General features: G+C 71.5%; 53 protein-coding genes (2 of these 53 only partly in view). 17 read left to right on the plus strand and 36 right to left on the minus strand.

From position 1 onward, the window contains the following. The 8 genes from ACZ58N_RS31380 to ACZ58N_RS31415 form a co-directional block, all read right to left on the minus strand. Positions 1-927 carry the 5' portion of a hypothetical protein gene (locus tag ACZ58N_RS31380; protein ID WP_471166733.1) on the minus strand. 153 nt of this gene lie to the left of the window's left edge, so 927 of the gene's 1,080 nt are visible here — the first part of the coding sequence; it begins with the start codon at positions 925-927; the stop codon falls past the left edge of the window. Continuing rightward, on the minus strand, positions 885-1,532 hold the full coding sequence (locus ACZ58N_RS31385; RefSeq protein WP_471166736.1) for a pentapeptide repeat-containing protein: 648 nt from the start codon (positions 1,530-1,532) through the stop codon (positions 885-887). The genes ACZ58N_RS31380 and ACZ58N_RS31385 overlap by 43 nt, the downstream gene beginning before the upstream one ends. Continuing rightward, a complete protein-coding gene (locus ACZ58N_RS31390; protein WP_471166738.1) occupies positions 1,498-3,699 on the minus strand; it encodes a hypothetical protein in 2,202 nt (733 codons plus the stop codon). Before ACZ58N_RS31390 ends, ACZ58N_RS31385 begins: the two co-directional genes overlap by 35 nt. After that, on the minus strand, positions 3,696-4,076 hold the full coding sequence (locus ACZ58N_RS31395; RefSeq protein WP_471166741.1) for a DUF6507 family protein: 381 nt from the start codon (positions 4,074-4,076) through the stop codon (positions 3,696-3,698). The genes ACZ58N_RS31390 and ACZ58N_RS31395 overlap by 4 nt, the downstream gene beginning before the upstream one ends. Positions 4,077-4,297: 221 nt before the next feature. Beyond that, positions 4,298-4,609 (minus strand): pore-forming ESAT-6 family protein, encoded by a 312-nt coding sequence (locus ACZ58N_RS31400; protein WP_362878921.1) that lies wholly within the window; start codon positions 4,607-4,609, stop codon positions 4,298-4,300. A 19-nt stretch (positions 4,610-4,628) separates the two neighbouring features. Next, complete coding sequence (locus ACZ58N_RS31405; RefSeq protein WP_471166887.1) at positions 4,629-4,961, minus strand: hypothetical protein; 333 nt, start codon at positions 4,959-4,961, stop codon at positions 4,629-4,631. A 216-nt stretch (positions 4,962-5,177) separates the two neighbouring features. Continuing rightward, positions 5,178-6,521, minus strand: a complete 1,344-nt coding sequence (locus tag ACZ58N_RS31410) for a PH domain-containing protein (RefSeq protein ID WP_471166744.1) — start codon at positions 6,519-6,521, stop codon at positions 5,178-5,180. Next, positions 6,518-7,009: a PH domain-containing protein gene (locus ACZ58N_RS31415; protein ID WP_471166747.1), complete on the minus strand. Its 492-nt coding sequence runs from the start codon at positions 7,007-7,009 to the stop codon at positions 6,518-6,520. Before ACZ58N_RS31415 ends, ACZ58N_RS31410 begins: the two co-directional genes overlap by 4 nt. A 31-nt stretch (positions 7,010-7,040) precedes the next feature. On the opposite strand from ACZ58N_RS31415, the gene ACZ58N_RS31420 reads away from it, so the two are divergent. From ACZ58N_RS31420 to ACZ58N_RS31435, 4 genes are all read left to right on the plus strand, one after another. Continuing rightward, a complete protein-coding gene (locus ACZ58N_RS31420; protein ID WP_471166750.1) occupies positions 7,041-8,183 on the plus strand; it encodes an NADH-quinone oxidoreductase subunit D in 1,143 nt (380 codons plus the stop codon). Positions 8,184-8,275: 92 nt separating this feature from the next. Beyond that, entirely contained in the window at positions 8,276-9,127 is an 852-nt protein-coding gene (locus ACZ58N_RS31425) for an arylamine N-acetyltransferase family protein (protein ID WP_471166753.1), read from the plus strand. Between the two features lie 454 nt (positions 9,128-9,581). After that, positions 9,582-9,797, plus strand: coding sequence for a hypothetical protein (locus ACZ58N_RS31430; RefSeq protein WP_285343862.1), 216 nt, complete (start codon positions 9,582-9,584; stop codon positions 9,795-9,797). 371 nt (positions 9,798-10,168) lie between these two features. After that, positions 10,169-11,437, plus strand: coding sequence for an alpha/beta hydrolase family protein (locus tag ACZ58N_RS31435; RefSeq protein WP_471166756.1), 1,269 nt, complete (start codon positions 10,169-10,171; stop codon positions 11,435-11,437). A 46-nt stretch (positions 11,438-11,483) separates the two neighbouring features. Here ACZ58N_RS31435 and ACZ58N_RS31440 read toward each other — a convergent pair whose 3' ends face one another. From ACZ58N_RS31440 to ACZ58N_RS31455, 4 genes are all read right to left on the minus strand, one after another. After that, positions 11,484-12,548 carry a hypothetical protein gene (locus tag ACZ58N_RS31440; RefSeq protein ID WP_471166759.1) on the minus strand — a complete coding sequence of 355 codons (1,065 nt, stop codon included), beginning with the start codon at positions 12,546-12,548 and terminating at the stop codon, positions 11,484-11,486. 98 nt (positions 12,549-12,646) lie between these two features. Then, complete coding sequence (locus ACZ58N_RS31445; RefSeq protein ID WP_471166761.1) at positions 12,647-13,636, minus strand: ABC transporter substrate-binding protein; 990 nt, start codon at positions 13,634-13,636, stop codon at positions 12,647-12,649. 71 nt (positions 13,637-13,707) lie between these two features. Beyond that, on the minus strand, positions 13,708-14,379 hold the full coding sequence (locus ACZ58N_RS31450) for an ABC transporter permease (protein ID WP_471166764.1): 672 nt from the start codon (positions 14,377-14,379) through the stop codon (positions 13,708-13,710). A 4-nt stretch (positions 14,380-14,383) separates the two neighbouring features. Then, positions 14,384-15,121, minus strand: a complete 738-nt coding sequence (locus ACZ58N_RS31455) for an ABC transporter permease (RefSeq protein WP_471166767.1) — start codon at positions 15,119-15,121, stop codon at positions 14,384-14,386. Between the two features lie 167 nt (positions 15,122-15,288). Here ACZ58N_RS31455 and ACZ58N_RS31460 point away from each other — a divergent pair, with 167 nt between their 5' ends. Continuing rightward, entirely contained in the window at positions 15,289-16,254 is a 966-nt protein-coding gene (locus ACZ58N_RS31460) for an ABC transporter ATP-binding protein (protein WP_471166770.1), read from the plus strand. An 83-nt stretch (positions 16,255-16,337) separates the two neighbouring features. On the opposite strand, the gene ACZ58N_RS31465 is transcribed toward ACZ58N_RS31460, so the two are convergent. Beyond that, positions 16,338-17,447: an alpha/beta hydrolase gene (locus tag ACZ58N_RS31465; protein WP_471166773.1), complete on the minus strand. Its 1,110-nt coding sequence runs from the start codon at positions 17,445-17,447 to the stop codon at positions 16,338-16,340. A gap of 152 nt (positions 17,448-17,599) precedes the next feature. Between ACZ58N_RS31465 and ACZ58N_RS31470 the strand changes: the two genes are divergently transcribed. The 6 genes from ACZ58N_RS31470 to ACZ58N_RS31495 all read left to right on the plus strand — a co-directional run bounded on the left by ACZ58N_RS31470 (position 17,600) and on the right by ACZ58N_RS31495 (position 22,604). Beyond that, the gene (locus tag ACZ58N_RS31470) at positions 17,600-19,453 is read left to right on the plus strand and encodes a phosphatidylglycerol lysyltransferase domain-containing protein (RefSeq protein ID WP_471166775.1); all 1,854 of its coding nucleotides are present in this window, start codon (positions 17,600-17,602) and stop codon (positions 19,451-19,453) included. Between the two features lie 163 nt (positions 19,454-19,616). After that, positions 19,617-20,489: a dihydropteroate synthase gene (folP, locus tag ACZ58N_RS31475; protein WP_471166777.1), complete on the plus strand. Its 873-nt coding sequence runs from the start codon at positions 19,617-19,619 to the stop codon at positions 20,487-20,489. A gap of 43 nt (positions 20,490-20,532) precedes the next feature. Continuing rightward, a complete protein-coding gene (locus ACZ58N_RS31480; protein ID WP_389709952.1) occupies positions 20,533-20,976 on the plus strand; it encodes a nuclear transport factor 2 family protein in 444 nt (147 codons plus the stop codon). A 131-nt stretch (positions 20,977-21,107) separates the two neighbouring features. Next, a complete protein-coding gene (gene folB, locus ACZ58N_RS31485) occupies positions 21,108-21,467 on the plus strand; it encodes a dihydroneopterin aldolase (protein WP_030010912.1) in 360 nt (119 codons plus the stop codon). Beyond that, on the plus strand, positions 21,464-22,072 hold the full coding sequence (gene folK / locus ACZ58N_RS31490; RefSeq protein WP_385581880.1) for a 2-amino-4-hydroxy-6-hydroxymethyldihydropteridine diphosphokinase: 609 nt from the start codon (positions 21,464-21,466) through the stop codon (positions 22,070-22,072). The genes folB and folK overlap by 4 nt, the downstream gene beginning before the upstream one ends. 46 nt (positions 22,073-22,118) lie before the next feature. Then, positions 22,119-22,604, plus strand: a complete 486-nt coding sequence (locus ACZ58N_RS31495) for a DUF3180 domain-containing protein (RefSeq protein WP_471166781.1) — start codon at positions 22,119-22,121, stop codon at positions 22,602-22,604. 40 nt (positions 22,605-22,644) lie between these two features. Here the strand turns inward: ACZ58N_RS31495 and folE are convergent, their stop codons facing one another. The 6 genes from folE to dacB all read right to left on the minus strand — a co-directional run bounded on the left by folE (position 22,645) and on the right by dacB (position 30,209). After that, entirely contained in the window at positions 22,645-23,253 is a 609-nt protein-coding gene (gene folE / locus ACZ58N_RS31500) for a GTP cyclohydrolase I FolE (protein ID WP_471166783.1), read from the minus strand. Positions 23,254-23,347: 94 nt separating this feature from the next. After that, a complete protein-coding gene (ftsH, locus tag ACZ58N_RS31505; protein ID WP_471166786.1) occupies positions 23,348-25,378 on the minus strand; it encodes an ATP-dependent zinc metalloprotease FtsH in 2,031 nt (676 codons plus the stop codon). A gap of 265 nt (positions 25,379-25,643) precedes the next feature. Further along, the gene (gene hpt / locus ACZ58N_RS31510; RefSeq protein ID WP_030158549.1) at positions 25,644-26,204 is read right to left on the minus strand and encodes a hypoxanthine phosphoribosyltransferase; all 561 of its coding nucleotides are present in this window, start codon (positions 26,202-26,204) and stop codon (positions 25,644-25,646) included. 65 nt (positions 26,205-26,269) lie between these two features. Next, positions 26,270-27,304 carry a tRNA lysidine(34) synthetase TilS gene (gene tilS / locus ACZ58N_RS31515; protein ID WP_471166789.1) on the minus strand — a complete coding sequence of 345 codons (1,035 nt, stop codon included), beginning with the start codon at positions 27,302-27,304 and terminating at the stop codon, positions 26,270-26,272. Positions 27,305-27,570: 266 nt separating this feature from the next. Further along, on the minus strand, positions 27,571-28,728 hold the full coding sequence (locus ACZ58N_RS31520; RefSeq protein WP_389709941.1) for a zinc-dependent metalloprotease: 1,158 nt from the start codon (positions 28,726-28,728) through the stop codon (positions 27,571-27,573). Between the two features lie 38 nt (positions 28,729-28,766). After that, positions 28,767-30,209 carry a D-alanyl-D-alanine carboxypeptidase/D-alanyl-D-alanine endopeptidase gene (gene dacB / locus ACZ58N_RS31525; RefSeq protein ID WP_471166791.1) on the minus strand — a complete coding sequence of 481 codons (1,443 nt, stop codon included), beginning with the start codon at positions 30,207-30,209 and terminating at the stop codon, positions 28,767-28,769. Positions 30,210-30,373: 164 nt separating this feature from the next. Here dacB and ACZ58N_RS31530 point away from each other — a divergent pair, with 164 nt between their 5' ends. Then, entirely contained in the window at positions 30,374-30,868 is a 495-nt protein-coding gene (locus ACZ58N_RS31530; protein ID WP_008742522.1) for an inorganic diphosphatase, read from the plus strand. A gap of 357 nt (positions 30,869-31,225) precedes the next feature. Further along, positions 31,226-32,872, plus strand: coding sequence for a threonine/serine exporter family protein (locus tag ACZ58N_RS31535; protein WP_471166793.1), 1,647 nt, complete (start codon positions 31,226-31,228; stop codon positions 32,870-32,872). Positions 32,873-32,976: 104 nt separating this feature from the next. Here ACZ58N_RS31535 and ACZ58N_RS31540 read toward each other — a convergent pair whose 3' ends face one another. The 9 genes from ACZ58N_RS31540 to ACZ58N_RS31580 all read right to left on the minus strand — a co-directional run bounded on the left by ACZ58N_RS31540 (position 32,977) and on the right by ACZ58N_RS31580 (position 42,409). Next, positions 32,977-33,672, minus strand: coding sequence for a DedA family protein (locus tag ACZ58N_RS31540; protein WP_471166795.1), 696 nt, complete (start codon positions 33,670-33,672; stop codon positions 32,977-32,979). 163 nt (positions 33,673-33,835) lie between these two features. Continuing rightward, positions 33,836-34,594 carry a MerR family transcriptional regulator gene (locus ACZ58N_RS31545; RefSeq protein WP_471166797.1) on the minus strand — a complete coding sequence of 253 codons (759 nt, stop codon included), beginning with the start codon at positions 34,592-34,594 and terminating at the stop codon, positions 33,836-33,838. Between the two features lie 84 nt (positions 34,595-34,678). Continuing rightward, a complete protein-coding gene (locus ACZ58N_RS31550) occupies positions 34,679-35,467 on the minus strand; it encodes an ABC transporter permease (RefSeq protein ID WP_471166800.1) in 789 nt (262 codons plus the stop codon). Continuing rightward, positions 35,464-36,465 carry an ATP-binding cassette domain-containing protein gene (locus ACZ58N_RS31555; RefSeq protein ID WP_471166803.1) on the minus strand — a complete coding sequence of 334 codons (1,002 nt, stop codon included), beginning with the start codon at positions 36,463-36,465 and terminating at the stop codon, positions 35,464-35,466. The genes ACZ58N_RS31550 and ACZ58N_RS31555 overlap by 4 nt, the downstream gene beginning before the upstream one ends. Positions 36,466-36,541: 76 nt before the next feature. Then, complete coding sequence (locus ACZ58N_RS31560; protein ID WP_471166806.1) at positions 36,542-37,183, minus strand: PadR family transcriptional regulator; 642 nt, start codon at positions 37,181-37,183, stop codon at positions 36,542-36,544. A gap of 36 nt (positions 37,184-37,219) precedes the next feature. Next, the gene (locus ACZ58N_RS31565) at positions 37,220-37,732 is read right to left on the minus strand and encodes a DinB family protein (protein ID WP_471166809.1); all 513 of its coding nucleotides are present in this window, start codon (positions 37,730-37,732) and stop codon (positions 37,220-37,222) included. Positions 37,733-37,838: 106 nt separating this feature from the next. Further along, positions 37,839-39,920 carry a penicillin-binding protein 2 gene (gene mrdA, locus ACZ58N_RS31570; RefSeq protein ID WP_471166812.1) on the minus strand — a complete coding sequence of 694 codons (2,082 nt, stop codon included), beginning with the start codon at positions 39,918-39,920 and terminating at the stop codon, positions 37,839-37,841. A gap of 63 nt (positions 39,921-39,983) precedes the next feature. Continuing rightward, positions 39,984-41,441 carry an aldehyde dehydrogenase family protein gene (locus ACZ58N_RS31575; protein WP_471166815.1) on the minus strand — a complete coding sequence of 486 codons (1,458 nt, stop codon included), beginning with the start codon at positions 41,439-41,441 and terminating at the stop codon, positions 39,984-39,986. 89 nt (positions 41,442-41,530) lie between these two features. Next, positions 41,531-42,409 (minus strand): helix-turn-helix domain-containing protein, encoded by an 879-nt coding sequence (locus ACZ58N_RS31580; protein ID WP_389709924.1) that lies wholly within the window; start codon positions 42,407-42,409, stop codon positions 41,531-41,533. 362 nt (positions 42,410-42,771) lie between these two features. Between ACZ58N_RS31580 and ACZ58N_RS31585 the strand changes: the two genes are divergently transcribed. Beyond that, positions 42,772-43,257 (plus strand): ATP-binding protein, encoded by a 486-nt coding sequence (locus ACZ58N_RS31585; RefSeq protein ID WP_385581923.1) that lies wholly within the window; start codon positions 42,772-42,774, stop codon positions 43,255-43,257. Between the two features lie 134 nt (positions 43,258-43,391). Here ACZ58N_RS31585 and ACZ58N_RS31590 read toward each other — a convergent pair whose 3' ends face one another. Continuing rightward, on the minus strand, positions 43,392-43,637 hold the full coding sequence (locus ACZ58N_RS31590; protein WP_281210229.1) for a DUF397 domain-containing protein: 246 nt from the start codon (positions 43,635-43,637) through the stop codon (positions 43,392-43,394). Between the two features lie 107 nt (positions 43,638-43,744). Further along, the gene (locus ACZ58N_RS31595; RefSeq protein WP_471166821.1) at positions 43,745-45,790 is read right to left on the minus strand and encodes an FUSC family protein; all 2,046 of its coding nucleotides are present in this window, start codon (positions 45,788-45,790) and stop codon (positions 43,745-43,747) included. 145 nt (positions 45,791-45,935) lie between these two features. Here ACZ58N_RS31595 and tatA point away from each other — a divergent pair, with 145 nt between their 5' ends. Further along, a complete protein-coding gene (gene tatA / locus ACZ58N_RS31600) occupies positions 45,936-46,118 on the plus strand; it encodes a Sec-independent protein translocase subunit TatA (RefSeq protein WP_471166824.1) in 183 nt (60 codons plus the stop codon). Positions 46,119-46,129: 11 nt separating this feature from the next. Here the strand turns inward: tatA and ACZ58N_RS31605 are convergent, their stop codons facing one another. Continuing rightward, positions 46,130-47,371, minus strand: coding sequence for a DUF2786 domain-containing protein (locus ACZ58N_RS31605; RefSeq protein ID WP_471166827.1), 1,242 nt, complete (start codon positions 47,369-47,371; stop codon positions 46,130-46,132). Between the two features lie 122 nt (positions 47,372-47,493). On the opposite strand from ACZ58N_RS31605, the gene ACZ58N_RS31610 reads away from it, so the two are divergent. Continuing rightward, entirely contained in the window at positions 47,494-49,173 is a 1,680-nt protein-coding gene (locus ACZ58N_RS31610) for a bifunctional 3'-5' exonuclease/DNA polymerase (RefSeq protein WP_471166830.1), read from the plus strand. A 52-nt stretch (positions 49,174-49,225) separates the two neighbouring features. Here ACZ58N_RS31610 and ACZ58N_RS31615 read toward each other — a convergent pair whose 3' ends face one another. From ACZ58N_RS31615 to ACZ58N_RS31635, 5 genes are all read right to left on the minus strand, one after another. After that, positions 49,226-50,476: a hypothetical protein gene (locus tag ACZ58N_RS31615; RefSeq protein ID WP_471166833.1), complete on the minus strand. Its 1,251-nt coding sequence runs from the start codon at positions 50,474-50,476 to the stop codon at positions 49,226-49,228. 112 nt (positions 50,477-50,588) lie between these two features. Further along, positions 50,589-51,107 carry a SigE family RNA polymerase sigma factor gene (locus ACZ58N_RS31620; protein ID WP_471166836.1) on the minus strand — a complete coding sequence of 173 codons (519 nt, stop codon included), beginning with the start codon at positions 51,105-51,107 and terminating at the stop codon, positions 50,589-50,591. A 63-nt stretch (positions 51,108-51,170) separates the two neighbouring features. Then, positions 51,171-51,674: a GNAT family N-acetyltransferase gene (locus ACZ58N_RS31625; RefSeq protein ID WP_471166839.1), complete on the minus strand. Its 504-nt coding sequence runs from the start codon at positions 51,672-51,674 to the stop codon at positions 51,171-51,173. Between the two features lie 79 nt (positions 51,675-51,753). Next, positions 51,754-52,977: a serine hydrolase domain-containing protein gene (locus ACZ58N_RS31630; RefSeq protein WP_471166842.1), complete on the minus strand. Its 1,224-nt coding sequence runs from the start codon at positions 52,975-52,977 to the stop codon at positions 51,754-51,756. A 115-nt stretch (positions 52,978-53,092) separates the two neighbouring features. After that, positions 53,093-54,133 (minus strand): class I SAM-dependent methyltransferase, encoded by a 1,041-nt coding sequence (locus ACZ58N_RS31635; RefSeq protein WP_471166845.1) that lies wholly within the window; start codon positions 54,131-54,133, stop codon positions 53,093-53,095. A gap of 412 nt (positions 54,134-54,545) precedes the next feature. Between ACZ58N_RS31635 and ACZ58N_RS31640 the strand changes: the two genes are divergently transcribed. Beyond that, positions 54,546-56,621: the 5' portion of an HAD-IC family P-type ATPase gene (locus ACZ58N_RS31640; protein ID WP_471166848.1), read on the plus strand. 375 nt of this gene lie beyond the right edge of the window; only the first 2,076 of its 2,451 coding nucleotides appear in the window; its start codon is at positions 54,546-54,548; the stop codon falls past the right edge of the window.

Below are 56,621 nucleotides of genomic sequence, written 5' to 3' on the forward strand. Positions count from 1 at the left end.
CCGGTCGTAGGCCGCCTGCAGCCGGTCCAGCCAGACCAGCCCGGCCCGGTAGGCGTCCAGGTCCGCCGCGTCACGCGGCTCGAAGCTCGCGGCAGCCTCGGCATCCGAGGCCCACAGATACCCCAGCACCTGCTCGGACCCTGCGATCGGAACGTACCGAACGGCCCCGGACGCCTGCCGTCCGTAGCCGGCCGTGAACTTCGGGGTCTGACTGAAGATTCCGTTCCGGTAGGGGATCTCGAAGCTCCCCCACACATCGGAGGCGGAGCCGTCGTCTTCGTAGTGGTTCTCGACCCCCGATTCGGTCGGAACCGCGAACCAGGTGGCGTCGTCGGGGTCGATCTCGACATCGAGTGCCTCCGCGATCCCTGCGAGGGCGGACGCCAGGCGCGGCCGGTTCGCGGCGAACACCGCCTCCTGCGCGCGACCCCGCAGATCGAACGGCATCCACGCGTCGCAGAAGGTGGTCAGCGCCACGTGGAAGTAGCCCTCGGACACCTCCGCGCCGAGCGCGAAGAGGCCTTCGACCGCCTCGGCGCCGGTCCCGGTCTCCACGATGCCGTCGCACCGGGCGTACAGATCCACGCCCCCGATCTCACCGGGCGCGATGCCTTGCCGGATCCGCTCCACCAGCGCCTCGGCCGGCGGCGGGTCCTCCGCGGTATCCGCAGCCGCCTTGCGCAGAGGAAGATCCGCTCGGAACAGGATGCTCCGGCGGCCCATCTCGGGAACCTCCACGGTCACGCGCCCGCCGTGCGGCGTCGCGAGCCGGTGCCGGTCCAGGACTTCGAGCGTCAGGAGGAACCGGTGTACGGCCTCGCGGACCAGATCGGTGTCATGGCCGAATTCCCCCCACGACCACTGCGCGACGGGTGTGCCGGCGATCAGGGGAGCACCCTGACCTTCGCGCCCCGATGGTTGAGCCATGCCTCCAGTTCGCCGCCGGCCAACTGCCGCCGCTCATCGGCCTCCATGACGACCGCCGGCCCGAAGATCGTCCCCGAAAGGCCCCGGACCAGCGTCCGGTCGTCGAGAACCACCTGCAGGAACGTGTGCGAAACCGAGGCGTCGGACAGGTCGGCACCCCGCAGGTCCACGTCGTCCAACGATGCGGAATCGAGTACGGCCCGAACGAAGGAAGCGCCCCGGGCATCCACGGAGTACACGTCCGCACTCCCCAGATCCGCCCCGTCGAGCACCGCACCGCGCAACGAGGCCCCGTCCAGGACGGACTTCACCAAAGACGCCCCCGAGAGATCCGCACCGTCGAGAACCGCACCCTCAAGATGTGCCCGATAAAGATCCGCACCAGCCAGTCGGGCCCCCCGGAGAACTGCCTCCGTCAGGAGTCCGTCCGCCAGGTCCGCCCGCGACAGATCGACGAGCGACAGGTCCAACCCCGCGGCATCAAGCACCGCGACATCACCATCGACCCAACCTCTCAGTACAGTTGCGGCCTCTTCTTCGGCAGGCCATGCTGCCACGGCGCGGCGGGGATCACGGGTACCAGACAACTCGATCACTCCACCCATGTCGATCGACGATCGCCATCAGGTCGTCGATCGCCGCCTGATTGGCATTTCGCACATCAAGAATGACGATGCGATTCTGCGTCATTTGCTTTTCAATCTTCCTCACCCAGCCCTGATTGTTGGCCGGGTCATACGCACCCTTGAAAGGCATTGACTTGTCTCGGGTGTTGTTGAGAGGAGGCCAGTCGGAGTGTACTCCCTTGATGTCGTAGAACTCTCCCGTACCGGGCGAATAAAGGTCTCCCTGATTGTTACCCGGAGGGCGCTGAATATCAGCAGGAACCTTGCCCTGCTCCCGCAGGTCGAGAGCCACCCGCGCCTCGTCCATCTCGGACGGCGCCACCTTCCCCTTGTGGTCGGGGTCGTGCTTGAGCACATCGAAGTCGTCGATGTAACGCTGCTCCAGATCACCAAGGTGTTCGTCCAGTGCCGCCCGCTCATCCACGGAGAGCTCACGCGAGGGAACATTCGTGCCCTCTCCACCGTGGGACGGAACAGCGTCGCCCTGGTGCGGAATACCCGGCCCGTCGCCGTGGCCAGAGCCCGGAGACGGAGTGTCACCGTGACCGCCGCCCGTACCCGGGCCGTCGCCGTGCCCGGCGCCGCCCGTGGGGGTGGTGTCGGTGTGGGTGCCGGCGCCCGTCGGGTTCGTGGGGTCGGTGTGGCCGTTGTGGGCCGTGTTGTCCGCGACGCCGCCCGGGGTGTGCGTCGCCGCTCCCGCCGGGGTGTGGCTCGTGACTCCGCCCGGGGTGTGCGACACCGCTCCGCCCGGGGTGTGGGCACCCACGCCGACCGGGACCTCCTGGCGTACGGGAACCTCCGCCAGGGGGTGGTCGGGGCCCTTGGGGACCGAGGTGAGGTCCTGTTTCGGGACGCCGTTGTGGTCCAGGAGCTGGTGGGTGGCCTTGTCGTAGTACTGAGGGCGTCCCAGGGAATCGTCGAGGAGACGCACCGTGTCGTCCGGGTGCGGGAAGGTCACGCCCCCGGGCGCCTCCGCCTTGGGAAGGTCCTTCCACACCACGTCATCGACCTTCGGGAAGGCCCCGTCCATCTTGCCGAAGTTCGCGAACAGATCGCCGACCTTCAACTTCGCCAACGAGCCGGCCTTGCCGATGTACGTGATCGGGTCGATCAGCCGACCGGCCTTGCCCGCCGCGGAGATCACCTTCGCGACACTGCCCGTCTTCGCCACCGCACCCGCGCCGCCCGTGAACACCATCGTCAGCACGTTGAACGTGACCGCACCCGCCGCACGAGCCGGGTTCTTGCCCCACTCGTCCCACGCGACCAACGCCTTGCCGGTCTCCTTCATCGCCGTCCGCGAATCCCTGAGCCAACCCGGCAGATCCTTCTCATCGGCCGTCCAGAACTGAATGGCCGTGCCCGGATTGATGCTCAGGGCCAGACCCGTCGCGAGCTTCGCCAGCCCCGTCCAGGCCTGCCCCATCGCGTCCAGACCACCGAAACCGACGAGCGTTCCCAGGCCCTTGATCGTGCCCCACACACCGTCGACGATCAGGCCGTCCCACACGAACGACTTGACCCAGTACCCGATCTCCCACGCCCGGTGGGTCTCCTCCAACTGCGAACCCCACGGCAGGTCCTGCGCGTTGTTGAGGTCCTCCCCCTTGTACCCGTACATGTTCGCGCCATGACTACCGTCATCCGTCGTCAACGGCGGCGCACAGTACAACGCACGGATCTTGTTCGCACACGTCCGCTCCGCCGCCCAGAACGCCGACACCGCCGCGTTGACATCGTGGATCAGATCATTGTTCTCATCGATCTTGTCCCCGTCGTCCTTCCAGTGCTCATCCCCGGCGATCTTCCCCGTGAAGGTCGTCGCCTTCGCCTGGAGCTCCTTCAACCGCGCCACGATCGGCCGCGCCTCGGTGACGTACTCGCCCAACGCCTTCGCCGCCGACTCCAACTGATCGGCGAAGAAATCACTGTCCGTCTTCACCGGCTTCGTCGTCGCGAACAGCTGCGCCGCCTCCGGCGCCGTGTAGAACGCGGACAAACCCTGGAACTCGGCATCCACGTTCGACCCGGCATCACGGAACGTCCCCGCCGCCGAATCCAACTTCGCCCGGTCCGACTCCAACGCCGCCAGGTCACCCGTGAACTGCGGGATCGTGCACGGATTGATCGGTACGTGATCCGTCACTTCCGACCCGCCCCCGGCAGGTCGATCTTCGGTTCCTTCAGCGCCTCGCGCTGGGCGTTGGCCGCCTGCTCCAGGTTGCCCTGGACGTAAGCCGTCGTCGCCGCGATGGCCCCGTTGACGGAGGCCGACGTACGGGCTCCGATGAACTTGAGGCGCTGGTCGTGGGCGTCCATGAGGCCGCCCAGCGCGGCGGCGATCACACCCATGCCGCCGCCCTCGCCGGCCGTGGACCCGCCGCCCGAGATGGTCCCCGCGTGCTTCGCCGCGTCCGGCAGCGCCGTCTGCAGCGACTTGCCGGCCGTCTGGAAGCCGCCGGCGGCCGTGACCGTCTTGTTCACGACCCCTTGTACGCCGGACGGTTTGATGTCCCAGTCCATGGCCTACCCCCGTTCTCCCGAATTCCCCACGTCAGCCGCAACCGTCCGAGCGAGCGGCTAAGGGCTGTCCCGTAATCCCCGGTGGATCGGCGCACGGCGTCGGATGCGGTGCCTCGCAAGGCGGAGGAGCACCCTCATACCGGGCGTATTCGGGCGTTCCGACAACGCGGCGAGGTGCCGTAGCCGGCGTCGTGCGCCCGCCGGGAATTACGGGACAGCCCTTAGCCGATCCCGTCCACGGCCGCCTTGGCCTTCTGCAGCGTCGCCTGCGCCGTCGCGTCGTTCTGCTCCAGCGTGGTGCGCACGAGGCGGATGATGTTGCGCACCTCGTTCGCGGCCTTGTTCCAGCGGGCTTCCTTGCCGTGGTACTCGTCGGAGACACCGTCGGCCGTGAACTCGGCCATCGCCGCCTTCACCGCCGTCTCGCGGTCGCCGAGCACCCGCTCCAGTTGGCCGATGATCCCGGCCAGACCGCCCTGCACCTCCACGGAGGCGCCGGTGTCGTAGGAAGTGCGGTCCTGGTTCTGTCCCATGTGTCGAGTCCCCCGGGGCTCAGCGCGCGCCGAAGCGAGCGGCGTCGAAATTCGCGGTGCCCATGTTCTGGTGGGCGTTGTCCCCCTGCTCGGTGGCACCCGTGGTGAACGAGGTGTCCATGCCGGCCTGACCGCCGAGGATCGCGCGCAGCGAGGCGTTCAGCTCGGTCGTGATCGCGTCCGACCGCTGCTTGAAAGAGTCGAAGGCGATCCGGCCGGTGCCGTTGAACTTGCCCTCCAGCGGGTCCGCCGCGGCCACCAGCAGCTTGATCAGCGTGCCCAGGTCGTCACTGGATCCCGTCGTGGCCTTGCCCAGGTCGGACAGCGTGGTGCCACCCATGTCGAACTTCATCCAGCCACCCCTGACGTGTCGTTCCGTCACTTGCGTGGATCCCTGTCTACCGAAGGGACGTTGCGAACACAAACACGGTTTCATCCGGCCGGGCCCCCTGGCCGAAAATCATTCACGGCTGATTCACGCCCGCTCAACAGCCCGTGTGCGTAGGGCTACGCGCACGGCGGGCGTCCTCCCGGCGAGTCGGTCGGACACCACCCGAGCGACCCGGTGTCACGTCATCCAGCGGTCCGGGCGGGCCGACGCGCGGGAGGTGCGGGAGCGGACGGCCTGGGCGTCGAGCAGGGCGGAGGCTTCCGCCGACGCGCGCAGGCGGGCGGTGACGGTTTCGTTCGCGCCGGTGTCCACGTGCAGGTCGGCGACCCCGCGGGCCCGCGACCAGGGGCCTTGTGAGCGGCGTACGCTCTGGACCTTCGCATGCGGAACGATCTCCGTACGCCGGCACAGGCGCCCGCGGCGGGCCGCGAAGAGCTCCGTCGAGACGGCCAGCCCGTACCCCTTCCACCACACCGGCACCACCCACCGGGATCCCGTGCTCGGGGACGGGGTGAAGACGAGGGACCCCAGGTCCGCGCCCGGCAGCACCCGGGCGATCACGGCGTGGGCGGCCTCGCGGGTGGCCACCGGGACCAGGAGCCCGTTCTTGGAGCCCGCCACGGCCAGCTCCACCCGGACCCACCCGCGGCGCCGCCACAGCAGCGGTTCGATGATCCGCACGGTCTGCACACGGCCCGGCGGGACCGTCTCGTGGGCCCGGTCCAGCAGTCCGTGGTCGAGGCGCAGCCCGTCCGGGGACTCGGCGACGGTCCAGTCGTACTCGGTGAACAGCCGGCCGAGGCTGCCGGTCCAGACCGCGCCGACCATCGGGACCAGCGTGGCGACGGTCACCCAGAAGCTTTCGCTGAACCACCACACGAGTGCGGGGCCGACGAGCCCGCCGACGAGCGCGGCCCACACGCCGAGGCTGAGCAGCATGGACACCACCAGCTGGGCCACGGGCACCCGGAGCAGTTCCCGTTCGGGGGCCTGGCCGACCGAGACGGCCTCGGCGGGGGCGAATCCGGCGGCCCGGGCCAGCAGTTCGGCGCGCAGGGCGACGGCGTCCGCCTCGCCGAGGAAGGCCAGCTCGTCCTTCGCGTCGGTGCCGATCACATCGATCCGCAGCTTCGCGACCCCGGCGACACGGGCCAGGAGGGGGCGCGTGACGTCGATCGCCTGGATCCGGTCGAGCCGGATGTGGGCGGTGCGGCGGAAGACGAGGCCGGTGCGGATGCGCAGCTCGGTGTCGGTGACGGCGTAGTGGGTGAACCACCAGCTGAGGAACCCGTACACGCCGAAGACGAGGACCAGGCCGACGAGGAGCAGCACGCGCAGCCCCTGGGACAGGTCGGTCACCCACTCCCGGGCCTGTTCGCCCTGCTGGACGATGATGCCGACGGTCGCCGCGATCGGGACCCAGGCGCGGCGCAGCGGGGTCAGGACGTGCAGCCGCCGCTCGACGCCCCCGCCTCCGACGGCCTCCTGCGACGGGTCCGGCCCGTCCGCGGGCACGCTCACAGGCCCGCCGACCTTGCCTCGCCGAGCTCCGTCAACCGGTCCCGCAGCCGCTCGGCCTCGGCCGGCACCAGCCCCGGGATCTTGGCGTCCGTCGCCGCGGCGGCCGTGTGCAGTTGGACGGAGGACAGGCCGAAGCGCCGCTCCAGCGGGCCCGAGGTCACCTCGACGAGCTGCATCCGCCCGTAGGGGACCACGGTCTGCTCCCGCCACAGCACGCCCCGGCTGATCAGCAGGTCGTCCGCCCGCTCGGCGTACCGCCAGGACCGCCAGTTCCGCCCGAGCATCACCCACCCCCAGGCCAGGACCCCGAGCCAGAGCGCCCCGAGGAAGGCCCACGCGGGCCCTGCGAACAGACCCAGCAGGACGCCCGTCGCCACCGTCAGGAGCAGCGTCCAGATCACCAGCAGCAGCCGCCGCATGGAGAGGAGCCCGCCCGGCAGCCCCACCCATTCGGGCGGGGCCGTCTCACCCTGCGTCCCGGTTTCCATGCCCCCAGCGTAGGGCTGAGACAATGCCGCCATGACGGAGACCACGGTCGGCATCGGCGGAGCGGCGGAGAGCACCGACATGGTGCTCAACATCGGACCGCAGCACCCTTCCACCCACGGTGTGCTGCGCCTGCGGCTCGTCCTGGACGGCGAGCGGATCGTCAGTGCCGAACCGGTGGTCGGTTACATGCACCGCGGCGCCGAGAAGCTCTTCGAGGCCCGCGACTACCGCCAGATCGTGATGCTCGCGAACCGCCACGACTGGCTGTCCGCGTTCTCCAACGAGCTGGGCGTGGTCATGGCCGTCGAGCGGATGCTCGGCATGGAGGTCCCCGAGCGCGCGGTGTGGATGCGCACGCTCCTCGCCGAGCTGAACCGGGTCCTGAACCACCTGATGTTCCTCGGCTCGTACCCCCTCGAACTGGGCGGCATCACGCCGATCTTCCACGCGTTCCGCGAGCGCGAGGAGCTCCAGGCCGTGATGGAGGAGATCTCCGGCGGCCGCATGCACTACATGTTCAACCGCGTCGGCGGCCTCAAGGAGGACCTCCCGGCGGGCTGGCTGGGCCGGACCCGCGCGGCCATCGCCGACGTCCGGACCCGGATGGACGTCTACGACAAGCTCGTCCACGGCAACGAGATCTTCCGCGGCCGGACCCGGGGCGTCGGCCTGCTGTCCGCCGAGTCGGTGCACGCGTACGGGGTGTCCGGGCCGATCGCCCGTGCCTCCGGTGTCGACTTCGACCTGCGCCGTGACGAGCCGTACCTGGCGTACGGGCAGCTCCAGGACGTCCTGAAGGTGGTCACCCGTACCGAGGGCGACTGCCTGGCGCGCTTCGAGGTGCTGCTCGACCAGACGCACAACGCCCTCGACCTGGCGGTGGCCTGCCTGGACCGGATGGCCGACCTGCCGCCGGGACCGATCAACCAGCGGCTGCCCAAGGTGCTGAAGGCGCCCGAGGGGGCCACGTACGCGTGGACCGAGAACCCGCTCGGCATCAACGGCTACTACCTCGTCTCGAAGGGCGAGAAGACCCCGTACCGGCTGAAGCTGCGCAGCGCCTCCTTCAACAACATCCAGGCGCTGGCGGTGCTGCTGCCGGGGCAGTTGGTCGCGGACATGGTGTCGATCCTCGGTTCGCTGTTCTTCGTCGTCGGCGACATCGACAAGTGATCGCCGGGGATCACCGGGAATCCTCGGGTGATCGACGGGTGATCGACGAATATGGCGCGTGCGGGGACGGACCCACGTCCTATCGTGCGGACATGACCTCTGGCATACGCGCCGGCTACCTGCGGCGACTCGGCATCACCGATCCCGGTACCCCTTCCGCGGAAGGGCTGTTCGCGCTCCAGCGCGCCCACCTGGAACGCGTTCCGTACGAGAACCTCGACATCCAGCTCGGTCGGCCGCCCGGCATCGACCCCGAGCTGTCGGCCCGCCGCATCGCGGCCGGGCGGGGCGGCTACTGCTTCCACCTCAACGGCGCCTTCGCGCTGCTCCTGGAAACCCTCGGCTACGAGGTGACCCGCCATGTCGGGGGCGTCATGCAGCGGGCCGAGGCCCACCGGCGCGACGTCAGCGGCGACCACCTGGCCCTGACGGTACGGGTGGACGGGCAGGAGTACCTCGTCGAGACGGGCCTCGGCGACGGGCCGTACGAGCCGCTGCCGCTGCGCGTCGGAGCGCACGTGCTGGGCGGCACCACCTACCGGCTGGAGGAGTCGGCGCCGGACGCCGAACCGGGGTGGACGTACCTCAACGACGGCGCGTCCGCGCCGGTGATGAACTTCCTGCGGGCCCCGGCCTCGACGGCCGACTTCGAGGCCGAGCACGTCCGGCTGTCGACCTCGCAGGACTCCGGCTTCGTACGGACCTGCGCGCTGCTGCGACGCGACGAACACGGCGTCGACGCGCTGCGCGGCCGGATCCTGACCCGCGTCGAGCCGGGCAAGCCGGTGTCGGAGCGGGAACTGACCACGGCCGAGGAGTTCTTCGACGCGATCACCTCCGTCTTCGGCCGGGAACTCGACGACTTCACCCCGGCGGACCGGTCGGCGCTGTGGGCCCGCGTCACCCGGGCCCACGAAACCTGGCTGGCCGGCCGCACCGGCTGAGACCCCGGCACGGGGGCGCTTCGCAGCCGCGTCGGGGGTCCCGGGGGGCGGGTCCGGGCCGAAGCCGGAGCCGGAGGCGGGGCCAAGGCCGGGGACGGAGCCGGGGCCGGGGCCGGGGCCGGAGTGATACCCGCGCCGAACCAGGAGTTGGTACCGAAACCAAGGTCGGGGCCGACGCCGAAGCCCGGGCCGAAGCCGGGGCCGAAGCCAGAGTCCGGGCCGATGCCGAAGCCAGGGCCGCAGCCGGAGTTGATGCCCGGGCCGAAACCGAGCCAAGGACCAAAGCCGGAGTTGATGCCGAAGCCAAGGCCGGAGTCGGGAGGCCGGACCTCGCAGGGCGGGGCCGGGGCACAGAGCCGGCCCGGGGCCACCGGCCGACGCCGGAATCCGCGCCCCTGCCCGTGCCGGCCCGGCCGGCGGTTCCGGTGTCGGTGCGGCAGGGCAGACTGGGGGCATGTCCCACTCCCCCCGGCGGGCCTGCCCCGCCTGCGGCCGCGACTGCGCCGTGACGGCAGGCCGGATCGCCCGGCACGATCCTCCCGCCGGCCGGGACCGGGGCGGCATGGTGTCCTGCCCCGGTTCCCGCGCCCGTGTCGTGCTCGGCGCGTCGGCTCCGACGCTGGACGGCCTGGTCCTGGGCCCGCACCCGGGCCAACTACCCCTGTTCTGAAGACAGACCCACCCGCAGCCGGCCACACCCAACCCCGACCCCACCCCGCAGCCGACCAGCCCCGGCGAGGCGGCCCAGCCACCCCCGTCACCGCTCCGCCGACACCGACGCAAGGCACCGACGACCCACGCCGGACGGCCCGGCCCAGGCCCCACACCCGGGCCAACCACCCCTGTCCCTGAGCGCCCACCACCGGCAGCCACACCCAACCCCGAGCCCACACCGCCGCCGACCGGCCCCAGCGGGACCGCCCAGCCACCCCCGTCACCGCTCCACCGACGCCGGCGCACCCCGATGGGGGGGTATTCCCCCGCCTGGTCAGGGGGATGACGGGATGTCACCCGCGTCCGCACGCGTTTAGCGTTCGGGGCATGACAACGACGACGCACCCGGGCACCCGGACCGGCAAGCAGTGGCTCAGGCGCGGCGCGGCAGCCGTGGTCCTCGCGGCCGTCCTCGGCGGGATCGCCGCCCCGGCCGCCCTCGCCGCCCCCACCGCAATGACCGGCGCCCCGACCGCCGGCGACCGGGCCGCGGCCCGCGGCGCCCTGATCTCCGTCGTCCCGCTCGGCGGCCTCGACCGCGCGCAGGTCGCCGCCGAACTCACCGGCTTCGGAATGGACGCCGGGACCGTCCGGCACGGCGTCGACGCGTACCGGCTCACCTACGCCACCGTCGACCCCCGGGGCCGTCCCACGACCGCCACCGGGCTCCTCGTCCTGCCGCGCGGCGGCCCGCACCGCCTCGACCTCGTCTCCGACACGCACGGCACCGTCCCCACCCGCGACCAGGCCCCGTCCGGATCCCCCGGGTACAACCGGCTCATCCCGTACCTGCACGCCTCGGCGGGCCGCGCCGTCGCCGCCCCGGACTACCTGGGGCTGGGCGGCGGTCCGGGCAGTCACCCGTACATGGACACCCGCTCGTCCGTCACCGCGTCCCTCGACATGCTGAAGGCGTCCCGTACCGCCGCCGACCGGCTGGGCCGTCCCCTCACCCGGGACGTGTACGCCACCGGCTTCTCCCAGGGCGGCCAGGTCGCGATGGCCCTGGGCCGCGAACTCTCCCGGGGCCGGGATGGTTTCCGGCTGCGCGCCCTCGCCCCGATCGCAGGTCCGCACGACCTGCTCGGCGCCGAGATGCCCGGGATCACGGACGGCCGCGTCGCCCCGGCCACGGCCGTCTTCTACCTCTCGTACTTCCTGACCGCGCAGAACCGGCTCCACCCGCTCTACACGGATCCCGCCGAGGTGTTCGCGGCTCCCTACGCGCAGGTCGTCGAGGGACTGTTCGACGGCAGCCGACGACCGGAGGAGATCGCGGCCGCGCTGCCCGCGACCCCGCAGGAGTTGCTCACCCCGGAGTGGGTCGAGAACATCCGCAGCCCGCGGGGGGCGCTGCGCGAGGTGCTCGACGCCAATGACGGCTTCTGCGACTGGAAGCCGGCCGCGCCCGTCCGTGTCTACGCGGGTTCCGGCGACACCGACGTGCCGATCGCCAACGCCCGGTCCTGCGTCCGGGACCTGGCCGGCCACGGGGTCCGGGCGAAGCTGGTCGACCAGGGGGCAGACGCCGACCACACCACGACGGCGGTCCGCTCCGCCCCGGGGACGGTCCGCTGGTTCGACTCGCTCCGGTGAGTGGGGCCGGGCCATCCCCCCGGCGACGGGCGCCGGGCGACGGCGCCTAGGAGATCGCCGTGCGCAGCAGGCCCACGTCGATCGGCTCGGTCTCGTCGTGGGCCGTCAGGTCGATGACCTGGCCCACCGCCCGCTGTTCGGCGGTGACCGGCTTGAATTCCGGTCCGGCGTCGGTGCGTACGGACTCCGCCTTGTGCACGGCGAGGGCCTCGGCCCCGACCACGTCGGCCAGGTCCTCGTTCTGCACGGACTCGATGACGGCGCGGGCCTGCGCGGCCGTCTTGGTGCCGAAGAAGTCGAAGCCGCCCTCGACGCGGGAGGCGGATCGGCGCTGGGCCGCGTAGGGGGCCATCGTGGCGGCCGGCCTGCGTGCCGGGAGCGGCACCGATGCCGACGCCGGTGCCGGGGGGACGGCCGGGCGGGCGTGGTCGACGGCGACCGGTTCGGCGGCGGCGAGCGCCTTGCCGCCGGACGGACCGGAGGGGCCGGCGGGGTTCGGCGGCCCGGACGGACCCGACGGTCCCTGCTGCGCGCGGCGGACCAGTGCGGCCATCGCCGCGTGTGCGCGGGCGTAGCCGACCGGGGTGGGCGCGCCGCTGCTGGTGCGTTCCTCGGACACGGCGGGAAGTTCCTTGACCCCGGCGGCCGATGCGGTGGCGGCCTCGATCGCCAGCAGTCGGCGCTTCTCCAGGGCGCCGGCGCGCTCGGTCTCGGCGGTCGCGTACCGGCGCAGCAGCGCGGCGTGTTCGCCGCGCAGGCCCGCCAGTTCGACGCGCTTGGCGCGGAGCTTGGTGTCGAGCTTGGCGCGCAGGACGCGCGCCTCCTCCAGATCGGATTCGAGCTCGGCTATCCGCTCCTCGGTCCGCCACTCGTCCTTGACCCGTTCCCGGGCCAGTTCCGCGACCCGGCGGCCGGCGGCCCGGTCCCAGGAGCGCATGAGGACGGCGCCGCCCACACCGGCGACCGCGGTGAGGGCCACGAGCAGGCGTAGCGCGACGGGTTCCGCGAGGAGCCAGGCCGCGCCGGCGCCGGCCACGGAAACCACGGCGACGGCCGTCGGCGTGAGGAGTCGGTGCAGGGGCTCGGGATTGCGGTGGCGTCCACGGGGCATGGCCAGAAATTTACAGGGCGTGGGCGTTCGGCGGGATACCCGCCCGGCAAACTCTTACCGGGCGGCTGCCCCACAATTTCCCATCAACGAGGTAACTGTTACTTCTTGAGGAGTCCCTTGGACTCCAGGTAGGCCTTCGCGACGTCCGCCGGCTTCGCCCGTTCCGCGTCCACCTTCCGGTTCAGCTCGACGAGGTCGGCGGTGGTGAGCACCTTCGTGAGCTTGCCGAGGGCGTCCGCGACCTCCGGGGAGCCGGCGTCCTTGGCGTTGACGACGGGCAGGATGTTGTCGGCGTTCTGGAGCTTCTTGTCGTCCTCCAGCAGGACCAGGCCGTAGTTGTCGAGGGTGGCGTCGGTGGTGGTGGTCAGCACCAGCTGGTCGACGCCGTCCTTGACGGCCTGCTTGGCCTGCGGGGTGCCGACGCCCTTGGGGTCGATGCCCGCGACGGAGATTCCGTATGTCTTCTCCAACCCGGGTGCGCAGAAGGGGCGGACGGCGCATTCGTCACCCGCGGCGATCTTCACCTTGATTCCGGACCTGCCGAGGTCGGAAAGGCTCTTCACGTTGTTCTTCTGCGCGAATTCCTTGCTGACCGCGAAGGCGTTCTGGTCGACCGCCTCGCCGGCCGGCAGGGCCTTGAGGCCCAGCGGCGCGGCGAGCTTCTCCAGGGCCGCGACCGTGGCGGTCGCGTCGCTGGAGGCGACCGGCTTGTCCTTCGGCGCGTCGGGGCCGTTCACCTTGGCGTTCAGGAATTCCGCGAGGGTGGCCGCGTACTCGGGGACGACGTCGATCTCGCCCTTCTCCAGCGACGGCTCGTACAGCTCGCGGTTGTTGACCGTGGTGATCGAGGTGCCGTAGCCCGCGTTCTTGAGGAGCTGTGCGTACAGCTCGGCCAGCACGTTGGACTCGGTGAACCCGGCCGCTCCGATGACCAACTTCCCCTTGGCCCCGCCCGCCGAGGAGGACGCGGGGGCGGAGGATCCGCCGTCCTTGCTCTTCTCCAGGCTGTCGCCCCCGCACGCGGTGAGCGAAACGGTCAGGGCCACCGCGCCCAGGGTCGCACCGAGGATGCGCGTGGACTTGATCATCAAAGCTCCTTCAGGGGAAACGTTCGGACGGACGGGGATGGGGATCGCGCGGCTCACCGGCACGCCCCGGGTCAGCGCGAGGTCGCCGGACGGCGCAGCAGCAGCCGGTCGGCGGCGATCAGCGCGCCCTCCACCAGCAGGGCCAGCAGGGCGACCAGCACGGCCCCCGCGACGACCTGCGGCGTGTTGTACGTGTTGAAGCCGGCGGTGATGATCCGGCCGAGGCCGCCCTGCCCGACCATCGCCGCGATCGTGGCGGTGGCGATGACCTGGACGGCGCCCGAGCGCAGGCCCGTCATCACCAGGTCCCGGGCGAGCGGGAGTTCCACCCGCAGGAACAGCTGACGGCCGGACATCCCCATGCCGCGGGCGGCCTCGACCACCGACCGGTCCACCTCGCGCATGCCGACGTAGGCGTTGGTCAGCAGCGGCGGGATCGCGAAGAGGACCAGCGCGACGATGGTCGGCAGGTATCCGGCGCTGCGCAGCGGCGACACCATGAACAGGGCCAGCACCGCGAAGACCGGGATCGCCCGACCGACGTTGGAGACGTTCACGGCGAGGGCGCCGCCCTTGCCGATGTGGCCGAGCCACAGGCCGACGGGCAGCGCCACCGCGCAGGCGACGGCGAGCGCGATGCCGCTGACGTAGACGTGCTCGCCGAGCCGGTGCCAGACACCGTTCTCCCCGGCCCAGTTGGCGCCGTCGGCCAGCCAGTCCCAGGCACCTGTCAACACGCCCACGGCCTCAGGCCCCCTTCACGGACGCCGGCCGGGCGGGCCGGTCGGCACGGGAGCCGCGGGAGAGGCGTGACGTACGGCCGGCGCGGGTCCACGGCGTCAGCAGCCGTTGCGCGCCGAGCAGCAGCAGGTCGGCGACCAGCGCCAGCAGCACGCACAGCACCGAGGCGGTGAGTACCTGGGCCTTGAAGGAACTGTTGACGGCGGGCGCGATCAGGTTGCCGAGGCCGCCCTTGCCGACGATCGATCCGACGGTGGTCAGTGCCACCGTCGACACGGTCGCGATCCGCACCCCCGCGAGCAGGGCGGGCAGCGCCAGCGGCAGTTCGACCTGCCACAGCAGGCGGGCCGGGCCGTAACCCATGCCGCGCGCGGCTTCCCGCACGTCCTCGGGGACGGCTTCGAGGCCGGCGATCACGTTGCGGACCAGGATGGTCAGCGAGTACAGCACGAGACCGGTCACCACGAGCGCCGCCGAGAGCCCGAAGAGCGGCAGCAGCAGCGAGAACATGGCGAGGGAGGGGATCGTGTAGAGGAGGGTGGTCAGGCCGAGCACGGGCGCCGCCCAACGGCGGCCGCGGCGGGCCAGCAGCGCCAGCGGCACGGACACGGCGAGGCCGATCAGGACCGAGACGGCGGTGATCCAGATGTGTTCGACGGTGGCGTCGGTGAGTTCCTGCGAGCGGGAGGTGACGTACTCCCAACACAGCCAGTCGTTCGCCACGAGGCAGCTCTGTTCAGCCATCTCTCCCTCACCCCCCTCACCGAACGTATGTCCCGGGAACCGGCCGACAATCCAGGAGCGACCATAACCCCCGGCGCCCACAATGGCCGGAAAGCTTCGCAGTCCCGCAACACTCTCCTGACAATCGCTTCGCCAAAACCCCGGCCCGGGTGCGCGAGGATGGTCGGGTGATCCGATTCGAGCACGTGACCAAGCGCTACCCCGACGGGACGACGGCCGTGGAGGACCTGTCCTTCGAGGTCGCGGAGGGCGAGCTGGTCACCCTCGTGGGCCCGTCCGGCTGCGGCAAGACGACCACGATGAAGATGGTGAACCGGCTGATCGAGCCGACTTCCGGCCGGATCCTGCTCGGCGGCGAGGACATCGCCGCGGCCGACCCGGTCGAACTGCGGCGCCGCATCGGGTACGTCATCCAGCAGGTCGGCCTGTTCCCGCACAAGACGGTGCTGGAGAACACGGCGACGGTCCCGCAGCTCATCGGCACCCCGAAGGCCAAGGCCCGGGCCCGCGCCGCGGAACTCCTCGAACTCGTCGGCCTGGACCCCGCCGTCCACGGGAGCCGCTACCCGGAGCAGTTGTCGGGCGGGCAGCGCCAACGGGTCGGCGTGGCCCGCGCCCTCGCCGCCGACCCTCCGGTCCTCCTGATGGACGAGCCGTTCGGCGCGGTGGACCCGGTGGTGCGCGAACGGCTGCAGAACGAGTTCCTGGCCCTCCAACGGACCGTCCGCAAGACGATCCTGCTCGTCACCCACGACCTGGACGAGGCCATCCGGCTCGGTGACCGCATCGCCGTGTACGGGACGGGGACCATCGAGCAGTTCGCCCGCCCGGCCGCCGTCCTCGCCGCCCCCGCGACCCCGTACGTGGCCTCCTTCGTCGGCTCCGACCGGGGCCTTCGCCGGCTCGCCGTCACCCCCGTCGAGGAAGCCGTCCTGGCACCCGCCGACGGCCCGGCGCCGGCCGCCTCCGTACCGCTCGGGGCTTCCCTGCGCGAGGCCCTCGCCGCACTGCTCCAGGAGGACTCGGGCCGGCTCGGCGTCACCGACCCGGACTCCGGCGCGCTGGTCGGCGTCCTCACCCCGGAGGCGGTCCACCAGGCCCTGCGCGAGTCCCGGCCCCACGAGGCGCCGTGAGAGACGGGAACGCGCCCCGGACGTGACGGAGGGGCCCGGCCGTCCCCCGGCCGGGCCCCTCCGTCACGTCCTCGCACCGGGCCTCAGGCCTGGATGCGTCCGCTCATCCACGTGAGCATCGGCGGGATCTCGCGGCGCCACGTGTTGAAGTTGTGGCCGCCGCTGTCGAGGATGATCGAGGAGACCCGGTCCGGGCCCTTGACCAGCTTGATGAACTTGCGGGTGTCACCGAGGTTCGGCTCGCCCGTCTCGCTGCTGGTGACGAGGAACGAGGTGCCCGTCGGCTTCTTCCCGGCCATCGTGTGCAGCACGTCCGCGCGCTTCTTCAGCTTCTCGTCGCCCTGGAACAGGTCACCGGTGGTGGGGTCGTTCGGGGCGTCGTAGTAGGCGGACAGGCCCGCGGCGGCACCGAAGGTCTGCGGGTAGTGCGCGGCGATCTTCAGGGCGCAGTAACCACCCGTGGAGTTGCCGATGAAGCCCATGTTCTGCGGCTTGTCACCGACCCGGAAGGTCGCCTGGATGGCCTTGGGCAGGTCCTGCCCGAAGAACGTCTCGGTCTGCGGTCCACCGGGTATGTCCACGCACTCGGTGTCGCGCGGCGGCGCGATGGTCGGCCGCATCATGACCAGGATCATCGGCTTCATCTTGCCCGCCTTCGACAGGCTGAAGGCCTTCATCGGGTAGTCGAGCCCCTTGATCAGGTTCTCGGCGGTGCCCGGGTAGCCCGTCAGCACGATCGACGCGGGAAAGTTCTGGTCCTTGTGCTGTGGCTGGAAGTATTCGGGCGGGAGCCACACGTAGCCGGGACTCGTTATCTTCGACTTCTGCCCGGTGATGGCAACCTTCAGGATCTGACCACCGACCTGGGGCTTGGCACCGCCCGGCACGTCCAGCTTCTGCTTGTCGACGACCTTGATGTCCTTGCTGCTCATCGAGTGGTCGACGACCTTGCCGATGGACGTCTCCTGGCCGAACAGGTCGGCCCAGGTCCCGTAGAACAGGAACGACTGGTTGGCCGCGATCCCGATCGCCGAGAACAGCGCCAACTGGGTCGCGAGGAGGAGACCGATCCGGCCGGCGACCGAACGCCAGCTGCGGCCCGAGAGCTTCGGCCAGAACCACACCGTGGCCGCGAACAGCAGCACCCCGGCGACAACGGCCAACGCCAGAACCGTATTACTGGTGAGACCCATGAGCAGTCAGTCGACTTTCTGATGGCAGGACTGGAAATTTCCGACGGAAGAGTGAACCCGCTCCCTGTCGACGTCGTCCTAATGGACGCACCACACACCGGAGGCTGTCGCGGCCTTCGGCCACATGATCTCTCGCGGAGCAACGGGAAGCGATGTCTAGCAGGATAGATGGCGATAAGTCGGGACAGGTTCCGAGCAGGGTCCGCCGAATCCTCCGTGGTCCACGGCCGGAGTCGGTGCCCGGTCTCGTAGGTACGGCCGTCATGATCGTCGGCCTTCTGGACATCGCGGCGGGGGTCTTCCCCCGCTTCCGGCACAGCCGGATCCACGCGGTCACCGAAGTGCTGCCCGGTTCGCTGGGCCCCTTCGCCGCGGCCATGTCCATCAGTGCGGGCGTGCTGCTCCTGCTGCTCGCCCACGGCCTCAAGCGGCACAAGCGGCGCGCCTGGCGGGCCGCCGTCGTCCTGCTGCCCGCGGGCGCGGTGGCGCAGTTCACGTACCGGCACTCCATCATCGGCGTGGTCATCGCCGCGGTGCTCCTCGCCCTGCTGGTACGCCATCAGAGCGAGTTCAAGGCGCTGCCGGACCCCCGCAGCCGCTGGAAGGCGCTCGCGAACTTCGTCCTCATGAGCGCCGGCTCCATCGGACTCGGCCTGGTCATCGTCAACGTGCACCCGGGCAAGGTCGTCGGCCGCCCGAGCCTGTACGAGCAGATCACCCACGTCGTCTACGGGCTCTTCGGCTTCGAGGGCCCCGTCGACTACGCCGGTCGGGTGTCCTGGACCGTCGGCTACTCCCTCGGCGCCCTCGGCATGCTGACCGCCCTCACCACCATCTACCTGGCCTTCCGCCCCGAGCACCCGGCCGCCCGCCTCACCGCCGACGACGAGACGCAGCTGCGCGAGCTGCTCGCCAGGCACGGCGGCCGCGACTCCCTCGGCCACTTCGCGCTCCGCCGCGACAAGGCCGTCGTCTTCTCCCCCAGCGGCAAGGCCGCCGTCACCTACCGGGTCGTCTCCGGCGTGATGCTCGCCTCCGGCGACCCCATCGGCGACGTGGAGGCCTGGCCCGGTGCCATCGAACGGTTCATGGAGGAGGCCAAGGCCCACTCGTGGACCCCCGCCGTCATGGGATGCAGCGAGACCGGCGGCGAGGTCTGGACCCGTGAGACGGGGCTGGACGCCCTGGAGCTCGGTGATGAGGCGATCGTCGATGTCAAAGACTTCTCCCTCTCGGGCCGAGCCATGCGCAACGTCCGCCAGATGGTGAAGCGGATCGAACGCAACGGCTACACCACCAAGGTCCGCCGGGTCAGCGAGCTCACCGAGATCGAGCTGGAGCAGGTGCGCGGCGCCGCCGAGGCGTGGCGCGGCACCGACACCGAGCGCGGCTTCTCGATGGCGCTGGGCCGGGTCGGCGACCCGGGCGACGGCGACTGCTTCATCGCCACCGCCCACCGCGTCGAGGAGGGCGACACCAGCCCCTTCGGCGACCTGAAGGCCGTCCTGCACTTCGTCCCGTGGGGCAAGGACGGCATGTCCCTGGAGCTGATGCGCCGCGACCGCGCCGCCGACCCCGGCATGAACGAGCTGCTGATCGTGGCCTCCCTGGAGGCCGCTCCCGCGCTGCGGATCGAGAAGGTCTCCCTGAACTTCGCGATGTTCCGCTCGGCCCTGGCCCGCGGCGAGAAGATCGGCGCGGGCCCGGTCCTGCGCATGTGGCGCGGACTGCTCGTCTTCCTCTCGCGCTGGTTCCAGATCGAGTCGCTCTACAAGTTCAACGCCAAGTTCCGCCCGCGCTGGGAGCCCCGCTTCGTCGTCTTCCGGCAGACCCGTGACCTGCCCCGCATCGGCTTCGCCGCGATGCAGGCCGAGGGCTTCGTGACGCTGGCCCTGCCCCGGCTGTTCGCGGCCCGCCGCCGCCCCAAGCCCGTCCGCACCTGCGCGCACGAGCAGCCCTCCACCAAGGTTCCGGCCCAGGCGGAGCGCGAGGTCCAGCCCGTCTGACGCACGACCGGGCGCGGTACGCACCGAAGGGCCCGGCGGCACCGCCGGGCCCTTCCCCGTTCCCGGAAGGGCGGACCGCAGCCGGCGGTGCCGCTCCGGGCGGGGAACGGCCGGCGGCTCCCGCGGAGGGAGCGCCCCGGGCACGGGCTCTACCCTGGGACCCATGAACAACAACCGCGGAGCCGCTGGCAGGGGCCGGGTGACGGGTCTGCCCGACTGGGACCGCTGCGGGGTCATGGGCGTCGTCAACGTCACTCCGGACTCCTTCTCCGACGGCGGCCGCTGGTTCGACACCACCGCGGCCGTCAAGCGCGGCCTGGACCTCGTCGCGCAGGGCGCCGACCTCGTGGACGTCGGCGGCGAGTCCACCCGCCCCGGCGCCTCCCGCGTCGACGAGGAGGAGGAACTGCGCCGGGTCGTCCCCGTGGTGCGCGGCCTCGCCTCCGAAGGGGTCGTCGTCTCCGTCGACACCATGCGCGCGGCCGTCGCCGCCCGCGCGGTCGAGGCCGGCGCCGCCCTGGTCAACGACGTCAGCGGCGGACTCGCCGACCCCGGCATGATCCCGGCCGTGGCCGCCGCCGAGGTGCCCTTCGTGGTCATGCACTGGCGGGGCTTCAGCGAGGGCATGAACAGCCTCGCCGTCTACGAGGACGTCCTCGGCGAGGTCACCGCCGAACTCCGCTCCCGCATCGACGCCGTCGTCTCCGGCGGCATCGCCCCCGAGCGGATCGTCGTCGACCCCGGCCTCGGCTTCGCGAAGAACGCCGAGCACGACCTGGCCCTCGTCGCGCACCTGCCGGAGCTGCGCGCGCTCGGCTTCCCGCTGCTCGTCGCCGCCTCGCGGAAGCGTTTCCTCGGACGGGTCCTGGCCGGCGCCGCCGACACCGCCCCGCCGCCGGCCCGCGAACGGGACGCCGCCACGGCCGCCGTCTCGGCCATCGCCGCGCACCAGGGCGCCTGGGCCGTGCGGGTGCACGAGGTACGGGCGACCGCGGACGCGGTTCGGGTGGCCCGCGCCGTGGAAGGGGCACTGTGATCCGCCGGACGGACCTCCGCCGGCCGTACAGGGAAGGGGCACGGTGAGCCGTACCGACATCGAAGCGGTCGAAGAGGCCAACGCGGCCTTCTACGAGGCCATGGAGCAGGGGGACTTCGACGCGCTGTCGGCGCTCTGGCTCGACGACGAGATCTCCTGCGTCCACCCGGGCTGGCCGGTGCTCTCGGGGCGGGGCGAGGTACTGCGCTCGTACGCGCTGATCATGTCCCACACCGAGTACATCCAGTTCTTCCTCACCGACACCAAGGTGGCGCTGATAGGCGACACCGCGCTCGTCACGTGCACCGAGAACATCCTGAGCGGCGGACCCGCCGAGGACGGCGGCGAGCTGGGGCCTCTGGTGGGTCAGCTGGTCGTCGCCACCAATGTGTTCCGACGCACACCGCAGGGGTGGCTCCTGTGGTCCCACCACGGTTCTCCGGTGCTCACGGACTCCGATGACGAGGAGGAAGAGGGCACCGACTGACCCCAAGGGCGGGGGCCGGGCTCCGTCGCAGGTAAATTCGAAGGCGGACGACGCCGACCGCACTCGGCGTAGGCCCATGGCCCCGGGGAGTCCCGGGACCGGAAGCACCTACGAAAGCAGGAGTGATTCGCGTGGATCGTGTCGCGCTGCGCGGCCTCAAGGCTCGCGGGCACCACGGCGTCTTCCCCCGGGAGCGCGAAGAGGGCCAGACCTTCATCGTCGACCTCGTACTGCACCTCGACACCCGCCCGGCCGCGGCCGGGGACGACCTGGCGAAGACCGTGCACTACGGCGTCGTCGCCGAGGAGGTCGTCGACGTGGTGCAGGGCGAGCCCGTCGACCTGATCGAGACCCTCGCCGAGCGGATCGCACAGCAGTGCCTCAAGCACGAAGCGGTGGCACAGGTGGAGGTCGTCGTGCACAAGCCGGACGCACCCATCACCGTCCCCTTCGACGACGTGACCATCACGATCACCCGGAGCCGCGCATGAACAACGGAATGACCGCCCAGAGCGATCCCACCGTCCAGCCCGTACCCGCCTCGGTCGTCGAGGCCGTCGACGCGGCCGACGTGACGCTGTCCAATCCGAAATGGGCCGTGGTCGCGCTCGGCGCGAACCTCGGCAACCGGCTGGAGACCCTCCAGGGCGCCATCGACGCCCTCGGCGACACCCCCGGCCTGCGGGTCAAGGCCGTCTCCCCCGTCTACGAGACCGAGCCGTGGGGCGTCGAGCCCGGCTCGCAGCCCTCGTACTTCAACGCGGTCATCGCGGTGAAGACCACCCTGCCGCCGTCCTCGCTGCTGGAACGCGGCCAGGCCATCGAGGAGGCCTTCGATCGCGTCCGCGAGGAGCGCTGGGGCCCCCGCACCATCGACGTCGACATCGTTTCCTACGCCGACGTGGTCTCCGACGACCCCGTCCTCACCCTCCCGCACCCCCGCGCCCACCAGCGCGCCTTCGTGCTCGCCCCCTGGCACGACATCGACCCCGAGGCCCAGCTCCCCGGGATCGGCGCGGTCGCGGCCCTCCTGGCCGAAATCGGCCTGACCGGCGTCACGGCACGCCCCGACCTGGAACTCCGCCTGCCGGAGTAATCGTTAGCCTGTTCACTGCGACTGGCTGAGAGTGGGGAACGGGCAAGTGAAGCAACTGAGGCCGGCGGTCCTGGTGGGCATCTTCGTGATCGCCGGGGTCCTGTCCTGGGCGGGCGCCCGGCTGTGGAACGCGTACGGGAGCCTGCCGGGCGTGCCGCTGGCCGCGCCGGTCGTGCTGGCCGTCATCGCGGCCGTCCTGTTCGCCACGGCCCTGTCGATGCGCTCCCGGCTCAAGGCCCAGCGCGAGCGCCGCCCGGGGGCCAAGGGCGTGGAGCCGCTGATGGCGGCCCGCGCCGTGGTCTTCGGGCAGGCCAGCGCGCTCGTCGCGGCGCTGGTCGCCGGCATGTACGGCGGGGTCGGGGTCTTCCTGCTGACCGACGCCCTCGACGTGCCCGCGCGCCGCGACCAAGCCTGGTACGCGGGCGGCTCCGTCCTCGCGGGCGCGGCCGTCATCGCGGCCGCCCTCTTCCTGGAGCGGGTCCTGAGGCTCCCGGAGGACGAGGACCCGGGGAAGGCCCCGGCGACGGCCTAGCGGCCCGGGAGGGGCCGCTCCCCCGGCCTGCGGGCGCCGATCAGCGCGCCATGATGAGGCTCATCGCCTCGTTGCGCGTCGCGGGGTCACGGAGCTGTCCGCGGACCGCCGAGGTGATGGTCTTCGCGCCGGGCTTGCGGACGCCGCGCATGGTCATGCACATGTGCTCGCACTGGATCACGACGATCACGCCGCGCGGGTCGAGGATCTCCATGACCGATTCGGCGATCTGCGTGGTCAACCGTTCCTGCACCTGGGGCCGGCGCGCGAACACGTCCACCAGGCGGGCCAGCTTGGACAGACCGGTGATCTTGCCGTCCGTGGACGGGATGTACCCGACGTGCGCGACGCCGTGGAACGGGACGAGGTGATGCTCGCAGGTGCTCATCACCTCGATGTCCTTCACGAGGACCATTTCGTCGTGACCGAGGTCGAACGTCGTCGTCAGGACGTCCTCCGGGCGCTGGCTCAGGCCGGCGAATATCTCCTTGTACGCCCGCGCCACCCGCCCCGGGGTCGCCAGCAGGCCCTCACGGTCGGGATCCTCGCCGACCGCGATCAGGAGCTCTCGGACGGCCGCCTCGGCGCGCTTCTCGTCGAACTCGCCGATCGTGCCCTCGCCACCGGTCAGGGTCACTGGGTCGGTCATCTCATCCTCGTTCCTCTGTGCGCACACGGCCACGTGAAAGTGCCGCACCCCCCAGGCTAGAACCTGGGGGGCGCGGCAACCATTCCGGGCCTGATCAGGCCTCCGGGCGCTCCTCCGGGGAGGGCTCCGGGGCCTTCTCCACCGACACGGCCGGCGGGGCCGCCGAGATGCCGTTGGCGGCGTTCGTCAGCTGGAGCTCCTTGGGAGAGAGCACCGGCGGACGGGTGGAGGGGGTGCGACGGGAGGAGCCGGTCCACGCGGGACGGGCCGGACGCTTCACGATCGTCGAGAAGACCTCGGCGATCTGCTCCTTGTTCAGCGTCTCCTTCTCCAGCAGCGCGAGGACCAGGTTGTCCAGGACGTCCCGGTTCTCGACCAGGATCTCCCAGGCCTCGTTGTGCGCGGTCTCGATGAGCTTCTTGACCTCTTCGTCGACCAGCGCCGCGACCTCTTCCGAGTAGTCCCGCGGGTGCGACATCTCGCGGCCCAGGAACGGCTCGGTGTTGTCGCCACCGAACTTGATCGCCCCGAGACGCTCGGTCATGCCGTACTGCGTGACCATGGCCCGCGCCGTGGCGGTGGCCTTCTCGATGTCGTTCGCCGCGCCCGTCGTCGGGTCGTGGAAGACGAGCTCCTCGGCCGCGCGCCCGCCCAGCATGTAAGCCAGCTGGTCGAGCATCTCGTTGCGCGTGGTCGAGTACTTGTCCTCGTCGGGCAGGACCATGGTGTAACCCAGGGCCCGACCGCGGGACAGGATCGTGATCTTGTGGACCGGGTCGGAGTTCGGGGAAGCCGCCGCGACCAGGGCGTGTCCGCCCTCGTGGTACGCGGTGATCTTCTTTTCCCGGTCCGACATGATCCGGGTCCGCTTCTGCGGGCCCGCCACGACGCGGTCGATCGCCTCGTCCAGGGAGTGGTTGTCGATCAGCTTCTTGTCCGAGCGGGCGGTCAGCAGGGCCGCCTCGTTCAGGACGTTGGACAGATCGGCACCGGTGAAGCCGGGCGTGCGCCGGGCGACCGCGCCCAGATCGACGTCCGGGGCGACCGGCTTGCCCTTCTGGTGAACCTTGAGGATCTCCAGACGGCCCTGCATGTCCGGGCGGTCGACCGCGATCTGCCGGTCGAAACGTCCCGGGCGCAGCAGCGCCGGGTCGAGGATGTCGGGACGGTTCGTGGCGGCGATCAGGATGACGCCGCCCTTGACGTCGAAGCCGTCCATCTCGACGAGCAGCTGGTTGAGCGTCTGCTCGCGCTCGTCGTGGCCGCCGCCGAGGCCCGCACCGCGGTGCCGGCCGACGGCGTCGATCTCGTCGACGAAGACGATCGCCGGCGCGTTGGCCTTGGCCTGCTCGAACAGGTCACGGACACGCGAGGCACCGACACCGACGAACATCTCGACGAAGTCGGAACCGGAGATCGAGTAGAAGGGCACACCGGCCTCGCCCGCGACGGCGCGCGCCAGCAGGGTCTTGCCGGTGCCGGGCGGGCCGTAGAGCAGCACGCCCTTGGGGATCTTGGCACCGACGGCCTGGAACTTCGCCGGCTCCTGGAGGAACTCCTTGATCTCGTGGAGTTCCTCGACGGCCTCGTCCGAACCCGCGACATCGGCGAACGTCGTCTTCGGGGTGTCCTTGGTGATGAGCTTGGCCTTGGACTTCCCGAAGTTCATGACCCGGGAGCCGCCGCCCTGCATCTGGTTCATCAGGAACAGGAAGACCACGACGATGAGGACGAAGGGCAGGAGCGAGAGCAGCACGCTCAGGAACGGGCTGGTCTTGTCCGGGGTGACGGAGTAGCCGTCCGGGATCTGACCGGCTTCGTACTTGGTCTGGAGGTTCTGGGCGAGCTGAACGCCCTGATCCCCGATGTAGTTGGCCTGGAACTTGGTGCCGTCGTTGTTGCCGAGCTTCTGGTCCTTCTTGAGCTCGATCTTGATCATCTGGCTGTCGCCGGTGGTCAGCTTGGCGCTGTCCACCTGGCCACTGTTGATCGCCTTGATGACCTCGCTGGTCTCCACCGACTTGTAGCCGCCGCCGGAGCCGACGACGTTCATCAACACGACCACGGCGAGGACGGCCAGCACGATCCACATGACCGGCCCACGGAAGTATCGCTTCACGTCCATCCATACGGGGCGCTAGGCACCCCGTCCCTCCTGCCCGTAGGTAAATGCTGCTCTGAGTAAAGACTGTTCTTCGGAATGTACCCCTGTATTGTCACCCGCGGCCTCGTGGGACGGCTGACAGACCCGCCTTCCCATGCTCCAACGGCGGGAATCGCCCCGAGGTTCCCCAGGTTTCCCCGTGGTCCTGTCGGGAGCGGTCCCGCGGCCGGGGCCGCGGGGACGCGTCGCACGCGGTTCTCGCGGCGAACGCGACCGGGGAGGCGTGTCAGCCGCCGTAGACGTGCGGGGCGAGCGTGCCGACGAACGGCAGGTTGCGGTACTTCTCCGCGTAGTCGAGGCCGTAGCCGACGACGAACTCGTTCGGAATGTCGAAGCCGACCCACTTCACGTCGATCGCGACCTTCGCGGCGTCGGGCTTGCGCAGCAGCGTGACGACCTCCAGGGAGGCCGGCTGGCGCGAGCCCAGGTTCGACAGCAGCCAGGACAGCGTCAGACCGGAGTCGATGATGTCCTCGACGATCAGGACGTGCTTGTCCTTGATGTCGGTGTCCAGGTCCTTGAGGATCCGCACCACGCCGGAGGACTGGGTCCCGGCACCGTAGGACGACACCGCCATCCAGTCCATGGTGAGCGGGGTGGACAAGGCACGCGCCAGGTCCGCCATCACCATCACCGCGCCCTTGAGCACACCGACGATGAGCAGGTCCTTGCCCGCGTACTCCGCGTCGATCTTCGCGGCCAGCTCGGCCAGCTTCGCGTCGATCTCTTCCTTGGTGATGAGCACCGACTGGAGGTCGCTGCCCATGTCCTTCTCGTCCACCCGCATCACTTTCGTTGTCGGCCGGGGCTCCGGGGGTGCCCCCGGAGGACTCAGCCGTGCTTCAGCACCATTCAGCCCTGCCGAATGACAAGTCTGCCACCCTGCCGCTGGGCCTCGACGCGGCCGGGCAGGTTGATGGCGCCCTGGCCGCGCCATCCGGTGATGAGGCGGTCGACTTCCTCGATGTGGCGGGCGAACAGCGAGCCCGCGGGGGAGCCGGCCGCGACGACGGCCCTGCGCAGCACACGGCGCCTGACGGCCGGGGGCAGGGCGTACAGCTTGGCGCACTCCAGGCGGCCGTCGGCGTCGCGTACGCCGGTCTCCGCGTCGGCGGCCCAGGCGTCCAGGGCGTCGGCGTCGTCCCGGGAGAGCTGCGCGGTGCGGGCGAGGGCCTCGACGACCCCCTTGCCGAGCGCCTTTTCGAGGGCGGGCAGTCCCTCGTGGCGCAGCCGGGAGCGGGTGTAGGCGGGGTCGATGTTGTGCGGGTCGTCCCAGACGGGGAGGGACTGGACCATGCAGGCCTTGCGGGCGGTCTGCCGGTCGATCTGCAGGAACGGGCGGCGGTAGCGCTTGGTGCGGCCCGGTCCTCCCGAAACCTCGGCCATGCCCGACAGGGAGCGGATGCCGGAGCCGCGGGCGAGGCCGAGCAGGACGGTTTCGGCTTGGTCGTCGCGGGTGTGGCCGAGCAGCACGGCGGCGGCGCCGAGCCGGTCGGCGGCCTCGTCGAGCGCCGAGTAGCGGGCGTCGCGGGCGGCGGCCTCGGGTCCGCCGTCGCGGCCGACGCGCACGGCGACGGACTCCACCGGGTCGAGGCGGAGCGCGGTCATGCGGGTGACGACCTCGGCGGCGCGCAGGTCGGAGCCGGGCTGGAGGCCGTGGTCGACGGTGATGCCGCCGGCCCGGATGCCGAGCTTGGGGGCTTCGAAGGCGAGGGCGGAGGCGAGCGCCATGGAGTCGGCGCCGCCGGAGCAGGCGACGAGGACGAGTGGCGGGGTGCCGTCCGGGGTGCGACGGTCGGCGGAACGGTGGGTGAGGTCGGTGAGGACGTCGTGGAGTACGCGGCGGACCGCCAGGCGTATCGCCGCGACCGCAGGATGGGGACCCATGTCCGGTGCCCTTCGTGGAGTTCGGATGCTCGGAGGCGTTGGGGGTGGTGCGAGGGGTGCTGCTCGGCGGTGACCGGTCCGCACCTCCGGTGTCCGCGGCGGGATGGCCGCGGAGGAACCCCCGGAAGTTGCGGGTTGTCACTCAGAGTGCGTCGATGGTGACAGAACCGAGCCGTTCCCCGAGCATCGCACGCCCTTCCACGGCCCACGGTCCCTCGGACGGGTGACGCTGCTTCCCCCAGTGAGACATGTTTACGCCCCGTGCGTCACCTTCCTTCGCTCCCCTCGCTCCCCCTGCCGTGCACCCGGGCCACCCAGTCGGCGGGCTTGGCGATCTCCGTTTTGGTGGGCAGCGTGTTCGGTGAGGTCCACACGCGGTTGAAGCCGTCCATGCCGACCTGGCCGACGACGGCGCGGACGAACCGTTCGCCGTCGCGGTACTGGCGGAGCTTCGCGTCGAGCCCGAGGATCTTGCGCAGGGCGGCGTCGAGCCGGCCGGCTCCGCTGGCCCTGCGCTGCTGGAACTTCTCGCGGATCTCGGCGACGGAGGGGACGACCTCGGGGCCGACGCCGTCCATGACGAAGTCGGCGTGGCCCTCCAGCAGGGACATGACGGCGGTGAGGCGGCCGAGCACCTCGCGCTGTTCGGGGGTCTGGACGAGCTCGACGAGCGAGCGGCCCTCCTCGCCGCGTTCGGCCTCGGGGCGGGCGCCCGCGAAGGACTGGACGGCTTCGCGGAGCCGTTCCAGGACGGTGGAGGGGTCCATTTCGGTGGCGCCGAGGAACGTCTGGATTTCGCCCTCCAGATGGGCCCGCAGCCACGGGACGGCCGTGAACTGGGTACGGTGCGTCTCCTCGTGCAGGCAGACCCACAGGCGGAAGTCGTGCGGGTTCACCTCCAGCTCGCGCTCGACGTGCACGATGTTGGGGGCGACGAGGAGCAGCCGGCCGCCCGTCGCGGCGGAGCCCGGCAGGTCGAGGCCGGCGGGCGCGAAGGTCTCGTACTGACCGAGGACCCGGGAGGCCAGGAAGCTCAGCAGCATGCCCAGCTCGACGCCGGTGACCTTGCCGCCGACCGCTCCGAGGACCGCGCCGCCGGGGGCGGCTCCGCGACGTTCCTGCATCTTGCCGAGCAGGGGGCCGAGCAGCTCCCGGAAGCCGGCGACGTTGGCCTTGATCCATCCGGCCCGGTCGACGACCAGGACGGGCGTGTCGGGGACGGAGGCCCCGCCGTCGGGCAGGGCGGCCATCATCCGGGTGAAGTCGCGCACGTGCTGTTCCGAGGTCCTGGCGTGCCGCCGCAGCTCCGCCACCACGGCCCGGGCCTCCTCGCGGCTGACCTCGGGACCCGGCCGCACGAGCCGGGTCGCGGTCGCCACCGCGAGGTTCCAGTCGACCATCTCCGCACCACCGATGCTCGTCATGCGTAAACCGTACGTGGACCTGCGCCGGAGCGGACCCCCTACGGTGTGGTGGCCACCGCCGCGGCGAGCTTGTCGAGGCCCTTCTCGGCGGCGGGCCCGTCCGGGGCGCCCGCGGTGAGGAAGGCGAAGGCCAGCAGGCGCCCGGAGGGGTCGACGGCGGTACCGGCGAGGGAGTTCACGCCGGTCAGGGTGCCGGTCTTGGCCCGCAGCAGGCCCGCGGCCGGGGAGGTTCCGGCGTTGCGGGAGCGCAGCGTGCCGGTGAAGCCGGCGACGGGGAGGCCGGTGAGGACCGGTCTGAGTTCGGGGTGGCGGGGGTCGGCGGCCTTGGCGAGGAGTCCCGTCAGGAGGCGGGTGCTGACCTTGTCGGCGCGGTTGAGGCCGCTGCCGTCGGCGAAGCGGGAGCCGCCCACGTCGAGGCCGAGGGAGGCCAGCTTGTCGGAGACGGCCTTCTCGGCGCCCTCGAAGCTCGCGGGCGCGCCCGCGGCGACGGCGGTCTGGCGGGCGAGGGCTTCGGCGATGTCGTTGTCGCTGTGGGTCAGCATCCGTTCGACGAGGCCGGCGACCGGGGTGGACCCGGTGGCGGCCAGCTGCTGGGCGTCGGCGGGGGCGTCGACCCGGGCGGGTTCGCCGGTGACCTTGATGCCGCGTTCGCGCAGCAGGCCGGCGAAGGCGCGGGCGGTGTCGCCGGAGGGGTCGTCGCTGCGCGCGACGGGCCCGGAGACGGACTCGTCGGGGCGGCCCTCGTCGGCCATGAGGGCGGTGACGGGGGCGATGTTGTCGTTGCGGCCGATCGGGTGGCGGACGGCGCCGGGGTAGAGGAAGTCGTCGTAGCCGAGGGTGACGGTGTCGGTGCCGGCGGCCTTGAGGGCCTGCGCGGTGTCCGCGGCGAGGGCGACGAGGCTGCCGCCGGATCCGGCGGGGCTCTTCTTCTTCGCGGTGAGCGAGGGGTCCCCGCCGCCGACGAGGACGATCCGGCCCGGTTCGGCCCCGGGGGTCACGGTGGTCCGGATCCGGTGCTCGGGGCCGAGGGCGGCCAGCGCGGCCACCGCGGTGGCGATCTTGATGGTGGAGGCCGGGGTCATGGCCTCGCCCGGCGCGGACTCGTAGAGGACGCGGCCGGTCGCGGTGTCGATCACCGAGGCGCTGCGCACGGTGCCGAGCGCGCGGTCGGCGATGAGCGGTCCGAGCGCCCCGGCGAGCGCCTCGGAGCCGCCGGGGGCGGCGGCCGCGGGCCGGTCTCCGGTCGGGGCGGACGGGCCGATGCCGGGGAGCACGCCGGGGGCGCTGGCCGCGGGCCTGGGCAGGGCCGCCCCCGTGACGTGATCTGCGCCACCCACACGGCTCCAGGAGGCGGCCCTGTCCCGCTCGGCCTTACGCTGACCGGAGTCCCACGGCCCGGCGCTTGCCACCGTCACCGCCGAGAGGGCGAGGCCGGCGACGGCCGACCCCGCGATGAGCTGCCACGTCTTGACCAATGGCACCTCGGACCAGCCCCTTTCGCGATCACACATATGCGTGAGGGACACTTAACCACTGCGTCTTGCCGCGAGCATGGCACCCCACCCCGTAGCGCTGGGCGGGACGCGCGCGCGGTTGAATCAAATGCAGTCCCGTAGCAATGAAGCTGATCATGGAGGAGCAGGACGTGGAGTTCGACGTCACCATCGAGATCCCCAAGGGTTCGCGGAACAAGTACGAGGTGGACCACGAGACCGGCCGGATCCGTCTGGACCGTCGCCTCTTCACCTCGACCAGCTACCCGGCCGACTACGGCTTCGTCGAGAACACCCTCGGCGAGGACGGCGACCCGCTGGACGCGCTGGTCATCCTGGACGAGCCGACCTTCCCGGGCTGCCTGATCAAGTGCCGCGCGATCGGCATGTTCCGCATGACGGACGAGGCGGGCGGCGACGACAAGCTGCTGTGCGTGCCGGCCTCGGACCCGCGTGTCGAGCACCTGCGCGACATCCACCACGTCTCCGAGTTCGACCGCCTGGAGATCCAGCACTTCTTCGAGGTCTACAAGGACCTGGAGCCCGGCAAGTCCGTCGAGGGCGCGAACTGGGTCGGCCGCACCGAGGCCGAGGCCGAGATCGAGGCCTCGTACAAGCGCCTGGAGGCGCAGGGCGGCCACCACTGAGCTCCGCTCGGTGATCCGTGTCGGCGCCTTGCGCCGACCGGCTGACGCGACCACGGGCGGCACCCCTCGCGGGGGGTGCCGCCCGTTCGTCGTGTCCGGGCGGCGGTCGGGGCCGCGCCCGACCGTCGCGGCGACACCGGACGACCGCCGGAGCCGGACCGGAGGGACGGCGGAGGTCCGGTGGGGATCGGCCGGAGGCCCGGCGGCGGATGAGCCGGGAGGGGTCGGGTACGGGCGGGGAGCGGTTGACCGCCCGGAGGCCGCTCCCGGAGACCGATCGGCGGATGGCCGTCCGCTTTCGCCGGGGAGGAAACGATTCCGCATACTTGTGTCCGGGCCGACAGGACGGGAGGACGCGTGGCGGAGGCCGAAGGATCCGGGTTCGAGGACCGGAAGCCGAAGTCGGACGAGGCGCGCAGCGCGTTCACCGCGCCGCACGGCATCGCGGCCGAGTCCCCGGAGGACGACCAACCGACGTCGGAGTTCACCATCCCCGACGGTCTGGCCGCGGTGACCGTCGAGCCCGAGGGCTCCGCCTTCGCCGCCCCGGCCACCTACAGCGCCCAGCACTCCCCGCCCGCGTACACGCCCGGCATGGCCGCCGGTTTCCCCGGCTCCCGGATGAAGGAATCGCCCTGGCAGGACCGCATGCGCGTCATGCTGCGCATGCCGGTGGACGTCCGGCCGGTGGCCGAACCCGTGCAGAAGAGCGACAGCGGACCCGCGGTGGGCCGCGTCCTCGACCTCACGCTGCGCATCGGCGAACTGCTCCTGGCGGGCGGCGAGGGCGCCGAGGACGTCGAGGCGGCCATGTTCGCCGTCGCCCGCTCCTACGGCCTCGACCGCTGCGAGCCCACGGTCACGTTCACCCTGCTGTCCATCACCCACCAGCCCTCCCTGGTCGACGACCCCGTTTCGGCGAACCGCACGGTGCGTCGGCGCGGCACGGACTACACCCGGCTCGCCGCGGTCTTCCGGCTGGTGGACGACATCAGCGCGCACGAGGTGGAGGTCTCCCTGGAGGAGGCCTACCGCCGGCTCGCCGAGATCCGCCGCAACCGCCACCCGTACCCGGGCTGGGTGCTCACGGCCGCCGCCGGGCTGCTCGCCGGGGCCGCCTCCACGCTCGTCGGCGGCGGGGTCACGGTGTTCTTCTGCGCCGTGCTCGGCGCCGTCCTCGGTGACCGGCTCGCCTGGTTCTGCGCCGGCCGCGGGCTGCCGGAGTTCTACCAGTTCGTCGTCGCGGCCATGCCCCCGGCCGCGATCGGGGTGGCCCTGAAGATCGCCGAGATCGACGTCCGCGCGTCCGCGGTGATCACCGGTGGGCTGTTCGCGCTGCTCCCGGGTCGGGCCCTGGTGGCAGCCGTGCAGGACGGCCTGACCGGCTTCTACATCACCGCCTCGGCGCGCCTGCTGGAGGTCATGTACCTCTTCATCGGGATCATCGTGGGCGTGCTCGTCGTCCTCTACGTCGGCCTGCAGTTCGGCGCCGAGCCGAACCCGGACGAGGTGCTCCAGATCCCCTCCCGGCCGATCGTCCAGATCCTGGCCTCGATGGTCCTGGTGTTCACCTTCGCCATCCTGCTCCAGCAGGAACGCTCGACCGTGCTGATCGTGACGCTGAACGGCGGGGTCGCCTGGGTGACCTACGGGGCGCTGCAGGCGGCCGAGCTGCCCCCGGTGCCGTCCACGGCGATCGCCGCGGGCCTGGTCGGCCTCTTCGGGCAGCTCTTCTCCCGCTACCGGTTCGCCTCGGCCCTGCCGTACGTGACCGCCGCCATCGGGCCGCTGCTGCCGGGCTCCGCTACGTACTTCGGGCTGCTGTCGATCGCCGAGAACCGGCTCGACGCGGGGCTGGCCTCGCTCACCAACGCCGCCGCCATCGCCCTCGCCATCGCGGTCGGGGTCAACCTGGGGTCGGAGACCTCCCGCCTGTTCATGCGGATCCCGGGGGCGGAGAGCGCCGCGAAGCGCCGGGCGGCGAAGCGCACGCGCGGCTTCTGAACCCCTGCCGCCCCGGGGGCCGCCCGGGCGGCCCGCTGCGGGCATGCGAACGCCCCGGGGACACTCGGGTCCCCGGGGCGTCGTACGTGCGTCCGTACGGGCGGTCAGCGCTTGGCGTGCCGGCCGCGCGGCTGCGGGTCCTCGGGGGCGGGGGCGCCCTGGGCGGGACCGGCGGCGGCCGACTTCGCCTTGTTCTTCCGGGCCTTCAGCACCTCGAAGATCACCGGGATGATCGAGACGAGCACGATGCCGATGAAGATCGGCTCGATGTTCGTCTTGATGATCTCGAACTGGCCGAGCTTGTAGCCGAGGCAGGTGACGCCCGCGCCCCACAGGACGCCGCCGATGATGTTGTAGGTCAGGAAGGTGCGGTACTTCATCGCGCCGGCGCCCGCGACCATCGGCGCGAAGGTGCGGATGATCGGCACGAAGCGGGCGAGCACGATGGCCTTGGGGCCGTGCTTCTCCATGAAGTCGTGCGCGGCGTCGAGGTTCTCGCGCTTGAACAGCCTGGAGTTCGGCCGGTTGAAGAGCTTCGGCCCGAAGTGCTTGCCGATCAGGTAGCCCACCTGGTCACCGATGACGGCCGCGAGCACGATGAGCGTGCAGACCATCCACAGCGGCTGGCTGATGTTGCCGCTCGCGACGAACAGGCCCGCCGTGAAGAGCAGGGAGTCGCCGGGCAGGAACGCGAACAGTCCCGATTCGGCGAAGACGATGATCAGGATTCCGATCAGGCCGAACTCCCCGATCAGATAGTCCGGGGACAGCCACTCAGGGCCGAGCGCAAGCGTGTACACGAGTTCCGGGCTCTCCTGGATCGAGGGGAATCAGCGGGGATGCGGGGCATGACGGGTGGTTCCAATTATGAACGCACACCGCCCCCGCCAGGTTCCAGGTACCTGCGGGGGCCGTGTGCGCACGGTGCGGGAGCCTTCCGGTGAACTCCCGGCACGCTCCCGACTAGGCCTTCCGGATCGCGTTCGCGAGGATCGCGTCGCGGACGAAAACGGCCAGACCCGGACGCACGGCTTCGTAGTACGCGGTGAACCTCTCGTCCGCGACGTACATCTCACCGAGACAGGTGTGGATCTCGTACGTGCAGAAGTAGTAGGCACCGTTGATCCAGCTCCGGTGGTCCTCGGCGAGGTCCATGGCCGGCTCGGACTCGGCGGCGGCGCCGGAGTCCAGCAGGGCGGCGAAGCGCTCGTTGAGGTCCGCGGCCGCCGCCTGGATCCGCTGCCAGTCCTCCTTCGTGTAGGACGCGGTGCGGCGGGTCGACTCCCGGTACGCGTCGGTGCCGCCCCAACGGCGCTCCGCCTCCTCGGCGTGCTCGTCGGGGTCGAAGTCCCCGAAGACCTCGAACTTCTCCTCCGGCGTGAGGTTGATGCCCATCTTCTTCGCCTCCATGGCGTGCTCAACGGCCTTGGCCATCTGCTGGAGCCGGGCGATCCGGTCGGACAGCAGGGAGTGCTGCCGGCGCAGGTGCTCCTCCGGGTCCGAATCCGGGTCGTCCAGCAGGACCGCGACCTCGTCGAGCGGGAAGCCGAGCTCCCGGTAGAACAGGATCCGCTGCAACCGGTCGAGGTCGGCGTCGTCGTACCGCCGGTGCCCCGCCCCGCTGCGGCTGCTCGGGGAGAGCAGCCCGACCTCGTCGTAGTGGTGCAGCGTGCGCACCGTCACTCCGGCGAACCCGGCGACCTGACCCACTGACCAGCCCATCGCTTCCCGCTCCTTCCGATCGGTTGGGTACGCCCTTCACTGTGGGACCTCACGCCGCGTGAGGTGCAAGTCCGCCGCGCGGACCTACTTGCTGAGCCCCCGGAAGCGCGCCACCGCCAGGGGGAAGAACACCGCGAGCAGCAGCAGCGGCCAGCCGACGGCGAGCAGCGCGGCGTGCTCGGCCGCCCACGACGCGGAGGACGCCGCGCCCGCCGGGTTCCCGAACAGGTCGCGCACCGCGGTGGCCGTCGCCGACATCGGGTTCCATTCCACCACCGCGCCCAACCAGCCGGGCATGGACTCCGGGGTGGCGAAGGCGTTGGACAGGAAACCCACCGGCCACACCAGGATCTGCACGGCCTGCACCAGCTCCGGCCGGCCCGCGACCATGCCGAGGAAGATCCCGATCCACAGCATCGCGAAGCGCAGCACCAGGAGCAGCGCGAACGCGGTCAGCGCGGCCGCCGCCGAGCCGTGCCAACGCCAGCCGAGCAGCAGGCCGACGCCCGCCAGGACGGCCAGCCCCAGCGCCGACTGGAGCATGTCGGCGGCGCTGCGGCCCACGAGCACCGCCGACGAGGACATCGGCATCGCGCGGAACCGGTCGATGACCCCCTTGCCGAGGTCCTGGGTGACGGCCGTCATCGTCGCCTCCAGGCCGAAGGCCATGGTGAGGGCGAACATGCCGGGCACCAGGAACTCGACGTACTCGCCGTCGATGCCGCGTCCACCGCCGACGAGGAAGCCGAACATCAGCAGCATCATCACCGGGAAGGCCAGCCCGACGATCACCTGCACCGGCTGCCGCGCCCAGTGGGCGAGTTCGCGGCGGGTCATCGTCCAGGAGTCCGTGACCACCCATGGCGTGCTCATACGGTCGCCTCCGCCTTCTCGCCGGTACCGGCCGCGTCGTCGGCGCCGGCGGACGCGCCTCCCCCGCCTCCCGTGCCGCCCGTGCCGCCCGTCAGCAGGAGGAAGACCTCGTCGAGGGTGGGGCGCCGTACCGAGAGGTCCGCCGCCTCGATGCCGGCCTCCTCCAGGGCCCGCAGGGTCCGGGTGAGGCCCGCCATCCGGTCCCGCACGGGGAAGCTCAGGGTCAGCGCGTCGCGGTCCAGCGACGGGTCCGGGTGCGGGACGCGTTCGGCCGCGCGCGCCAGGTCCGCCGCCTCCCGCAGGACGACGACGATCCGGTCCGTCCCGACACGGGCCTTCAGCTCGTCGGCGGTGCCCTCGGCGGCCACCCGCCCCGCGTCGACGAGCGAGATCCGGTCGGCCAGCCGGTCCGCCTCCTCCAGGTACTGGGTGGTCAGCAGGACGGTCGTACCGCCGCCGACCAGGGAGCGGACCGCCTCCCACACCTCGGCGCGGCCGCGCGGGTCCAGTCCGGTCGTCGGCTCGTCCAGGAACAGCACCTGCGGTTCGGTGATCAGGGACGCGGCGAGGTCCAGGCGGCGGCGCATGCCGCCGCTGTACCGGGCGACCGGCTTGCGCCCGGTGTCCGCGAGGTCGAAGCGGGCGAGCAGTTCGTCGGCCCGCGCGCCGGCCCGACGGGAGCCCAGGTGGTGGAGTCGGCCGAACATCTCCAGGTTCTGTCGGCCGTCCAACTGCTCGTCGAGCGCGGCGTGCTGGCCGAGCAGCCCGATGCGGGCGCGGACGGCCGCCGGGTCCTCGCGCACGTCGTGTCCCGCCACCCGCACCACGCCCTCGTCGTGCCGCAGCAGGGTGCTCATGACCCGGACCGCCGTGGTCTTGCCGGCGCCGTTGGGGCCGAGGACGGCGTGCACCGTCCCGGCCGGTACCTCCAGGTCGAGCCCGTCGAGGGCCCGCTTCTCCCCGTACCGCTTGTGCGCTCCTTCGACGGAGATCGCCAAGGGTCCTCCTCATTAGTCAAACTTGATTAGCTGGATCGGCAAAGCTATGCCCGCCGCACGGATTAGTCAAACTTGATTAGCTGTGCTCTTCCGGAGTCTTCTGCTCCGCGTAGGGGTTCTCCTGGCCGTCCGCCAGGACTCCTACGAACGGGTCGCCGCCCTCGCCCGCGAAGGAGTACGCCCCCTCCTCGATCCGGGCGATCAGCCCCCGGGTCCACTCCGCCTCGGCGTCGGACGAGTGGACCCACATGTGCATGATCTCGCCGATGTGCCCGAGTTGGCCGGGCCCGCCCTCCGGCGTGTAGTACTCGGTCACCGCGGACCGCCAGCCCGCCAGCTTCGCGAGCCGCTCGCGCAACAGCGCCAGCACCTCGTCCCGCGGCAGGTCGACCATGAAGCCGATCGCCGCCGACAACACGTCCGTCTTCTGGTCGTGGGCCGCCAAGGCCTTCCGCAGCAGCCGGAAGTACTCCTCACGGCCCGCGTCCGTCACCTCGTACTCGGTCCGCGGTGGCCCGCCGGCCGCGCTCGGCGCCACCTCGTGCGCGAGCAGGACGCCCTGCTTCGCCATCTGCTTGAGCGCGTGGTAGATCGAGCCGGGCTTGGTGTTGGACCACTCGTGGGCGCCCCAGTACTCCAGGTCGTTGCGCACCTGGTAGCCGTGCGCCCGGCCGTGCTGGCGGACCGCACCGAGGACGAGGAGCCGAATCGCTGACATCGGGCCAGGCTACTCATCCCCCGGGCGCGCGCCGCCTCAGCCCATGGCCTTGGTCCCGTCCAGGGACTCGCGGATGATGTCCGCGTGGCCGGCGTGCCGGGCGAACTCCTCGACCAGGTGCAGCAGCATCCACCGCATCGAGACCTTGCCGTTCTCCGGGAACCAGGGGGCCGGCGGCAGCGGGAAGGTGTCGTCCAGACTCGGCACCGCCACGATGAAGGCCTCGGTCTCCTCACGGACCCCGTCCCAGAAGGCCAGCACCTGCGGCATCGACTCGCCCTCGACCAGCCGGAAGCCATCGCTCCAGGACTGCTCCTCGGACCCGCCCTCGTCCTGGCGCCGCTGCGCCATCCGGAGCCAGCCGAGCTCGCACACGGCGACGTGCTTGAGCAACCCGGACAGCGAGAGCTCGCTGACGGTGGGGCGGCTCGCCGCCTGCTCCTCGGTCAGGCCCCGCGCCGTCCCGCGCAGCGCCTCGCGCTGGGCCTCGACGAAGGCGAGGAGCGTCCCGCGCTCGTCACCGGGGACCTCTGTGGAAACCTGAGCCATGGCCGACCGCCTACTTCCGTGGGTTCTTCTCCTGCTGACGAGAACCACGCTACGGAGCCTTGCGGTCAGCTTCTGTCCTCAACTCGCGGCCGGTCGCCTTCGCCCGTCACTGCCCCTGCTCGTCCTGCCGGATCACGGGCAGGGCGGTGGCGGGCTGCGGGAGGAGCGCCTTGGAGAGGTCCTGCTTGCCCGTCGGGTCGAGCCCGTACATGGCCTCGTAGATCTTGCGGACCGCCGGTCCCGACGCACCGGATCCGGTGCCGCCCTGGGAGATCGTCATGACGATCGAGTAGTCCGCCGTGTACGAGGCGAACCACGAGGTGGTCTGCTTGCCCTGGACCTCGGCGGTACCCGTCTTGGCGTGCATCGGGATCTGCTTCTGCGGCCAGCCGCCGAAGCGCCAGGCGGCGCTGCCGTTGGTGGCCACCCCGGCGAGGGCCTCGTCGATGTCGTCGCGGGTCCTGGCGTCCATCGGGAGCCTGCCCTGCTCCTTCGGCGCGATCTCCCGCACCGACCGGCCGTCGGCACTGATGACCGCCTTGCCGACGCTCGGCTGGTGGATCGTGCCGCCGTTGGCGATGGCCGCGTAGACCGAGGCCATCTGGACCGGGGTGACGAGCGTGTCGCCCTGCCCGATCGAGTAGTTGATGGCGTCACCCTCGCGCAGCTGGTTGCCCTGACGGCAGTTCTCGTAGGCGATCTTCTCGGCGAAGGTGCCGTTCTTCTTGCCGTCCCGGCACCAGGCGTCCTTGTTCGCCGTGAAGAAATCCTGCTTCCACTTACGGTCGGGGATCCGGCCGGGCACCTCGTTGGGCAGGTCGATGCCGGTGCGCTTGCCCAGGCCGAACTCGTGGGCGGTCTTGAGGAACCAGTCGTTCGGGTCCTTCTTCGGCTTGATGCCGCCGTCCTTCTTCCACTCCTGGTCGGCGATGGCGTAGTAGACGGTGTCGCAGGACACTTCCAGGGCTCGCCCGATGGTGATGTCGCCGTGGCCCTGCGATTCGAAGTTCGTGAAGGTCTGGTTGCCGACCGTGTACGCGCTGGGGCAGGGGTAACGCCGGTTGAACGGGTACCCCGCGTTGACCGCGGCGGCCGAGGTGACCACCTTGAAGATGGAGCCGGGCGCCGCCTGGGCCTGGATCGCCCGGTTCAGCAGCGGGTAGTTGGACTCCTTCGCGGTGAGCCCCGCGTAGTCCTTCGCCGAGATGCCGCCCACCCAGGCGTTGGGGTCGTACGTCGGGTTCGAGGCCATCGCCACGACCCGTCCGGTCCTGGTCTCCATCACCACGACGGCACCCGAGTCGGCCTCGTAGTTGCGGTGGGTGTTCCTGTCGTACCCCTTGCGCGCCTCGATCATCGCGGCGTTCAGCTCCCGCTCGGCGACCGCCTGCACGCGGGAGTCGATGGAGGTCACGATGTTCGAGCCGGGCTGCGCCGGGTCGGTCTCGCCCTGCCCGAGGATCCTGCCCAGGTTGTCCACCTCGTAGCGGGTGACACCGGCCTTGCCCCGCAGCTCCTTGTCGTAGGTGCGCTCCAGACCGGAGCGGCCCACCTGGTCGGAGCGCAGGTACGGCGAGTCCGTCTTCTTCGCCCTGACGATCTCCTCGTCGGTCACCGGCGACAGGTAGCCCAGCACCTGGGAAGTGTTGGCCTGGTCGGGGCCCGCGTACCGGCGCAGCGCCGTGGCCTCGGCGGTGATGCCCGGGAAGTCCTCGGGGTGCTCGCGGATCTGCAGGGCCTGCTCGGTGGTGGCCTCGTCACTGATCGGGATCGGCTGGTACGGGGACCCGTTCCAGCAGGGCTGCTTCGTCTTGGAGTCGCAGAGCCGGACCTTGTCGAGGACCTCCTGCGGGTCCATGCCCAGGATCCCCGCGAGCCGGGTCAGGACGCCCTTGCCCTTGTCCTTCATCGCCAGCAGCTCCGTGCGCCCGGCCGAGACCACGAGGTGCGTGGCGTTGTCGGCGAGCGGAACCCCGCGCGAGTCGAGGATCGAACCGCGCACCGCGGGCTGGATCACCTGCTGGACGTGGTTGTTCTTGGCCTCGTCCGTGTACTCCTGGCCGTTGCGCACCTGGAGGAACCACAGTCGCCCGCCGAGCGTGAGGAGCAGCGAGAAGACGACCACCTGGATGACGACGAGCCGGTTCTGGACCCTGGGGGTCCGGCCGGTCTCCGGAATGTTGCTCAACCCTGATCTCCCCCGGACGCGAGCCGTACGCCCGGCCGAGTGTAGGGGGCCGCGACCGGCGACCTAGAACGGGAACCGGGTACGACCGTGCTGGACGGAGATCCACTTCTGGGTCGTGAAGGCCTCCACGGTGGCCTCTCCGCCCAGCCGGCCCAGGCCCGAGTCCTTCTCCCCGCCGAACGCGGTGAGGGGCTCGTCGCCGATCGTCGAGTCGTTGACGTGGATCATCCCGGTCTCGATGCGGCCGGCGAACCGGACCCCGCGCTCCACGTTCCGGGTGTGCACGGCCCCGCTGAGCCCGTACGGGGTGGCGTTGGCCAGGCGCACCGCCTCGTCCTCGCCGTCGAAGACGACCAGCAGCGCGACGGGGCCGAAGATCTCCTGGGTGAGCAGCGGGGAATCCTCCGGGAGCCCGGCCAGTACGGTCGGCTCGACCAGGTTGCCGCGCGTAGACCCCCGTACGAGTGCCCGTGCCCCGGATTCCACGGCCCGGTCCACGAGCGCGGTCAGGGCGTCGGCCTGGAAGGAGTTGATGAGGGGACCGATGTGGGTGTCGGCCTCGCGCGGGTCGCCGGTCTTCAGGGCGCGCACCCGGGCGGTGAACCGCTCGGTGAACTCCTCGGCCACGGAGGCGTCGACGAGGATCCGGTTGGCGGCCATGCAGACCTGGCCCTGGAAGACGAAGCGGCTGAAGACGGCCGCGTCGACCGCGTAGTCGAGGTCGGCGTCGTCGAGGACGACCAGGGCGCTGTTGCCGCTGAGTTCGAGGACCGTCCGCTTGAAGTGCCTGGCGGCGACGGCCCCGACGTGCCGGCCGGTGCGGTCGGAGCCGGCGAAGGAGATCACCTTGGGGACGGGGTGGGTCAGGATCGCGTCGCCTATTTCGGCGATGTCCGTGACCAGGACGTTCAACAGGCCGGCGGGCAGGCCCGCCTCCTCGAAGATCTTGGCGATGATCCCGCCGCCGGACACCGGGGCGTTCTGGTTGGGCTTGATGACCACCGCGTTGCCCAGGGCCAGGGCCGGGGCGACCGACTTCAGGGTCACCAGGAGCGGGAAGTTGAAGGGGCTGATCACCGCGACGACCCCGACGGGGAGGCGCTGGACCCGGTTCTCCTTGCCCTGCACCAGCGAGGGCAGGACGCGGGCCTCGGGGCGGACCGCCAGTTGGATCGCCTCGCGCAGGAACTCCATCGCGAGGTGGACCTCGTACTCGGCCTTGGGGCGGGTCCCGCCGAGCTCGTCGATCATCGCCTCGACGAATTCCTTCTGGCGTTCCTCCGTGATGCGCAGGGCGCGTTCCAGGACCGCGCGTCTCGCGTACGGGCTGGTGGCCGCCCATTCCTTCTGCGCCCGCTCGGCCGCGCGGTAGGCCCGGTGGACCTGCTCGACCGTGGCCACCGTGATGGCGGCGAGCTTCTCCCCGTTGTACGGGTTGACGTCGATGATGTCCCACGAACCGGTGCCGGCCAGCCATTCGCCGTCTATGTACTGGTGAGCAAGGTCGGTGAATATGGACATGCCATCCCTTACTGCGAGCGCGCACCCTTGCGCTGCACCGGAGACCGGTCGGTCGTCATACACTGATCAGACGTCATAGTACGTGCGGATCAAGACAGTTGGAGCAGTCCTCGCAGGAGATCGCGGGTCCGATCGGGATCCGGGCAATCGGCCTGGAGCCTGCGCATGGCCCGCGCGTACTGCGCCACTTCCTCTTCTTTGTCCAGGTAGAGGGCGCTGGTGAGCTGTTCCAGATAGACGATGTCCTGGAGGTCCGACTCGGGGAAGCGCAGCAGGGTGAAGGCCCCGCTCTCGCCCGCGTGGCCGCCGAAGGAGAACGGCATCACCTGGAGCTGCACGTTCGGCCGCTGACTGATTTCGATCAGATGTTCCAATTGGCCGCGCATCACGTCGCGGTCGCCGTACGGGCGGCGCAGCGCGGCCTCGTCGAGCACGGCGTGGAAGATGGGGGCGTTCTCGGAGACCAGGACCTTCTGGCGCTCCAGGCGCAGCGCGACGCGGCGGTCGATCTCGGCGGCGCTCGCGCCCGGCATGCCCCGGCTGACGACGGCATGGGCGTAGGCCTCGGTCTGCAGGAGCCCGTGGACGAACTGGACTTCGTAGATCCGGATGAGCGAGGCGGCGCCCTCCAGGCCGATGTACGTCTGGAACCACCCGGGGAGCACGTCGCCGTAGCTGTGCCACCAGCCGGTGGCGTTGGCCTCCCGGACCAACCCCAGCAGGGACTCGCGCTCGGCGTCGTCCGTCACTCCGTAGAGCGTGAGGAGGTCTTCGACGTCCCTGGCCTTGAAGCTCACCCTTCCCAACTCCAAGCGGCTGATCTTCGATTCGGATGCGCGGATCGAGTAGCCGGCCGCCTCACGGGTGATGCCGCGGGATTCTCGGAGTCGCCTGAGCTGAGAGCCCAGGAGGATGCGTCGCACCACAGAACCGCTTGCTTCTGCGGTCACTGGTCCTGCCCTCCCCATCGCAATGGCGTGCGCGTTGGCGTGCGCGTGCTCGGCGGGGCCCCCGTACCCCGGTGCCGCAGTCTGCCACCAAAACGCATCGGCCCGTACTCGTTCTGTAACGGAATCCTGCGCCCCGGAAAAGAAGTCCGTAAGTATGCGTAGGAAGAAATGAGCAAGAACCGTCACGGGAGGGGACGGAGCGGGCGCGTGCACGTGCATCTGCCCTTGCATCCGGCTTCGGCATTCGGAACGATGGTGCCGCGCACCTGCGTGCACTTCGCGCCGGCGCGCTGGACCCACCCCGCAGTTCTCCATGGACAGAGCCGCCGCTTCGTCCGCGAATCCCGGGAGTGCCTCGCATGGGGACGAATGGATCGACCATGCTGGAGCCGTTACGGCAGGGGCTGCCCCCGGTCGACCCCACGGCTGTCTCCGGATCCGCGTCATGCGGTCTGCCCGCCCGCTTCGACGCGGTGCGCGGCGCGCGTTCGTTCACCCGGTCCACGCTGTCCCAATGGGGCCTCGACGACCGCTTCGACGACGTCTCCCTCGTCGTCTCCGAACTCGTCACCAACGCACTGCGGCACGCGCTGCCCGACGACGCACGGCCGTCGGGCGAGCCCGAGCCCGCGGTGCGGCTGCACCTGATGCGGTGGAGCACCCGCCTCGTGTGCGCGGTGCGCGACCCCAGCGAGGACCGGCCCGGCGGATCGTTCGTGCCGGAGCGGACCGACGAGAACTGCGACCTGGAGTCGGGGCGGGGGCTGTTCCTGGTGGACGCGTACAGCGACAGCTGGGGCTGGCACCCGCTCGCGGGCCGGCTGACCGGCAAGGTCGTCTGGGCGCTGTTCCTGCTCCAGGACTGACGCGCACGGTTCGGCGGGACCCGTGCGCGCGGGGTGCGGGATCGGGACATTCACGGGGGCCACTGGCCGGGGTTGATCGTTTGGATCAGTCCCGGCCAGTGCACGTGCATGGCGTGAATCGATGCGCTGTTCCGTCAGCCGATCAAGTGATCGAATTCGCCGTCCTTGACGCCCAGGAGCAGGGCCTCTATCTCGGCCGGCGTGTACACGAGCGCCGGCCCGTCCGGGAAGCGCGAATTGCGCATGGCGACGTCGCCGCCGGGCAGTCTGGCGAACTCCACGCAAGAACCCTGCGAGTTGCTGTGTCGGCTCTTCTGCCAGGTCAGCTCGTACATGGAAGCGAGTTCTGCAGCTGCCATCCCGTTGTACGCGTGGTCCACAGGAAGCCCCCGATAGTGCAGATGTCAACTCCACCGGATCATAGCTGTGTTCATTAGCGCATGCATGGGCAGATGCACGTGCACGCGCGGTACCGAATCGATCACTGTCAGGGGCGAAGAGCCTCCGCGACCTCGTCCAGCGAGTCCAGCAACTGCTCGGCCGCTCCCCGCAGAACACCTGATTCCGGGGCGTTCCAGTCGGCCAGCAGGCTCCGGACGCCGTCCCACTCGGGGACCCGCCGCTCCCGGACCGCCCGCGCCCCGGCCTCCGTCGCCGCGCGCAGCGCCTCGGCGAGCTCGGCGGCGCCGGGAACGGGGGCGTGGGCCCGGTCCGGGAGGTGCGCCTCCAGCAGCATGGCGTTGCGGCCGAGGGCGGCCACCGCGTCCGCCGCCCCGTCGGCCGCCGCCCGGGACAGCCCCCGGTGGCGCACCGGCTCCCCCTCGGCCCGGTCCAGCGCCTCCTGCCAGGCGATGCGGGCGTCACGGGTTTCCAGCAGGGCCTCCCGGACGTCGGCGCGCCGGGCCCCGGCCGGATCGGCGTACTGCCCGAGCACGGCCGCCGCGTACCGCCCGACGGCGGCGAGCCAGTCGGCGAGCCGGGTCCGCAGCCGAGGCGTCTCCCAGGCCGGGTAGAGGGCGTACCCGACCATGGCGAGGATCCCGCCCACCAGGGTCAGGGCGATCCGGTCCGGCACGGTCTGGTCCCATCGGACGCCGCCCATCCCGAGCAGGAAGACGACGTAGGCGGAGACGAAGGTCTGGGCGACGGCGTACCCGGTGCGCATCAGGACGTACATCAGGCCCGCGCTGACCACCGCGAGGAGACCGGACAGGTACATCCCCGGCTGCGCCACCTGCACGATCGCGGTGGCCGCGCCGACCCCGACCAGGGTGCCGCCGAACCGGGCCACGGCCCGGGACCAGGTCTGGGAGAAGTCCGGCCGCATGACCATCACCGAGGCCATCGGCGCCCAGTAGCCGTGCCCGAACGGCAGCGCGCCCCCGATGAGGTACCCGGCGCAGGCCACGACCGTCACCCGCACGGCGTGCCGCAGCACGGGCGATCCCGGGCGCAGCTCGGCCCGTACGGCCTTCAGCACGTGGGGCACCATCCGCGGCAGGGTGGGCCGGAGCATCGCCTCGCCGGGGTCGGCGGTGCGCCCGGAGCCGGGTGCGGCCGTCTCCAGTACGTCGTCCAGCAGCGCGGCGAGCCTGCGGGCGGCCCGCAGCGGCGCCCCGTCGAGCAGCTCCGCGAGGTCGGGTGCCTTGAGCACGGCCAGTTCGGGCGCGGGCAACCGTACGGGCTCGCCCTGCCTGATCGCCCGCGCGGCGCAGTCCAGTACGACCGCGGCGGCGGCGAGCAGTTCCCGCACCCGGTCCCGGGCCGGGCCCTCGGCGGGCGCCCCGACGGCCGGGTCTGCCAGCGAGGCCAGCACGGGGCGGATCCGCTCGGCGAGCCCGCGCGCCCCGTGCAGTTCGGCTGGGCGCCGGCGGGCCTGGCGGACGGTGACGGTCGCCGCGGCCCGGGCCTTCATCAGGGGCTGCGGGTCGAAGGGGGCGACGGGGTCGTGGCGCAGTCGGCGGGCGTAGTCGGCCTCGGCGGCGAGCGCGTCGGCCAGCGCGTCGCGGTGGGCGCCCCAGCGGCGGACCGGGAAGAGCACGATCAGCAGCGCCTGCACCACCCCGCCCGCGGCGATCATCGCCGCGTGCCCGGCGGCCTGCGGGACGGAGGTCGGCAGGGTCACGGTGACCAGCATGATCGCGACGTTGCCGGAGGCGATGATCCCCGCGGTCGGCCCGGCGGCCCACAGCATGCCCGCCGCGAAGGCCCAGAGCGCGAGCAGCAGGAGGAACAGGCCGGTCTGCGACGCGCCGACCAGGTAGCCGACGAACGTGGAGACGGCCAGCGTCAGTCCGGAGGCGAGGGCCAGGGCCGGGCGCGGACGCCAGCTCTGCTGGAAGGTGGCGATGGCGGCCATGAAGGCGCCGAACGCGGAACTGGCGGCGGCGCCGGGCCCGAGGAGGGCGAGGCCGGCGCCGATGACGATCGCGAGTCCCACGGCCGCCCGCAGCGCGATGAGGGGTTCCAGCGGGGTCCGGGTGACCGTCATGCCCGAGCGTGCGGTGTCCTTCAGGGCCCGGAGCCAGCTCATGGCAACGACACTAACCTCGATCGATCCCCGATCGACGTTTCGCCGGTTTTCAGGACTTCTTCAGATTTGTCAGGGGGCGGCGGGACCGGTTCCATGGGGCCGATGTCCGGAAGGATTTCCGGATCATCCGAAAGGTGGAACGCCCATGCTCCGCAACGCCGTCGAGCCCTGGCACCTCATCGTCGTCCTGGTGGTGTGCCTGCTGGTGTTCGGCTCGAAGAAGCTTCCCGACATGGCCCGGTCGCTGGGTCGGTCGGTCCGCATCCTGAAGGCGGAGACGCGCGAGCTGCGGTCGCAGGACTCCCCCGGTACCGGCCGGGACGTCTGATCGGGGCTTCGTCAGCGCTTCGGCAGGGGGCGCCGACGGCGGCCCACGTGCGCGGCGTCGGCGGCCGCCGTGCCGTCCTCCCAGCCCGCGTGGTCCGTGGCACCGCGCAGCCGGGTCGTCGTGGTCCGGGGGAACATCTCCTCGGCCCGTGAGGTGACGGCGACGTCGCGGGCCACCAGCGCGGGCAGCCGGTCCGGGGCCTGCCCGCCCGCGTGTTCACCGGCCGCCTCGGCGGTCGCGTGCTCGGCGGTCTCGGCGAGCCGGCGACCCAGCCGGCTGGCGTAGGCGAGCAGGAACGACTGCCGGAAGGTCTTGGTCCGTTTGCGGCCACCGGCGCGCTGCGCGGCCTCGGCCCGCGTCATCGCCGCCGTGCCCTGCACCAACAGCGAGGTGTGGAGCAGTTCCACCGCCTCCAGGTCGCTCTCGAAGCCGACCACCGTGGAGAACTCGAAGGCGCTGTTCCACACCGCCCGGCAGCGGTTGGCGCCGGCCACCGCGTCGAGGAGCACCGCCTTGGCCTCCTCGTACGGCGGCTCGACCCCGATCCGGCAGGCCGCCGGGACCTGCGCCGGGGCCCCGCCGCGCACGGCCAGCAGCGCCTCGTCGACCGTGTGGCGGGCCATCAGTTCCTGGGCCTTGGCGCTGAGCGCCTCCGCCTCCTCGGGATAGGTCGTCGCCTCGGCCTTCGCGAGCAGGGCACGGATCCGGCCCAGCATGCGCGGCTCGATGTGCGCGTGCCCCGCGAGCGCGTCGACCGGATCCCCCGGCAGCGGTCCCACCGGTTCGATCGACGGCAGCCGGACCAGCAGCCGGAAGACCTCCAGGAAGGCCGTGGCCAGCGTGAACCGGTCCGCCTTCGCACGCCGCGCGAGCTGCTCCGCGTACCCGACGTCACCATCGCGGTCGCCCTCCGGGCCGGCGCCGGGCCGTGCCCACCACACCTCGGCGTCGGTCCAGCGCTCCGGGAGCCGCGGGTAGCGGCGGGCCTCGGCGGCGATCACGTCGCAGGTGATCGCCAGGTGGAGGTCCTCCAGGTCGCGCCGCACCAACCGCAGCACGTCCGCCGGCCGCCAGCCCCGCTCCCAGGCCCGTCGTACGTACGCCTCCCCGCGCGCCAGCAACTCCCGCCCCGTCCCGCCCCAGCCACCGGGGGCGGCGGCGAGCAGCGAGGCTCCCGTGTCCAGGCCCGCGTCGTCCTGGGCGTGGAGGGCGGCGGCAAAGGCACGGTCGACGGTCTCGGCGAACTCACTCACCCCCTCAGCTTGGCATGTCCGCCCCGGCGGTGTACTCGGCGGCCGTCGGACCGGCCTGGTACCGCCGGTCCGGTCGCCGTGGCGGGGGCGGGGTGTCGGACCCCGGTGGGAGAATCGCACCCGTGAGCGACCAAGTCGGCCGGTGGGCCCTCGCCGAGTCCGAGCACGGTGACGGCTGGTGGCACGCCGCACCCGTGGCCCCCGCGGTCGGGGCCCGGATCAGCGTGCGCGACCCCGCGGAGGCGATCCGGGCCGCTCCGCCGGGCACCCGCTGGGTGTGGCGTTCCACCGCCGCCGTGTACCCCCGTCTCCTCGCCGCCGGTGTCCGCGTCGAGCGGTGCCACGACATCGAGGACGCCGAACTGCTGCTCCTCGGGCACGAGGGACGGTCCGGCGCACCCCGTTCGGCCGCCGCCGCCCTGGCCCGCCTCACCGGCGGACCCGTACCGCCCGATCCGCCGCAGCGCGCCGCGGAACCGGGCACCCAGGACTCCCTCTTCGAACCGCGGCCCATCGTCCCGGTCCCCCTCGACGCCCTGCTCGCGGTCCACGCCGAACAGGAGCGGCGCCTCGCCGCCACCGCCCACCCCGACCGGATGCGGCTGCTCGTCGCGGCCGAGTCCGCCGCCTTCCTCATCGCCGCCGAGATGCACCGCGCGGGCCTGCCCTGGCGGACCGATGTGCACCGCGCCCTGCTGACCGAGCTGCTCGGCGAGCGCTACGCCGGGCGCGGCGAGCCCCGCAGGCTGGCCGAACTCGCCGACGAGGTGTCCGCCGCGTTCGGGCGCCGGGTGCGCCCGGACCTTCCCGCCGACGTGATCAAGGCGTTCGCCGAGGCCGGGATCAAGCTGAAGTCCACCCGCCGCTGGGAGATCCAGGAGCTGGACCACCCGGCCGTGGAGCCGCTGATCGCGTACAAGAAGCTGTACCGGATCCACACCGCGCACGGCTGGTCCTGGCTCGCCGACTGGGTCCACGACGGCCGGTTCCGACCCGAGTTCGTGCCCGGCGGCACCCTCACCGGCCGCTGGGTGACCAACGGCGGCGGGGCGTTGCAGATCCCCAAGGTGATCCGTCGGGCCGTCGTCGCCGACCCCGGCTGGCGGCTCGTCGTCGCCGACGCCGACCAGATGGAGCCGCGGATCCTCGCCGCGATCTCCCGCGACCCGGCCTTCATGGACGTGGCCGGGCGCCCCGAGGACCTCTACACGGCCATCTCCCGCCAGGGCTTCTCCGGCGACCGGGAGATGGCCAAGCTGGCCGTCCTCGGCGCCGTCTACGGCCAGACCTCCGGCGACGGCCTGAAGAACCTGGCCGCGCTGCGCCGCCGCTTCCCCCGCGCCGTGGCCTACGTCGACGACGCCGCCCGCGCCGGGGAGGAGGGGCGGCTCGTACGAACCTGGCTGGGCCGCACCTGCCCGCCGCCCGCCGCAGCGGCCGACGACGACGGCGAGGCGGGGGTTCCTCAGGACCGTGAGGACGGTTGGACCCCGAGCCACGCCTCCACCAACGCCCGGGCCCGCGGCCGGTTCACCCGCAACTTCGTGGTGCAGGGCAGCGCCGCCGACTGGGCGCTGCTGCTGCTCGCGGCGCTGCGCCAGGCGACCGTCGGGATGCGGGCCGAGCTGGTGTTCTTCCAGCACGACGAGGTGATCGTGCACTGCCCCGCCGAGGAGGCCGACGCGGTCGCGGAGGCGATCCGCGCGGCCGGGGACCGGGCGGGCCGGATCGCCTTCGGCGACACCCCGGTCCGCTTCCCGTTCACCACGGCGGTCGTGGAGTGCTACGCCGACGCGAAGTAGCCGGCGCGGCCCGGGTCCGCCGCCACCCCGCTCCCTTGCGCGCTTGCTCCGGTCAGCTCTTCAGGGGGCCGTTCCAGGCCTCGTCCAGGACGATTCCCTTCAGTTGGTCCAGGGTGAGCGCCGGGGTCGGGCGGCTCGGGGTCCCGCTCTGTCGGGGCGCGTTGTACCCGGAGACCGTCAGGCGCCTCCCGTCGGGGCGCAGGGTGTCCACCGTCCAGCGGACGACGCCGGACCCGTCCCGGTCCGCGGGCTGCTGCGTCACCTTCATGACGATTCCGTCGGGCCGGGTGACGGAGTCCTCGGGGAAGGTCTTGCGGTCCTTCAACCGCTCGACGACGAGCTCGACCATCGATCGGCCCTTGCCGTCGTCGAGGACCGCGTAGCCGTAGCCGCCCTCGCCGCCCCGGTCCACGACGTTGATCTGCGGCTTGCGCAGCAGGATGCCGAGGGCGTCCCTGGTGAGCAGTTCGTCGCCGCCCGGCCGCGGGTCGCCGGGCTTCCCCTCCGGGGGCGCCGCCGGAAGGTCGTTCAGGGCCGGGTGCCACGCGGTGGAGAGCACGAGGGTTTTCATCCGGGCCATCGTCAGCACCGGGTCGGGCCGGGTGACCTCGGAGTCCTTCTCGGTGGGAGCGTTGACCTCCGACGCGTCGACGAGGAACCCCTGCGGGGTGACCAGCGTGGCCCGCCAGTCCTTGGCGTCCTTGCGCTCGTCGTCGTAGACGTACGACTGGATGAGGAGCAGCCGCGAGCCGTCGGGCAGTTTCTCCTCGACGCATGAGTCGAGGTTCTTGACCGCCTTCTCGGTGGGGCAGGTCGTCATCTCGCGGGCCATCGCGCCGGCCGGGTCGATGCGGGTGAGGCCGAGGCCGAGGCTCCCCCTGCCCTTGCCGTCGTCGATCACGCCCCGGACGTACGGCCCCGCCTCGTCACCGGTGCCCCGGGCCTCGGTGTCGGACACGGCGAACGGAACCGTCAACTCCTTGAGTATCGTGACCAGTTGCTCACCCGCGATGGCGCCGCTGCCGGCCCGGGAGCCGGCGCCGGCCGGGGCGGTGACCCTCGGCGCCGGGGGCGCCGCGGCGGCCCCGCCGCCGGCGCCGCGGTCGAGGAGGCCGGTGGTCCAGGCGCCGGCCGTCGCGACGAGGGCCAGGGCCAGCGTGGATCCGCCGACGACTCCGGCCCGGCGCCGGGCCACGAGCCGCCGACCGCGCCGCTCACCGGCGTCCACCAGGGCTCGGGAGTCCGGGGTGAATCCGGCGCCCGCGCTGCGGAGGGCTTCGCCGAGCTCATCTTCGAAGGGCATGAGGAATGAGACCTTCCGCTCTTGGGGTGGGGGTGGGCGACGGGACGGACAGGGCGACGGGGCACGGGAAGCAGGAAGCAGGAAGGGGGGAACGGGGAAACGGGTTCCGCGGTCAGTGACTCGCGAACTCCGCCAGGGTCGCGCCCAGTTGGTCCCGCAGTCGGGCGAGCGCCCGGGACGACCGGGTCCGCACCGCCGCCGAACTGACGCTCATCGCGTCGGCGGTCTCCTCGACGCTCCGGTCCTCCCAGTACCGCAGCACCAGCACCGCCCGGTCCTTGGGCGGGAGCCGGCCGAGCGCCTCCAGCAACGTCAGGCGCAGCACCGGGTCACCGGCGCCGTCGGCCCGGTGACCGCCCGGCTCGGGGAAGTCACCGACGGGACGCTCCCCCGCCGAGCGGCGCCGCTGATGGGTGAGGAAGGCCCGGACCAGCACCGTCTGCGCGTAGGCCGCCGGATTGTCGATGCGGGAGATCCGCCCCCACCGCAGGTACATCCGCCCCAGGGTCTCCTGCACCAGGTCCTCGGCGAGATGGGTGTCCCCGCTCGCCAGCAGACAGGCCGATCGGTACAGATGCCCCGACCGGCCCGCCGCGAACTCACGGAACCCGTCTCTTCGACCCTGCCGCATGCACTCCCCCTCGCGTCCGTCTCACCCCATTGACGCGACGGCGGCGGAGGAATGTTTCACCGGTCAGCCCAGATCGTGGAAGTAGACGTGGAACTCCTCGCGGACGAACCCCTCGGACTCGTACAGCCCTTGGGCGACGAGGTTGTCGTACGCCGTCTCCAACTGCACCCCGGCCACCCCGGCCTCCCGCGCCCGGCGCACCACGTCGCGCAGCAGCGCCCGACCCGCGCCGGTGCGGCGACCGGCGGGGGCCACGTACAGGTCGTTGAGGATCCACGCGGTGCTCAGGGTGAGCGAGGAGAAGGCGCGGTAGACCTGCGCGAAGCCGACCGTGCCGACCCCGGGGACCTCGGCGAGCAGGACGAGGGACTCGTCCTTCGCGATCCGCTCCGCGAGGAACGCGCGCGGGCCGGCGGGGTCCTCGACCTTCACCTCGTAGAAGTCGAGGTAGCCGCGGAAGAGTTCCGCCGCCACGTCGAGGTCCCCTTCCGCCGCGACGCGCAGCGCCACCGCCGCTCCGTCCGCGTCCTGCTCGCCCTCGTGTCCCGCCGCCGACTGCTCCCGCATGACAACTCCCTGGTCCGCACGTGCCGAGGCCCCATTGTGCGCGGGCGGACCTTCGGGGCCTCGCACCGGCCCCGGGCCGTCACCGCGCGGTGACGGGCTGGGCGGGCAGCCTGAAGAGGTGCTCCGGGGTCACGATGTTCGTGATCGCCTCGCCGAACAGCGAACTGGGCTCGCTGCCCCGGTACGACACGTCGGTGTTGAGCAGGACGACCAGGGTGGCCTGCGCCTCGGGCAGGTAGACGGTCAGCGATTCGTAGCCGGGCAGCGATCCGTTGTGGCCGATCCAGCCGTCGACGTTGAAGATGCCCAGGCCGTAGCCCGTGTCGGGGAGGTTGCCGGCCGGCGTCACCTTCAGCCGCTGGGCCTGGGTGCCGGGGGTGAGCAGGGTGCCGGTGGCCAGGGTCTTCGCCCAGCTCCTCATGTCACCGAGGTCGGAGATCATCGCGCCGGCCGCCCACCCCCACGAGGGGTTCCAGTCGGTGGCGTCGGCCGTCTTCCCCGAGGCCGTCTGGTCGGTGTAGCCGTGGGCGTGCGGCTCCGGGAACTCCGCGCCGACCGGGAACAGCGTCCGCTTCAGCCCGGCCTCGGCGACGACGCCCTTGTTGATGTACTCCGCGAGCGGGCGCCCGGTCACCTTCTCGATCACCAGCCCGAGCAGGATCAGGTTGGTGTTGCAGTACTGGAACCGCGCGCCGGGCTGGAACACCACCGGGTTCCGGAACGAGTACCCGAGCAGCTCCTGCGGGGTGAACTCGCGCCGGGGGTCGCTGGTCAGGGCCTTGAAGAAGGCCTCGTCCTCCGAGTAGTTGAACAGCCCGCTGCGCATCCCGGCGAGCTCGCGCAGGGTGATCCGGTCACCGTTGGGCACCCCGGCGACGTACTTGCCAATCGGGTCGTCGAGCTTCACCCGGCCCTGGTCGACCAATTGCAGCAGGGCCGTCACCGTGAACGTCTTCGTCTCGCTGCCGATCCGCATGTTCAGGCCGGTGGTCATGGGTGCCCCGGTCGCCTTGTCCGCGACCCCGAAGGCCCGTACGTACTCGCCCTTGCCCGGCGCCGACAGCGCCACCATCACCCCGGGCACCGCGGCGTCCGCGAGGACCTTCTTCACCGCCGCGTCCAACCGCGCCGCCAGGGCGGGCGTGAGCTGCGGGAAGTCGTCCGCGGCCGGTGCGGCGGCGACGACCGGCGGGGCGGCGCCGTCCGCGGCGTACCCCGCGCCCGCTCCGGCCCCCAGGGGCACCACCATCAGAGCCGCCACGGACGCTCCCACCGCGGTACTGCGCCACCGTCGTGTCCTCATGGCCGGCCTCCTGCCCGCACAACACCAGGCCCCCCGGTCCCTCCACGCTAGCCCCGGGCCCCGGCCCGGTGCGACCGGAGGCGGGCCGGCGCCCGGGCGGGAGCGGGCTACGGACTCAGCCCGCGGCGGGGGCGGTGCGTCCGACGCCGACGACCGCGCGGCGCGGAACGGTCAGGCGCCACAGGCCGGTGGCCTCCTCCCGCACCAGCTCGCTCACGCCGGACGACCCGTCCGGACCCGCGGGGTACCGGAAGATCGCCTTCGCGGTGTCGGTCACCCACCGGTAGGCCTCCTCCTCGGTGCGCCCCTCGAAGACCTTGACCAGTCCGTACATGTTGAGGAGGTAGCGGCCGATCTCGATCTCCGCGGCCTCCGGGGTGGCACCGACCGCGGTGTACGGGTCGTCGATCTCCAGCACCTCGTACGTGTCGAAGCCCGCCTGCTCCAGGTAGCCCTCGATCTCGTCCCGGGTGAAGTGCGCGAACTTGTGCCCGGTGGCCGAGTACGGGTCGGTGACCTGCTCGAACCAGACGTCGACGGGCGAGCCGACGAGGAAGTCGTGCAGGATGAACGTCCCGCCGGGCCGGAGCACGCGGAAGGCCTCGGAGGTCAACTCCTGGCGCGCCGAGGGGTCCACGTGGTGCGAACCGTACGCCAGGAGCACCGCGTCGACCGACGCGTCCCGCAGCAGCGGCCGTTCGGCGCGCTGGAGCAGCGCCGGCATTCCGGCGGCCCAGGCCGACTCCACCATGTGCTCGGAGGCGTCGCAGGTCAGGATGTTGAAGTCGCCGATGCCCAGTTCCTCGCAGACCTTCCGGACGAGTCCGTCGCCACCGAGGAGGTCGACGAGCACCGGACGCGCGGTGCCGGGCGCGGGCCGCGCGGTGCCCGCCAGCGCCAGCAGGTTCCGGATGCCGGTGGCACGGGCCCGCGGGTTCAGCGTCTGGGCCTGGACGTACTCGGTGCCCCGGCTCTTGCGCGCGTCGGCCCCGAAGTCGTCGTGCCGGACGGGTCCGTCGCGCAGCTCCGCCTCGAAGGCGGCGAGCCGACCGGGGTCGGTCACGGCGTGCAGGTCCGGGTGCAGCCGGTCCAGTTCGTCGACCTGGCCGCGGAGGTCGTTCCCGCGCACGAGGTACCCGCTCGTCGTGGTCTGCATGGGGTGGGGCTCCTCCGCGTCGGGGTGCATGGGTCGGTCGGGTGGGATGCGTCGCCGACGCTAGGAGCGGGCTCTTTCCCTCGGGTATCCATCCGTTTTCCGCGGTCCGTGGCCGCGCGGGGCCTCCGGCCGGGTTCGCTCCGGCGTCCGGTGCCGCATCGGGCGCCGCTCAAGTCGGACTCCGGTCGCGCACAGGCCGGACCGGCCCACAATCGGCCCTTGCCGGTGTACGGCACCGGCACGCCGCCCGTCGCGGCCCCGGGCGGACCCTGCCACGAGCGGCGTCCGACCCTGTCGAAAGTCAATTCAGAAGGACGTCCTTCGTGCCTGGTGACCACCGGGGAGGACCTCCTACCGTCGGGGTGCACGGCGAACGGCACCGCGGAGTGACGAGCACGGAGGGCACCGGAGGATGAAGAGACGGTTGGAAGGGCTCGAAGGAGCCGACTCCGAGGTCATCGGTGTCGGCGGTGCCGCCGGTGCCGCCGTTCCCGCGCAGGGCGTGCCGCGGACCGGGGAGCTCGTCGGGCTGACGTCGGCCGAGGTGGCCGAGCGGGTCGCCGACGGCCGGGTCAACGACGTGCCCGCCCAGTCGAGCCGCAGCATCGGCGAGATCGTGCGGGCCAACCTGTTCACCCGGATCAACGCGATCATCGGTGTGCTGTTCGGCATCGTCATGGTCGTCGGCCCGGTCCAGGACGGCCTGTTCGGCGGGGTCATCCTCGCCAACACGATGATCGGCATCATCCAGGAGGTGCGCGCCAAGCGGACCCTGGACCAGCTCGCCATCGTCGGTGAGAGCCGGCCGCGGGTCCGGCGGGACGGCAAGCGCGTCACGATCGGCTCCTCCGAGGTCGTGATCGACGACACGATCGAGCTGGGTCCGGGCGACAAGGTCGTCGTCGACGGCACGGTCATCGCGGCCGACGGCCTGGAGGTCGACGAGTCGCTCCTGACGGGCGAGGCCGACCCGGTCCTCAAACGGCCCGGCGACACGGTGATGTCCGGCAGCTTCGTCGTCGCCGGTACCGGCGCCTTCACCGCCACCCGCGTCGGCCGCGAGGCGTACGCCTCGCAACTCGCCGACGAGGCGAGGCGGTTCACCCTGGTCAATTCGGAACTGCGCAACGGGATCGACCGGATCCTGAAGTTCGTCACCTTCGCGATCGTCCCCGCGGGCATCGCGCTGATCATCACCCAGCTGATGGTGAACGACGACGACGTGCCCGAGGCGATCCGTCGCATGGTGGGCGGTCTGGTGCCCATGGTGCCGGAGGGCCTGGTCCTGCTGACCTCGCTGGCCTTCGCGGTGGGTGTCGTACGTCTGGGCAAGCGCAAGGCACTGGTCCAGGAACTGCCCGCCATCGAGGGGCTCGCCCGGGTGGACGTGGTCTGCCTGGACAAGACCGGGACGCTCACCGAGACGGCCATGGACGTCGACCGGGTGATCCGGCTGGAGCCGGGACTGCCCGTCGAGGAGGTGCTGGGCGCGCTGGGCGCGGCCGACGAACGCCCGAACGCCAGCATGCAGGCCATCATCGACTCCCACCCGGCGCCCGGGGGCTGGGAGCGGCGCGCGAACGCCCCGTTCTCCTCGGCCCGCCGCTGGAGCGGCGCGACCTTCGTCCGTCCCTCGGGCGAGGAGGACTCCTGGCTCCTCGGAGCCCCCGACACGATGCTTCCCGCCGGGCATCCGGTGCTCGCCACGGCCGACTCCCACGGCTCGCTGGGCCTGCGCGTGCTGTTGCTGGCCCGGTCCTCACGGCCGCTCGGCGCGTTGCAGGACGATCCGTCGGCCGTCCCCGGGAGCGCGGTGCCCTGCGCGCTCGTCGTGATCAGGCAGCGCGTCCGCGAGGAGGCGCCCGCCACGCTGCGGTACTTCGCCGAGCAGGGCGTCGCGGTCAAGGTCATCTCGGGTGACAACGCGCTGTCCGTCGGGGCCGTCGCCCGGAGCCTGAACCTGCCCGGCGCCGACGACCCGGTGGACGCCCGCGACCTCCCCGACGACCCGAAGGCGCTCGCCGACGCCGTCGAGAAGCACTCGGTCTTCGGCCGGGTCGGTCCGCAGCAAAAGCGGGACATGGTGCTGGCCCTGCAATCGCGCGGCCACACGGTGGCGATGACGGGCGACGGGGTCAACGACGTGCTCGCGCTCAAGGACGCCGACATCGGCGTGGCCATGGGCGCGGGCAGTCCCGCGACCCGGGCCGTGGCCCAGATCGTGCTGCTCAACAACAGCTTCGCGTCGCTGCCCTCGGTGGTCGCGGAGGGCCGTCGGGTCATCGGCAACATCGAGCGCGTCACCAACCTGTTCCTCACCAAGACCATGTACTCGGTGCTGATGGCCCTGGTCGTCGTCATCGCGCAGGTGCCCTACCCGTTCCTGCCGCGGCACATCACCCTCATCGGGTCGCTGACCATCGGGATCCCGGCCTTCTTCCTGGCGCTGGCCCCCAACACCGAGCGGGCGCGACCGCACTTCGTGGGC

Source organism: Streptomyces sp. NPDC040432 (assembly GCF_055595445.1).

Coding starts and splice junctions, on each gene's coding strand:
- ACZ58N_RS31550 (WP_471166800.1), bottom strand. CDS start 35,467: ATGAGCACGCCATGGGTGGTCACGGACTCCTGGACGATGACCCGCCGC.
- ACZ58N_RS31385 (WP_471166736.1), bottom strand. CDS start 1,532: ATGGGTGGAGTGATCGAGTTGTCTGGTACCCGTGATCCCCGCCGCGCC.
- ACZ58N_RS31440 (WP_471166759.1), bottom strand. CDS start 12,548: ATGCCCCGTGGACGCCACCGCAATCCCGAGCCCCTGCACCGACTCCTC.
- ACZ58N_RS31575 (WP_471166815.1), bottom strand. CDS start 41,441: ATGTCCATATTCACCGACCTTGCTCACCAGTACATAGACGGCGAATGG.
- ACZ58N_RS31615 (WP_471166833.1), bottom strand. CDS start 50,476: ATGCCCTTCGAAGATGAGCTCGGCGAAGCCCTCCGCAGCGCGGGCGCC.
- ACZ58N_RS31445 (WP_471166761.1), bottom strand. CDS start 13,636: ATGATCAAGTCCACGCGCATCCTCGGTGCGACCCTGGGCGCGGTGGCC.
- tatA (WP_471166824.1), top strand. CDS start 45,936: ATGCTCCGCAACGCCGTCGAGCCCTGGCACCTCATCGTCGTCCTGGTG.
- ACZ58N_RS31400 (WP_362878921.1), bottom strand. CDS start 4,609: ATGGGACAGAACCAGGACCGCACTTCCTACGACACCGGCGCCTCCGTG.
- ACZ58N_RS31405 (WP_471166887.1), bottom strand. CDS start 4,961: ATGAAGTTCGACATGGGTGGCACCACGCTGTCCGACCTGGGCAAGGCC.
- ACZ58N_RS31625 (WP_471166839.1), bottom strand. CDS start 51,674: ATGCGGGAGCAGTCGGCGGCGGGACACGAGGGCGAGCAGGACGCGGAC.
- ACZ58N_RS31585 (WP_385581923.1), top strand. CDS start 42,772: ATGCTGGAGCCGTTACGGCAGGGGCTGCCCCCGGTCGACCCCACGGCT.
- ACZ58N_RS31395 (WP_471166741.1), bottom strand. CDS start 4,076: ATGGACTGGGACATCAAACCGTCCGGCGTACAAGGGGTCGTGAACAAG.
- ACZ58N_RS31470 (WP_471166775.1), top strand. CDS start 17,600: ATGTCTAGCAGGATAGATGGCGATAAGTCGGGACAGGTTCCGAGCAGG.
- ACZ58N_RS31630 (WP_471166842.1), bottom strand. CDS start 52,977: ATGAGGACACGACGGTGGCGCAGTACCGCGGTGGGAGCGTCCGTGGCG.
- ACZ58N_RS31620 (WP_471166836.1), bottom strand. CDS start 51,107: ATGCGGCAGGGTCGAAGAGACGGGTTCCGTGAGTTCGCGGCGGGCCGG.
- ACZ58N_RS31465 (WP_471166773.1), bottom strand. CDS start 17,447: ATGGGTCTCACCAGTAATACGGTTCTGGCGTTGGCCGTTGTCGCCGGG.
- ACZ58N_RS31420 (WP_471166750.1), top strand. CDS start 7,041: ATGACGGAGACCACGGTCGGCATCGGCGGAGCGGCGGAGAGCACCGAC.
- folP (WP_471166777.1), top strand. CDS start 19,617: ATGAACAACAACCGCGGAGCCGCTGGCAGGGGCCGGGTGACGGGTCTG.
- ACZ58N_RS31565 (WP_471166809.1), bottom strand. CDS start 37,732: ATGGCTCAGGTTTCCACAGAGGTCCCCGGTGACGAGCGCGGGACGCTC.
- ACZ58N_RS31520 (WP_389709941.1), bottom strand. CDS start 28,728: ATGACGAGCATCGGTGGTGCGGAGATGGTCGACTGGAACCTCGCGGTG.
- ACZ58N_RS31560 (WP_471166806.1), bottom strand. CDS start 37,183: ATGTCAGCGATTCGGCTCCTCGTCCTCGGTGCGGTCCGCCAGCACGGC.
- folK (WP_385581880.1), top strand. CDS start 21,464: ATGAACAACGGAATGACCGCCCAGAGCGATCCCACCGTCCAGCCCGTA.
- ACZ58N_RS31545 (WP_471166797.1), bottom strand. CDS start 34,594: ATGGGCTGGTCAGTGGGTCAGGTCGCCGGGTTCGCCGGAGTGACGGTG.
- ACZ58N_RS31455 (WP_471166767.1), bottom strand. CDS start 15,121: ATGGCTGAACAGAGCTGCCTCGTGGCGAACGACTGGCTGTGTTGGGAG.
- ACZ58N_RS31435 (WP_471166756.1), top strand. CDS start 10,169: ATGACAACGACGACGCACCCGGGCACCCGGACCGGCAAGCAGTGGCTC.
- folE (WP_471166783.1), bottom strand. CDS start 23,253: ATGACCGACCCAGTGACCCTGACCGGTGGCGAGGGCACGATCGGCGAG.
- ACZ58N_RS31635 (WP_471166845.1), bottom strand. CDS start 54,133: ATGCAGACCACGACGAGCGGGTACCTCGTGCGCGGGAACGACCTCCGC.
- ACZ58N_RS31430 (WP_285343862.1), top strand. CDS start 9,582: ATGTCCCACTCCCCCCGGCGGGCCTGCCCCGCCTGCGGCCGCGACTGC.
- ACZ58N_RS31415 (WP_471166747.1), bottom strand. CDS start 7,009: ATGGAAACCGGGACGCAGGGTGAGACGGCCCCGCCCGAATGGGTGGGG.
- ftsH (WP_471166786.1), bottom strand. CDS start 25,378: ATGGACGTGAAGCGATACTTCCGTGGGCCGGTCATGTGGATCGTGCTG.
- ACZ58N_RS31595 (WP_471166821.1), bottom strand. CDS start 45,790: ATGAGCTGGCTCCGGGCCCTGAAGGACACCGCACGCTCGGGCATGACG.
- hpt (WP_030158549.1), bottom strand. CDS start 26,204: ATGCGGGTGGACGAGAAGGACATGGGCAGCGACCTCCAGTCGGTGCTC.
- ACZ58N_RS31425 (WP_471166753.1), top strand. CDS start 8,276: ATGACCTCTGGCATACGCGCCGGCTACCTGCGGCGACTCGGCATCACC.
- tilS (WP_471166789.1), bottom strand. CDS start 27,304: ATGGGTCCCCATCCTGCGGTCGCGGCGATACGCCTGGCGGTCCGCCGC.
- ACZ58N_RS31580 (WP_389709924.1), bottom strand. CDS start 42,409: ATGGGGAGGGCAGGACCAGTGACCGCAGAAGCAAGCGGTTCTGTGGTG.